Source organism: Sphingomonas sp. SRS2 (assembly GCF_000971055.1).
Taxonomy (GTDB): Bacteria; Pseudomonadota; Alphaproteobacteria; order Sphingomonadales; family Sphingomonadaceae; genus Rhizorhabdus.
The window spans coordinates 1-56021 of sequence record NZ_LARW01000113.1; the positions used below are offsets into that span (position 1 = coordinate 1).

Below are 56021 nucleotides of genomic sequence, written 5' to 3' on the forward strand. Positions count from 1 at the left end.
GTCGGCAGATCACGCCATGGACTGCCCGTCCGGACAATCCATAGCACTGCCTCCAAAAATAGACGGTTGTTCCTCCCGCTTCGTCCCGGGTCGGTCGGCTTACCCAGACAATGCGGTTCCATCTTTGCCCACTGGGCGTCGGTCAGTACGAAGCGTTCCATCCAAAGTGTGAATCACATCTCCCCAAAAATGTGAATCCTAAATCCCCACAACCCCTAGTTGGAGAAGGTCGATCGAGGCTCCGGTCTCCGCGCTGGCGTAGATATCGTCGATCAGTCGCGCCACGGTCAGAAGCTTGTCCGATTGGCGATCATAGCCGGGATCCCGTACCAGGCGCGCGGCCCAGGCGACGGCGGCGCGTCCGCCCCAATCATCGGGTGGAGCGACAAGCGTCTGCGAACTCGTGCCCATGTGCCGATATGAGGCGAAGTCGTAGAAGGAACCACTGATGTTCTGCAGGGCCGCACCGCCCTGCGTTCCATAGAACTCGGCGGAAATCACCGCCTCTCGACCAGCCGGCAACCGCCACGAACAGGCGATGCGGATCGGCGCGCCGCTTTCCAGCAGGATTTCGGCCACCACATAATCCTCGACCTGCGTGGTACGATCGCGGAGCGGGGCGCCGGCAGCCATCAGGCGGCCGCGGGCGGAACGGACGGCGGGGAAATCCAGTGTCCACAAGGCGAGGTCGATAAGATGGATGCCGAGATCCATCAGGCAGCCGCCGCCTGCAAGCGCGGGATCGTAGAACCAGGCTTTGTCGGGCCCGTAAGCGTTGTGAAAGGTCAGATCGATGCCATAGATCGATCCCAGCTCGCCGGCCCGGATCATGGCGCGGATAGGCTGTATTGCCGCAGTGTTGCGATAGGAAAGGTCGACCCCGATCGTGCGGTCGGATCTTCGCGCCGCGTCCAGCACGCGGTCCACCTCATCGCCGCTGCGGCCGAGCGGTTTCTGGCAGAACACCGCCATGCCAGCGTTCAGCGCCTCGATGGCCTGGGCGGCGTGGAGAGCGCTCGGCGTGGCGATCACGATGCCGTCGAGATCGAGCTTCAACATTGCTTCGAGCGAAGCCAGCGGCGTCGCCGACGGCGCCGCCTGAAGCGCCGCCGCGAGATTTTCAGGGGAGGGGTCGGCGATTGCTACCGCCTGTGCCCCTGCTGCCAGAAGCGCCTCCATCCGGTTGCGGCCGATCCAGCCGACCCCGAGGAAACCAAGCCGAGGACCGGTCATGGCACTACCAGCGCTTTGACGAAGCCTTCGGGCCTGTCGCGGGTCGCATCGAGGGCCTCGTCGAGCCGATCGAGGGGATAGACGTGCGAGTAGAGCGGGGTGGGATCGAGCCTGCCGTCCGCCACCGCCGCAACCGCCGCCCTGATGCCGGCGGCATAGACTTTCGGATCGCGTTCATGGGCGTTGATCACGTCGATCCCGCGCCAGTTCCACAGCCACATATTGACCTGGCGGGGGCCGTCCTGATGATAGCCCGCGACGATCAGCTTGCCGCGTTCGGCGGTGAGCTCGCCGGCAAGATCAAGCGGCCATTGCTTGCCCACCGCTTCGATCACGCGTTCGCAAAAGCGGCCTCCGGTCAGTGCGCCGACACGGTCGATGATTGCCTGGTGGTCGTCCATGACGATCGTCTCGGCCGCGCCGTAACGCCGTGCCAGATCGAGCGATGAAGCCCGGCGCGAGATGGCTATCACGCGCGCGCCGGCATCGCTTGCAAGCCTGGTCAGCAACGCGCCGAGAAAGCCGATCCCGATGATCGCCACTGTTTGTCCGGCAGCAACGTCGGCTCGCTCGAAGATGTTCATTGCACAGCCGAGTGGTTCCCCAGGAAATGGCTGGTTCGTCAGGCTTTCGGGTAATGGTACGCACGCTTCGGCGTCGCACAGATCATATTGGGCATAGCTCGCGTAAGACAGGGCGGCGACGCGATCGCCAATGCGCAGCCCCGTCACGCCGCTTCCCAGCGCATCGACCACGCCCCAACCTTCATGGCCGAGACCTCCCGGCTCCAGCGGGTATTTCATCCATTCGGGCCCGGCCCAGGGCGTCAGGTTCGATGCGCAGACGCCGCATCCCTCGATCCTGATGCGGACCTGCCCGGCCGCCGGCAGGGGCAGGGCGACCTGTTCGATCTGAACCCGGCCGGGCGCAGTGACCACCGCCGCCATCATGGTGCGCGTCATTTCGGGTGACTCGAATGAGGCAGGCGAGGGACCGGAACGCGAAGCGAGGCGTTTGTGCCGCTCCACCGTGGAAAGAAAGGAAATTGGTCATGGCGACGACGAAAGGCAAGAACGCGAAGGCCGACGGACTGCACCGGCCGGTTCAGCCGTCGAAGGAACTTGGCGAGATCGTCGGCGACAAGCCGCTGACACGCGCGAATGTGGTGAGCGCGGTGTGGGACTATATCAAGAAGAACAAGCTTCAGGATCCGAAGGGCGGCCGAAACATCAAGGCCGACGACAAGCTCGCCAAGGTCTTTGGGAAGAAGGAGGCGACGATGTTCGAGATGAACAAACATTTGTCGAGCCATCTCAAGCCGGCCGGTTGATCGCGGCGCTGGTCAGGAACGCCTCCAGCGCCGCATGGGCGACATCGTCGGTCATCTGGCGCGGGGGGTGTTTGCAGAAGAAGGCGGCGGCGGGATCGACCGGGCCGGCGAGGCCCCTGTCGCTGGCAAGCTTGGCGCAGCGGATCATGTCGATGGCGACCCCCGCCGAGTTCGGGCTGTCCTCGACCGATAGCCTCAGCTCGAGGTTCATGGGTACGCCGCCGAACAACTGCCCTTCCATCCGGAGGAAGCACACCTTGTTGTCATTCTGCCAGGCGACATAATCCGAGGGGCCGATGTGGATGTTCTCGTCTTCCAGCCGTTGCTCGGCAACCGACTGGACCGCTTCGGTCTTGGAAATTTTCTTCGAGGTGAGACGGGAGCGGTTCGACATGTTGAGGAAATCCGTGTTTCCTCCGGTGTTGAGCTGGTAGGTGCGATCCAGCTTCACACCGCGCTTGGCGAATAGATCGGTCAGCACGCGATGGACGATCGTCGCGCCCATCTGTGCCTTGATGTCGTCGCCGATGATCGGGATGCCTGCTTCCATGAAGCGCGCAGCCCACGCTGGATCGCTGGCGATGAAGACCGGGATCGCATTGACGAACGCGACCCCCGCCGCGAGCGCGCATTCGGCGTAGAATTCCGTCGCCTCGCGCGATCCGACGGGGAGATAGTTGATGAGGACATCTACCGCGGCCGCGCGCAGCCGCGCGACCACCTCGTCATGATCGGGCTGTCCGGCGCCTGAGACCATGAAGGTGCGATCGGCGGGCTGGTCAGCCATATGATCGGCCACCCCATCGAGTATACGCCCCATCTCCACCTTCACGCCGCTGAGCGGTACGTCCGCGCAGAATGTGGCGGTGCAGTTCGGCATAGCAAAGATTGCTTCGGCGACGTCGCGGCCGACCTTGCGGCTGTCGATGTCCCATGCGGCGGCGACACGGATGTCCGTTGGTCTGTAGCCGCCGATCTCCCAGTGGCGCAGGCCGGTCAGATCATTCCTTCCGTCGGCATAATGCGCCAGCCCCTGGACAAGCGAGCTGGCGCAATTGCCCACTCCGACGATCGCAAGGTTTATTGGTTGCGGGGCGGGAGCAAGCATGCCGTCTCTCCTCAGGCCGTCAGCGCAGCGGGAATCTGGACCGGAGCGTAGCGCTCGATCATCTCCGCGCAGAAATCGGCGAAACCCTGACAGTCGACCGGCGCGCTCGTGTGATGGGGAACGACCCCCAGATGCTCGGGCGTGAAGCAGAAGGTCAGGGTGACGTCGAACGCCTCGATCGCCTCCATCTGTCGGTCGAACCAGCCGAGGGCATCGGGCCTGAAACGGTCCGCCCAGCTCAGGCCGGTGCGCAGATGGCGAACCCCGAGCCGCTTCATCCAGGCCACGGCCTCATCGAGCCGTGGATCCTCGAAATGGAACCATTGCATCAGCCCCATGCGGTCCGCGTGGCGCGCGAAATGCTCGAGCGCGAGCTTGGGCGTGCCGTCCTCGCGGATCAGTCCCATGTAGAAATGACGGTAGTAGCTCGATCCCTCCGCTTCGCGGTGCCGGGTCGTCGCGCCCCAGCTCTGCGGCAGATCGAACAGGCTGTACCAGAAGATCCGCGACACCCGGCCGATCAACAATTCAGCGGTCCGGTCTACACCGAATTGCTGCACCTCTTCGGCGCCGAATGAGCCAACGCCGACTTCCGTCACCCAGACCGGCTTGTCGGTGACCGCTTCGATTTCGGCGATCTTGTCGGGCCAGGCATGGATCGGCCAGAGATTCCAGTCGAGAGGAAAGCCATGTACTGCGACGACATCCACCGCATCGAGCGCGCCATAAGCCTGCATCCTCTCGACCCAGGCCGGGTCGATCGGCGACATGCCGCCGAGCACGCGCAGCACAGCTGGATTGGCCTGCTCAATCGCCGCGCCGGCGCGGCGCACGCATTCGGCGTAGCGCGCCCATTCGGGATCGATTTCGAGATCCCAGTGGGATTTGTTGTTGGGCTCGTTCCAAATCATCGCGGCTTCGATCATTTTCGGCTCCCTCGGGCGGGATAGACCGCTCCGGCATTCGGGCCCCACCCCGCATAGGGGGTGTCGGCGATACGACAGACATAGACTTCGTCGGTCGGCCCTGCCTCGATGCGAAAGCCCGCGCTGCGCAGCATGGCTTCGCTTGCCGCGCGGTTCGGCACCCACCAGTTGGTCCAGTCATCCGCGAACTTGTGCTCGATAAAATGGAGCTTGGGATAACCGGGTTCGTCGAAATCATCCGGTTCGTTGAAGTCGTAATCGTCCTTTACCGCCGCCACCTGGGCCGATCCGCGCGTAAGCGACTGAAAGACCAGCAGGTCATCCGCGACATGCTCCCGGATCAGGTCGAGCGCGAGCAGCGGGTGTCTGAGGTGATAGAAGACCCCCATGAAGATCACGAGATCGAAGCGGCGACCCAGCGTAGCGATGTCGTAGACCGAGAGCTTCCCGAACTCGATATCGCTATAGCCAAGCGCCTCCGCGACAAACTCGGCCTGACGCAGATAATGATCGTCGGAATCGATGCCGAGCACATAGGCAGCGCCGCGACGCTTCATCTCCATCGAATAGAAGCCCGCATTGCAGCCGATATCGAGCACGGTCTTGCCGTGCAGATCGTCAGGCAGGGCGGTGGCAAAGCGCCGGAACTTATCGCCCGGATAATCGCCGAGGAAATGATCGGGGGCGGTCCATATGCCGCGCACATCGATATTGTGAAACCACGGGCCGAGCGCGGCGATGTTCTCGCGCAACTCCGTGGGAGACATAGGCCGGTTCATTGGACGGTCTCGTTGAGGCCCAGCAACTGGACGCTCTCCGCATCGAACGCGAGCGTCGTCAGCGAAGCGGGATCGATCGCGAAACGCTGAAGGCTATCGAGCGAGAGGCCGAGATAATGGGCGACCGCACCTTTGATGATATCGGCGTGACTGACGAGCAGCACGTGGCTTGCCCCGGAAGCGGCCAGCGCATCGAGATAGGATGTGATCCGAGCGGCGGCGTGAGCCATAGTCTCGCCGCCGGGGGTGGCTGCTGCCGATCGCCGTGCATTCCAGTCCTGCCATAGCGGATCGTCGGCGAGCTCATCGAAACGGCGTCCTGCCCAATAACCGAAATCAATCTCGTCCAGCGCGTCGGCGATCCGGGTTTCGAGGCCTATTAAGGTCGCGACGATATCCGCCGTCTCGCGTGCCCGGGGGCATGGGCTGCTATGAACAGCGCTGACGCCGCGCCTATGGCAAAGCCTGCCCAGGGCGGCTGCCTGATCGCGCCCGGATGGGCAAAGCGCCATCGGGGAGCGACCCGAGAGTCTTTGCCCCAAATCGCCATGCTTTCCGTGACGGGCAAGGAAGAATGTCTGATTCATCGGATCATTGCGGGTTCATCAACATAGAAGCTCAAAGCACAATCGGCGCCTAAGTTGCAGATAAATCTCGATCGGTCGATGAACTGTACATTAATAACGATGAATTGATTTTACTAATCGGAACAAGATGATGAAGAAGCTCGTCTATATATTCATCATTTAGCCTGAGAAGTGGCGACAGTTCGCTAATATATGATATAAAACCCGTTTAACATAGAATAGTTCCTAATCTTTACTAACATAAATTAGACATAACGCATCTTTAATTAATAGTTATGACGAAGGAGCGCGTGTTGGAAACCATCCTCATCACTGGCGGCGCGGGCTTCATCGGCCGATCCGTGACACGGGAATTGCTTGCCCGCGGACACGCCGTCCGCGTGGTGGACAGCCTGATCGATCAGGTTCACGGCGTCGACCCCCGACACGCCCTGCCAGCCGATGTAGAGTTCATTCGCGGCGACGTCCGCGATGGCGATCTGATGGCCCGCGTGCTGGACGGGGCCGATAGCGTCGTTCACCTGGCCGCCGAGGTCGGGGTAGGTCAGTCGATGTATGAGGTGGAGCGCTACACCTCCGCCAACGATGTCGGCACAGCCGTACTGTTCGAGCGATTGATCGATAATCCCGTCCGCCGCGTCGTCACGGCTTCATCGATGAGCATCTATGGCGAAGGGCTGTACCGCGACGCCGACGGCGCGCTGGTCGAAGATGCGGAGCGGCGGACGCTGCGCGACGGTCAGCAGAATTGGGAACCCCTCGATGTGCAAGGCCGGCCGCTGGCGCCGCTGGCGACGCCCGAATGGAAGCGCCCTCAACTCGCCTCGATCTATGCGCTGAACAAGTATGTGCAGGAGCGCACCACGCATATCATGAGCAAACCGTACGGGATCGAAGGCGTCTGCCTTCGGCTGTTCAACGTCTATGGGCCGGGCCAGGCGCTTTCCAATCCCTATACTGGTGTACTGGCGATCTTCGCGTCCCGCCTGCTCAACGGCCAGCAGCCGATGATATTCGAAGACGGTGGTCAACGACGCGATTTCGTTCACGTCGATGACGTGGCCCGGGCGTTTGCCGACGCGCTGTTCCTGCCCCAGGCAGCCGGCGGGACTTTCAACATCGGCTCGGGTCATGACCGGTCGGTGACCGAAGTCGCTACCGAGCTGGCGCGTGCGATGGGCAAGAACCATATCGCGCCCGAGGTCGTCGGCAAGGCGCGGATCGGCGATATCCGCCATTGCTTCTGCGACACCACGCTTGCCGCCGAACATCTTGGTTTCGAAGCGCGCCGGAATTTTGGCGACGGTCTCGCCGAACTCGCCGAATGGGTTGCCGAGCAGAGCGCGGTCGATCGTGTCGAGCATGCGCGCGCGGAGCTCGAAGCGCGGGGGCTGGTGGCATGAACGCGCCTGATCGCCGCCTCGATCCGCGCCCGGTGTTGATCACCGGTGGCGCCGGTTTCATCGGATCGAATATCGCCGATCGGCTGGCGAGTAGCGGCCATGACGTCGTGATCTACGATGCGCTGGCTCGTGCTGGCGTGGAAACCAACCTGTCCTGGCTCCAGAAGCGGCACCCGGGCAGGATCGCCGTCCTCATCGCCGATATTCGGGATGAGGACCGGCTGCGCGATGCGGTTATCGACGCGAAGGCAATATTCCACATGGCGGCACAGGTCGCGGTCACGACCAGCCTCGTGGATCCCCGCGAGGATTTCGAGATCAATATGCGCGGGACGCTCAATCTGCTCGATGCGATCCGCAACGAGGCACCGGAAACCCCGCTCATCTTCGCTTCGACCAACAAGGTATATGGCGATCTGCGCGGGGTGCATCTCTCCCTGGATGACGACGGCTATCATCCTCAGGATGATTTCGCGCGGCGGCACGGGATCAGCGAGGATCAGCCGCTCGATTTCCATACGCCCTATGGTTGCTCCAAGGGCGCCGCCGACCAGTATGTGCTCGATTACGCGCGCAGCTTCGGCCTGCGCGCCGCCGTGCTGCGCATGAGCTGTATCTACGGTCCGCGCCAAATGGGCACTGAGGATCAGGGCTGGGTCGCCCATTTCCTGATCCGGGCGCTGCAGGGCGAACCGATCACCCTGTATGGCGACGGTCATCAGGTGCGTGACATCCTCGAGGTTTCCGATGCGGTCACCGCCTATCTCGCAGCCTGGAGCCATATCGATGACATTCGCGGCCGCGCTTATAATCTCGGAGGCGGTCCGGCCAACGCCGTCAGCCTGCGGCGTCTTCTCGATCATGTCGGCAATCTGCTGGGGCGGGAGATCGCGGTCGAGTTTGCCGATTGGCGTGCTGGCGATCAGCGCTATTTCGTCGCCGATACGCTCATGCTGCAGGCCGAGCTCGGCGTCGCGCCCAATGTCGGCTGGAAGACGGGCGTCGAGCGTCTCGCCCGCTGGCTCGCGGCCGAAAGGATGATCGCCTGGCCGGGCGCGATGCCTGTGCGTGCGGCGGCCAGCGCGCTGTGAAAACCTTCCGCGTCCTGATGACCGCCGATGCGGTCGGCGGCGTCTGGTCCTATGCCACGGACCTTGCGCGAGGCCTGACCAGCGTTGGTCTGGATGTCGATCTGGCGCTGCTGGGCCCTTCGCCGAATCAGGAGCAGATTGCGGTTGTATCGGCCATCGACGGCGTTGAACTGATCGATACCGGCGCCGATCTCGACTGGATGGCGGCTGATGCCGCCGCCGTGCGCAGATCCGGGCAGCTGATCAGCGATCTGGCGCGTGCGCGGAATGCCGATCTCGTCCATCTCAACATGCCCGCGCTCGCTGCCGAGGCGGATTTCACCATGCCGGTGCTCGCGGTAGCGCATAGTTGCCTCGGCACCTGGTGGGATGCCGCGGGTGTGGACGGATTGCCGGCCGACTTCGCCTGGCGTGACAGGCTACATGCACAGGGGCTGCATCGCGCGGGTCTCGTCGTCACCCCCTCAAAGGCCTTTGCGAGAGCGACCCAGCGACACCACCAACTCGTCCAGCCGCCCCATGTCATACCCAATGGTCGTACGCCGCTGACCCACGAACGAGGGGCGATCCACGACTTCGCCTTCACTGCGGGACGACTGTGGGACAGTGGGAAGAATGTCGTCACACTCGATCGCGCCGCCGCTCGGCTAGCCATTCCATTCAAGGCGGCCGGCGCCTGCAAAAGCCCGCAAGGCGATCAGATGGACTTCGCCAATCTCGCCTGTCTGGGTCAGATAGGGGAGACCGAACTGACGCGCCTGCTGGCGGCGCAGCCGGTTTTCGCTTCGGCCGCCATTTACGAACCCTTCGGTCTCGCCGTGCTTGAGGCCGCCGCCGCCGGTTGCGCGCTGGTGCTGGCGGACATGCCGACGTTTCGAGAATTATGGGACGGTAGCGCCACCTTCGTCGACCCCCGCGACGATCGCGGTTTTGCTGACGCTATCGAGCGATTGATCGGAAACTTCGCGCTGCGGCTGGCCTGTGGTCGCGAGAGCCGCGAGCGTGCGCGGTGCTTCTCGGTCGAGAACATGGTCCGTGGCGTGTTGAAGGCCTATCAATCGCTGCTCGGCCAGGCTGAGGCATTCGCCCCCGCCGGAAGGGCCGCTGCATGAAGGTCACCTATTTCACCCATTCGCTGTTGTCGTGTTGGAACCACGGCAACGCGCATTTCCTGCGCGGCATATTATGCGAGTTGCAGGAGCGTGGGCACAAGACGATCGCTCTCGAACAGAAGGGCAACTGGAGTCTCGCTAATCTGCTCGCCGACAACGGGAAGGCGGGGCTTGAGCCGTTCATCGCCGCCTATCCGGAATTGCGTACTCGCAGTTACGCGGCCGGCGCGCCCGTCGATTCGCTGCTGGAGGGCGCTGACCTTGTCATCGTCCATGAATGGAATGATCCCAAGCTGGTCGCGGAGATCGGCGAAGCGCGCAAGCACGGCGGCCATTTCACCCTGTTGTTCCACGACACCCATCATCGCGCGGTCAGCGATCCACAGGCGATCAAGACCTTCGACCTTTCGGGTTATGACGGTGTGCTCGCCTTTGGTGAGACGCTGTCCCAAGTCTATCGTGACTGGGGGTGGGGCGGTCGCGTGTGGACCTGGCACGAGGCGGCCGATACCCGTGTGTTTCAACCGCCTCGCATGGAGGGCGAGCGAACGGGGCTCGTCTGGATCGGGAATTGGGGCGACGACGAACGCTCGACGGAGCTTGCGACCTATTTGTTCGGGCCGGCGCAGGCGGCGGCATTGCCGCTCGACATCTATGGTGTCCGCTATCCGGCTTCGGCGCTGAAGACGCTCAAGCGACACGGCGCCCGCTATCATGGCTGGGTTGCCAATGCTTCGGCGCCCGCGCTGTTCGCGCGCCACCTGGCGACCGTCCATGTTCCCCGGCGTTATTATGCGACGCGGCTGCCCGGCATTCCCACGATCCGCGTGTTCGAGGCGCTCGCCTGCGGCATCCCGCTCGCGTCGGCGCCGTGGGATGATGCGGAAGGACTGTTCCGGCCGGGGACCGACTATCTCGTCGCAAACGACGGCGATGAGATGACCGCGCATCTCCGGGCGATCACCGGCGATCCGGATTTGCGCCGATCGCTGGTCGAGCACGGCCTCGAGACGATCCGGACGCGGCATAGCTGCGCGCACCGGGTCGACGAACTGCTCGCGATCGTCGCGGAGCTTTCGGAGCCAACGGCAGCGAGGAGCGTCGGATGAAGATCGCCTTTTACGGATCGAGCCTGCTTTCGTCCTACTGGAATGGCGCAGCGACATATTATCGGGGTATCCTCAAGGCGCTGGCGGACCGCGGATACGATATCAGCTTCTACGAGCCCGATGCCTTCGATCGGCAACAGCATCGCGACATCGATCCCCCTGAATGGATACGCTCGGTCGTCTATCCGGCGACGACGAACGGCTTGAACAGCGTCCTCGCCGAAGCCGGCGATGCGGACATCGTCATCAAGGCGAACGGGGTAGGGGTGTTCGATGCGGAACTGCTCGACGGCATCGTCGCGCGCAGCCGGCCCGATGCACTGCGGATATTCTGGGATGTCGATGCCGCCGCCACGCTGGATGAGATGCGCGCCGATGCCGGGCATCCCGTGCTGCGGGCGCTGCCGTCGCTCGATATGGTGCTGACCTATGGCGGCGGGCCGCCGGTGGTCGACGCCTATCGCGGCTTCGGCGCCGATATCTGCCTGCCGATCTATAATGCGCTCGATCCCGAGACTCACTTTCCGGTCGCGCCCGACTCGCGCTTCGCCTGCGATCTCGCCTTCCTCGGCAACCGGCTTCCCGACCGGGAGGCGAGGGTCGAGGAGTTCTTCACGACACCGGCCCGACTGCTGCCGGACCGTGGCTTCCTGATTGGGGGCAATGGTTGGGAGAGCGGTTCGCTGCCAGCGAACGTGCGTCATCGCGGGCATGTCTATACGGCCGAGCATAATGCGTTCAATTGCACGCCGCTGGCCGTTCTCAACGTTGCTCGCGACAGCATGGCGGCGGTAGGTTTCTCGCCCGCGACACGCGTGTTCGAGGCCGCCGGCGCGGGCGCCTGCCTGATCACCGACGCGTGGGAAGGCATCGAGATGTTCCTGCGGCCCGACGAAGAAGTGCTCGTCGCGCGCGACGGGCAGGACGTCGCCGAACTGCTCGACGGGCTTACCGCGGAACGCGCTCGCACGATCGGTGGCGCCGCACTCGCCAGGGTGCTGACCGAACATACCTATGAGCTGCGCGGCGCGGTCGTCGATCAGGCGTTTCGCGAACGGCGTGCGCACCAGCGGGTGGCGGCATGAGCGCCCCGATGCGTCTCGTGGTGCTCGGGCTCAGCCTGTCTTCATCCTGGGGGAACGGCCACGCGACGACCTATCGGGCGCTGCTATCCGCCTTCGCCGCGCGCGGGCATGACGTCCTGTTCCTGGAGCGTGACGTTCCCTGGTATGCCGAGCATCGCGACCTGCCAGACCCCGGTTATTGCAGGCTGGCCTTTTATTCGGACCTCAACGATCTGCGCCGCTGGAGCGCGGAGATCGCGGCGGCGGATGCGGTGATCGTCGGCTCCTATGTTCCCGATGGCGTACAGGTCGGCCGTTTCGTTCTGGATGTCGCCGAGCACGTCACCGCCTTCTATGATATCGACACCCCGCTCACGCTCGCCAAGCTGGAGAGGGGCGAGCATGATTATCTGACGCCCGACCTGATCCGCGCCTATGATATCTATCTGTCCTTTACCGGCGGGCCGACGCTCGACCTGATCGAGACCCGCTATGGCTCGCCTGCCGCACGCGCGCTCTATTGTTCGGTAGATCCCGACCTCTATCGCGTTCTGGATATAGCCAAGCGCTGGGACCTGTCCTATCTCGGCACCTATAGTCCGGATCGGCAGCCGACCCTCGAGCATCTTCTGATCGAGCCGGCCCGCGCCCTGCCGTCGATGCGCTTCGTGGTTGCGGGGCCAAAATATCCGGAAGACATCGACTGGCCGGCCAATGTCGAGCGGATCGATCATGTGCCCCCCGCCGAGCATGCGGCCTTCTATAACGCCTCACGCTTCACCCTGAACGTCACCCGCGCGGATATGATCAAGGCCGGTTGGTCTCCATCGGTGAGGCTGTTCGAAGCGGCGGCGACCGCCACGCCGATCATCTCCGATGTGTGGCCGGGAATAGGAAGCCTGTTCGACCCGGACCACGAGATCATCCTCGCCGAGCGCAGCGATCGGGTGATCCGGGAACTGGCCCGGGAGCACCTCGCGCTTGGCCGGGCGGGCCGCGCGCGCGTGCTTAGAGCGCATACATCGAGTCACCGCGCGGCCGAGCTGGAGAGCTACTTCGCCGAAGCGGCGCTTGCCGTCGGCGCGGTGCCCTTCGTGCAGAACCGCAATCGAAAAGAAACGTTGAGGAGTGGCGTATGACCGACCGATCCGGACCCATCACCCTTGTCGCCGGCGGAGCGGGATTTATCGGTTCACATCTGTGCCAGGCGCTGCTCGACCGCGGCGCGACCGTCATCTGCCTCGACAATCTGCAAACCTCGCGGCCGGTCAACCTACGTCGGCTGGAACGCTATGCGGAGTTCAGCTTCGTCGAGGCGGATATCGTGAATCCGCTGCCGCTCGATATCCTTGAGAAGACCAGCCGCATCGACCGCATCTACAATCTCGCCTGCGCCGCGTCACCGCCGCAATATCAGGCGGATCCGGAGCATACGATGCTGACCAACGTCGTCGGCACCGATCACCTGCTGCGCCTGGCCGAGCGCGCCGGTGCGCGCTTTCTGCTCAGCTCGACCAGCGAGGTCTATGGCGACCCGGAGGCGCATCCGCAGCGCGAGGATTATCGGGGCTGGGTCAACTGCACCGGCCCGCGCGCCTGCTACGACGAGGGCAAGCGGGCCGCCGAAGCCATGGCGTTCGACTTCGCTCGCATGGGCCGCGCCGAGGTCCGCGTGGCGCGGATCTTCAACACCTATGGTCCGCAGATGCATCCGGATGACGGACGCGTTGTGTCGAACCTCATCTGTCAGGCATTATCGGGCAAGAACATCACGATCTATGGCGACGGCACCCAGACGCGCAGCTTCTGTTACGTGTCCGATCTGGTCGCGGGGCTGATAGCGCTGATGGAAAGCGATCCCGAGCGAAACGAGCCCGTCAATCTGGGCAATCCCGTCGAGATCACCGTGAACGATCTGCTCGGTCATGTGCTCGCCATGACGGGGACTGATGCCAAGGTCGTCTACAAGCCACTTCCAATCGATGATCCGCGCCGCCGCAGGCCCGACATCAGCCGGGCGGAGGCACAGCTCGACTGGCGCCCGCGCGTTTCGCTCGAAGTGGGGCTAGCCGCGACCTGCGCCTGGTTCGCCGAGGAGCTGGTCGGCGGCCGCGACTGCACCCCGGAACCAGAGACGTTGCGCGCTTCGGTGGTCTGACGTCCGTCAGACCCGGCCGGATCATTCGGTGGTTCGGCCGTCCCAGTGGTCGGTATCATGTTCGGCCTGGGCCTGCGCCTTGTCGATTTGCACGACGCCGTCGCGATGCTCCGGCGGGCCGTAGAGCGTATAGAAGCGCAGCGGAGCATCGCCGCTGTTCACGACATTGTGCCGCGCGCCGGCCGGCACGATGACGGCGAAGTCGTCCTTGACCGGATTGGCGACGCCGTCGATTCGCACTTCGCCCGAGCCTTCTTCGATCCGGAAGAACTGATCGCGATCGTCATGGACTTCCTCGCCGATTTCCTCGCCGGGCTGCAGCGTCATCAGAACGAGCTGGAGATGCTGGCCGGTATAGAGCACTCGACGGAAGGCGTCGTTCTCGACAGTGAGCTTTTCGATATTGTCGCAATAGCCGCGCATCGGCCTGACTCCTCGATCGCCGCCGGCAGCGAACCGAGCGCAATTCCGTTCGTTCGGGCCCGGCTGCGGAGATCCCGAGATCGGGCTGCGCCGGGGCAAGGGGGCGCCAGGGTCCCATCGTGATGTTTTCGGCACGACGGCTACCCGGTTACCAGCTCGACTTGCGTACGCCCGGAATCTGCCCACGCACCGCAAGGTCGCGCAGCATGATGCGGGCGAGTCCGAATTTGCGGTAATAGGCGCGCGGCCGGCCAGTGATGGCACAGCGGTTACGAACGCGCGTCGGATTGCCGTTACGGGGAATTTCCGCCATTTTTAGCCGTGCGACCAGCCGTTCTGTGTCGTCCCTGCCTTCGTCGTTGGCGATCGCCTTCAGGCGCGCATATTTGCCGGCATATTTCGCCACGAGCTTGCGGCGCTTCTCGTTTTTCTTGATCGCACTCAGCTTGGCCATCTGCTTGTCTCCGAGGAATGGTCGCGCCGATCCTGATACCGGCCAGGCCGCAGCGCATTCACCTGGGACATGCCTGTCTTCGGTTCGTCGCATCGCCACGTCGACCGGGCGGCGGAGCGCCGGCGATCAGAGGAACCAGCTGATCACCAGCGTCATCGTACAGAGAAAGGTTACCCCGGTGGTCAGCCAACCGAGCAGGTTGGTCCAGCGGCCGTTGGTGCGCGCCCCAACGACTGCACGGCTGTTGGTGAGCAACATCATCAGCAACAGTAGCGGAGGGACCGAGAAGCCCTGGACGATGCCCGACCAGATCAGCGCACGCATCGGATTGAAACCGAGGAAGTTCATGCCGACGGCGACGACGGTCACGACGGCGATGATGCCGTAGAACAAATGGTTTGCATAAGGTTCGTCGTGGAGGCTGCCCTCCCGGCCAAGCCCCTGGACCACGTCGTAGGCGGCGCCGGTGGTCATTACCGGAACCGCCAGGAAGCCGACGCCGATGACGCCCGCGGCGAACAGATAGGTAGCCCCGTCTCCCGCGAGGGGAGCCAAAGCCGCGGCGGCGTCGGCGGCGGTCTCGATCTCCGTGCGCCCCGCGGGATGCAAGGTGATCCCGGTGGCCAGGATGATGAAATAGAGGATGACGTTCGAGAAGATCATGCCGATCAGCACGTCACGGCTGGTCTGCTTCATTTCCTGCCGCGTTGCGCCCTTGCGCTGCCAGAGCCGGCGACGCCCGACGGCGATCTGCTCCTCGACCTCCTGATTCGATTGCCATGTGTAGACATAGGCCGACAGCGACGTTCCTATGCACGCCACCACGAGCGAGAGAAATTCGGCGTTCCACTGGATGCGCGGCAGGAACGTCGGGCGCAGCACCTCGATCGGATCTGGCCGCGCCATGAGGGCCGCGGCAACATAGGCGAACAGGGTCAGCGCCAGCCACCGGAACAGCCGGCGGATCAGTGAATAGGAGCCCAGATACTGGATGCCGAAGATGATGGCCGCCGTCGCCACAACGAGCACCGGGATCGGCAGCGGGACGAGCAGGTTGAGCGCGGCGCCTATCCCGCCCAGATCGGCCGCAGCCTCGATGATGTTGCCGGTGACGGCGAGAATGACCATCGGCGCCAGCACCCATCCTGGAAATCGATCGCGGATGCAGGCGAACAGACCCTTGCCGTAGACCTGCCCGATCTTGGCCGAGAGGTAGACCACCACATACATCATCTGCAGCAGCAGCGGAGCAATCCAGAGGAAGCCAAGACCGAATTTTGCACCGGCGCTGGCATAGGTGCCGATGGCCGACGGATCGTCATCGGCAGCGCCGGTGACGATGCCATTGCCAAGCAGCTTCATCATGCCGGACGGCTGCGCCGCACCTGGGTGGGTGTCGGCTTTGAGCGGTTCGCGGGATCGAACGGTCACGTATCACCCCGCTGTCGGGCCGATGGAAGTTCTCCGCACAACCACCGACCGGGCGGCTGGGTCCATGTGAAATCCAACTTGTAACCTATGATAATATATTGTTTTTTTAGTCTTGTTCGGGCCGCGCTGATGAACCGCCGGTTCTTTCAACCGTTAAGGCTGGACCGTGAGCGTAGGTCGGTACGAGCCACGGCGAAGAAAGGAACGATCATGCCGCAGTTGACCGGATTCGAGATCGCCAAGCGTGACAACGACTATCTGATTCACTTTAACACCGAGGACGGCAGCACAGTCGAATTGATCGCCAGTTTCGAGCAGATGGACCTGATCGCCGAGGAGATCGACCGGCAACTCGATGGCGACGAGGAAGCGGCTCTGTCGGTCAGCGACGGAGAACTTCCATGATGCACCGGACGGCGGCGTTGCTGCTGGCCGGGCTTGCGGTCACCAGTTGCAACATGCGCCAGGACATGGCCGGTCCTAACAGTAGCGAAAGCAAGAACAACGACGCCAATATGGTTGAACCGGTCGATCAGACGCCGATAAGTTCGACACCAGGCGCCGCGCCCGACAACAGCCAGGTCGAACCGCGGGACCCAGTCACGCGCTGAGCGGCGTCTCGGATGCCTTTGGTCCGACCGAGGCAGCTCCCGATAATGCCGACCTACAACATGCGCGATGCGATCAACTGGCCCGGCACAACTGGGCTGACAAGGTTTGGGCCAAACGGATCCGCTAATCGGCTTCTCGCAGCGGGGGATATCCGCGTATCGGGCGGGAAGGGCCAACGCATCATAGCCCGTGGTGAAAATATAGGGAATGCTATGGAGTGAGAGGGCGTCGGCAGCGGGAAACACTCGTTCGCCGTGCAGGTTTACGTCAAGCACGGCGGCACTCAGCTGACTGCCATGTTGTTCTATCAGCTCCAGCGCTTCGTCCACGGTTCCCGCAGGTCCGATTACTGCCGCGCCCTGACCTTCCAGGAACGAGGCGATATCGGCCGCGATCATGTACTCGTCTTCGACGACGAGCAGGCACCTTCCTTCAAGAATGCGGACTGGGTCAGGCATTTTCCGCCCCCATAGATGCGATCGAGATTGGCACAGCGATCGAACAACACACACCGTCCGGCTCGAATATCAGCCTGGTCTTCGCCCTCAGTTGATAGGGCAGCGCTCGTTCGATCAACTCGCTGCCATAGCCTTTGCGTCTGGCCGTACTGGGCGCGGGCATCGTTACGCCGCTCTCGCGCCATTCGAGTTCTACTACCGGCTTTGCCGGTCCCGGCTGGATCCGCCAGTGGATGTCCAGCTTCGCCGGCGCCTGTGCCAGCGCGCCGTATTTAACCGCGTTCGTGGCCAATTCATGAAGAGCGAGACCGAGCGCCTGAGCAGACGTGGCGGGCAGAGCGACCGGCGGGCCGTCTATCTGGACCTTGCTGCTCGGGGAATTCCCGTCGCTGTGGGCAGCGAGTTCGGCGGCGATGAGCGTATGGAGGTCGACGTCGTTATGATCGACGCGGGCAAGCAGGCTTTGCACCCGACCAAGCGCCCCGAGTCTGCTCTCGAACTCGGGTGCGAAGGTTTCGAGGGAGGTGCTTGATTGGACGGTCTGGCTGACGATCGACTGCACTACCGCCAGCAGGTTTCGGGTCCGATGCTGCAGCTCCGCCATCAGCACATCCTGCCGGTCCTTCAGTCCCCGCAGTTCGTGAATGTCGGTCATCGTCCCGACCCATTCGTCAGCGCCGAAGACCGCTCCCTCCAACGGCCGCGCGCGCGTCTGGTGCCAGCGATATTCCCCGTCGGCCTGACGGTATATCCGGTGTTCGACATAATATTCCCTGCTCGCCCGTGCTGCCTCCCAAGCGCCCTGCGTTAGGTCCCGGTCGTCCGGATGGACCGCATTGAGCCAGCCGAACCGCAGGCTGTCTTCAAGGCTCAGGCCGGTGAACTCGATCCATTGCGGGCTGCCCCATGCGGAGGCCATCCGGGAGAGTCCTGAACACGAGTTGCGGTATGCTCGTGGCGAGCAGCCGGAAGCGCTCTTCGCTTTCGCGGATCCGCGCCTCCGCGTAATGTTGCTCGGTACGGTCGCGCGTGATCTTCACAAAACCCTCTGCCGCGGCCTCTAGCGGCATCAGCAATCCGGACGCCCAGAATTGCGATCCGTCTTTGCGCTGGTGCCAGCGTTCGTCGAGCGCGCTGCCGGTGGTGCGCGCCTGGTGCCGCTCCAGATCAGGAGCGCCGGCGTCACGATCTTCAGGCGTGAAGATCCGGTCAGCGGAGCCTCCGATCATATCCTGCTCGTTAAAGCCGAAGAGGCGCTCGGCGCCGATATTCCAGCTGGTCGCGATTCCGTGAACATCGGTCGTGAAGATGGCAAAATCGGTCGTGCTGGAGATGATCGCCTCGAACAGCTCTTCCCTCGGCGGTGGTCCCGCATGCTCTGGCGCATCGCTTTTCGTCAATGCCCGAGCCCGTTGAAGTGGCCAGGCGGGCTAGAATTTCGAACGGGCATCAGGGCTGTCCTCCTTGGCTGCGAGGTAGGCAGCGAGCCTGGGAGCGTCATTCACATAGGTCAGGGGCAGCGCGAGCGATGGCTGGCCGACGCAAGTCAGGCTGGTGCTCAGTTGATCATGAGGCAGGCAGGCCTCGTGCCTGCCGAAGCGTCCGGCGTGCTAATGCCACGTTCGAACGCGATGGCCGACATAGGCGAAGGCGAGCAGGCGCGAGATCGAGGATCGGTGATCCTTGTATTTGCCGGAGTCGAACAATGGCCAAGCCTCCCCCCGCAACCCCTAACTCCGACATCGACGGGGTCGATCGCGATTGGCGCCCAGGCTTGGTCTCGCGCGACACGTCACCTGATCCTGGGAAGATGCTCAAGGATGCGCAGGACCAGTCGAAGGGGAGGCCCGACCAGAGCCCACCTCTTGGCGCATCCGGAGCCGATCTGCCGAAGCCGGATGACCGTGACCAGCGCTAGCCCATTTTGGGCGATGCGAATATCGCGTCTTGATGAGGTCAGCGGGCCGCTGTCGTGACCCTGGCGATCCCGGCTTGCAGAAGCCGCGCCGTCTCGATCGGCGCCGCGAATGACGTGCCGGTTCCCACCACCTGCCCTCCATTCGCCAGGCTGGTCGGCACGTCGACGCCGCGGCGCCAGACATAATGGTAATGCAGTCCCGCCTGGCTGTCGGGCCTGTTGGTCATCGGCCAAGGATTGCCCGCGCTGTCCAGAGCTCCCACCAGCACCGTCGTAGGATATCCCGCGCGCGCCATCCGCAGGTTGCCGGGTGCGCTGTGTCCGTCGTTTCCGGCGGCCAGGATCACCGGGATGCCGTTGCCGGCCGCTGCGCTTATCGCCGCGACGATTTCATCATCGTCAGCCAGCGCCAGCGAAATATTGATGGCATCGACCCGCAACGCCGTAGCTTGCCGGATCGCCGCTGCGATCGGGTGCGGCGAAGGTTGGCATGGAGGATTCTTGCCGGCTGGACATCCGGAGGGATCGTCGACGCGCAGCGACACGATCCTGACATTGCGCCGTAATTCATGTGCGAGGATGGTGGCGACCATGGTGCCATGGTCATAGCGGGGTCGGAACGGCGCCCTCGCGACCGGCCCCGCCACATCATATTCGGCGACCACCAGATCCCGGAGTTCAGCAGTTCGCGCGACGCCGCTGTCGATTACGGCAACGAGCGGCGCGGTAGCCTGGCCAGGGGTTGAAGACAGAAGGAGGGGGAAGAGGAGGAGAGCGATCAGAGCTAAGTTCGTGCGCATAATCCAACGGACCGGCGGCTGCCGGTGAGCAAGGCGGCCATGGCCGCTGATAGAGAGCGTTGCCAACCGAATGGCGAGCAACCGGACGAGCTCCTGTAACGGCGATCAAATTGCTGTTTTGCCGCCATGGAAGGAACGTTGAGGCAGAGCGCTCGTTATGAGCGTCCCTCCTAAGTCATTGGAGAATAACATATGTTTAAAGTAATCACAACGGCAGGCGCTGCTGTTTTGATGGGCGTGGCCGCCATGGCCTATGCCCAAAGCGCAGGATCGACTTCATCGGGTAGCACGGGCTCTGTCGGTAGCGGAGGCACCTCCGGAACGATGGGCAGCGGCACTTCGCCCACCGGGTCGTCGACCGGCACTGGAGACAGCGCGATGGGCTCGCCCGGTGCGGGCGGTTATGGCGCCTCGGGCAGCGGTTCCAGCGGAGTCGGCACCCCCGGCACGACGGGTTCGGGCATGGCCACGGGGTCCGGTTCCAGTACGTCGGGCAGCGGAACCGGCAGCACGGGGACGACCGGTTCGGGCACGGCATCAGGTTCCGGCTATGGAACGTCGGGCACCGGTTCCACTGGAGCCGGAAGCATGGGCACGGCCGGTTCGGGTACGACCGGTTCGGGCACAGCCTCGGGCGCCGGCTACGGCGCGTCGGGCAGCGGATCATATGGCGCAAACAGCACCGGTTCCGGCTCGGGCGGCACCTCGGGTGCGGGTAGCTATCAGCAGGCGGGCGAACGCGGCTGACACACTATCAGCGGTGCGCACTCAAGCAATTCAGCTCCCACGTCGATCGGCGGTGAAGTCATTGTGCTTCACCGCCGGTTTGATGCTGGCCGTCGCGGTGTCACCCGGATGTTCGTCACCAACGCACCGTGCCAGTCTCAGCGAGCAGCGAGACGACCTCCGACGCCAGATCGAGACCGGGCTTACCGACGAGGGGCTGCCGCAGCCGATTCTCGCCTTTTACGCCCGTCGCGGATTTGCCCCGCTTTGGGTGGGTGAGCGTGGAGTGACCCCTGCGGGCAAGGCGTTGCTGGCAACCTTCGCTTTGGCGGGCGCCGAGGGACTGAACCCCGCGGACTATCCGAGCGACGAGCTGGTGTCCGATGTGGGCGGGCCTGCTAGGCTCGAAGCGGCGTTGACCAAGGCGCTGGTCGCTTATCTGCGTGACCGCATGCGCTCGCCGGAAGGCACGATCTATTATGTCGACGACGCCGTGCCCAGGCGCGAGGCCGATCCCCAGGCGATAATGGGTGCTGTGGCGAGCGGAGTGCCGTTGGAGCACGCACTGGCCGCGCTTGCACCGCCCAACGCTTTATACCGCCAGCTGCGCGAGGCGCTTGCAGACTATCGCAGTGGCAGGCTGGCGATATCGGATATGCGAACGAAAGCGCGCGATGAAGGTGATGTCGAACGCCTGATAATCTTGAACATGCAGCGGACGCGTGACCTTCCCGCCATGTCGCGCGGCCGCTACCTGATCGTCGATACCGCCGCCGCGCGCCTGCTCATGATCGAGGACGGCCATATACGCGACCAGATGCGCATCATCATCGGCAAGCCCGAAGAGCAGACGCCGGACATGGCAGGCGAGATTCGTTTCGCCGTGCTCAACCCCTATTGGAACCTGCCGCCTGATCTGGCGAGGAAGCGCGCAGCACGTGTCATCGAGGCGGGACCGGCAGTCCTGGACGCGGAGCGGATCGAGCTCTTGTCCGGATGGGACGACAGTGCGCGCCGCCTCCATCCCGCTGATGTCGATTGGAGCGCGGTCGCCGCAGGCACGCAGACTTTGCGCATGCGGCAGCTCCCCGGCGAACGGAATATGATGGGGAAGATGAAGTTCATGCTACCGAACCGGCTCGGCATCTATCTTCATGACACGCCCGCCAAAGCCGCATTCTTGAAAGCCGATCGGCGATTGAGCTCAGGCTGCGTCCGGGTGGAAGATGCCGAACGCCTGGCGCGCTGGCTGTTCGGAGGAGATGTGCCGCGAGCTGGGACGAAGCCCGAATGGCGCGCCGATTTGCCGCATCCGGTCCCCGTCTACATTCTCTACCTTACCGCCTTTCCTGGCGGCAGCGGCTTGCTTCTCAGACCCGACATCTATGATCGGGATCGCCAGCCGTCGACCTGACGGACCTTTACCGCCTCATTGTTTCGATACCGTGAGTGAGGTCGTGTCGATCAGTCTGGAGCGTGCTGCCTCTCCACGTCCGCCCGCCGGAACATCGTTCGCAAACACCACCGGCGAGCAGCAGGAGCGGACGTGACTCGGCCAAGCCCATGCTTGGCAAGCTGTGTGATCGGCGATCCCCGTTTTGCAGGGTCAGCAGGCCGCGCCGGGCTGAAGCTCTGCCTCAGCTTCCCCAGCCGCCGGCAGCGCAGCGATAACCGCCAATCTGAAGCGTTTTGCTATGGTGGAAATACCATGTGCGTTCGGATGGAGCCGATCGCGCAGGCAGTATGTCCGGCTTCCGAACATGCCTCTTGGGAGGAAGGAGGCGCACCGGATGGCATGTTTGTTCGACAGGTCCTGATAGACCGCCGCGCATGCGCGGCCGAAAGCGCCGAAGAAGACCGGCGCCTCGATGGTCGCAAGCAGCACCGGAATCCCATTCCGCTTCAGCTCGGCGATGATGGCATCGAGATTGGCCCTGATCGTCTTGAGCGAGGTTCTCCGCAGCAGATCATTCGCGCCAAGCTGAACGATCGCCAGATCCGGTCTCTCGGCGAGATGCTCCAACACCTGGGGCAGCCGGGCGAGAGCATCGCTGGTGGTGTCTCCCGAAACGCCGGCGTTGATCACGCGGATGCCGGCCTGGTGGGTCTGCATCTGAACTTCCAGCTGGGCGGCGAAGCTTTGCGATGGCTCGACGCCATAGCCGGCGATCAGGCTGTCGCCGAAGGCCAGGATGACCGGCGCGGTCACGTCGTCCACTCCGCCGGGCAGGGGGCGGCCCTCGCCCTGGAGCTTCGTTGTGGCGAGGGGCCCCCGTCGGGCTGCAAAGACACCGGATAAGGAATAATCATGCGTTCGACCGATGGTTTGTTTGCAAAACAAAAGGCGGCGGCGCGTATGCCATGCAACACCACGCCTGCCGCCGGAGTTGGTTCACGGATCGCCGGCCTGGCTTTCAGGACGAGTTCGCTGGCTATTGGAGCCAGCGCGACCAACGAGATCATCCCTGCCGCTTGCAGCGCTTCGGTACATCGCTGCGGAAAGCCCGCCCGCAAGCAGCACGGTAAGTCCGACGCCGAAGATGGTGGCGATGATCTCGTGCCGATGCATGGGGCCGGGTCCGGCCGACAGAAAGCCCAGCGCGGCGATCACCGCGACAATGGCGGCCAAGGTCGTCCATGCCATCAGCACGGCCATCGATGGGCCCTGCTTTTTTCGATCTGTTTGCGGACGGCGTTGGATATATGGGCGCGCGCTCATCCCTTCCGCGTCGCGGCTTCGCGCGCGCCCTCCTGCTCGTCGACCTTCTGTTCACCAAGCTGGCCGGCGCCGTGATAGCCGATCTCGGACTGGCCGCCATGGCCCATGAAGTCGCTGGGCGAATGATGGGGTTTCTTGCCCCGGTGTGGATTGGGGTAGGCGCCGCCACCGCTCTCGCCGGCCGCCGTCCGTCCCGACGGACGTTCACTCACGCCATCGGAGTGAACGCGATCACCGTTCCTTCCGTTCGCCTGCATTGGGCTCTTTCCCGACATTTCTCGTCTCCTTTCGTACAACTGGATCTATCTTTCCGCCCTCGTCTGCGGCGTTGAAAATCATCCGAAGATGGTGTCGAGGAACATCATGGCGGCCAGTCCCGTCATGAGGCCCGATCCCAACCGGCCGCCGCCAGCGATCCGGGCATGTGCGTCCGGTATGATATCGGCCGCGACGACATAGATCATCGCCCCTGCCGCCAGGCCCAGACCCCACGGCAGAAAGGCCTGGGCCGCAGTGACGATGCTGACACCGATGAGGCCGGCGACGGGCTCGACCAGGCCGGACGCGAGCGCCGCGAGGATCGCTTTCCGCCGGCTGTACCCGACCGTCATCAGCGCCACTGCGATGGCCAGACCCTCGGGCATGTTCTGCAGCCCGATACCAAGCGCGGTCATTCGTCCTTGCTCGAAATCGCCGCCGCCGAAGCTGACGCCAACCGCCATGCCTTCGGGAAAATTGTGGAGCGTTATCGCTGCCACCAGCAACCAGATTCTGCGGATCGACGCGCTGGCGGCGATCCCCGGGGGGCCCAGGCCGAGCCGGTCGAGCGGCGGAAGGCGTCGGTTCAGTTCGGCGATCGCCAACGCGCCCAGCAGCACCGCCGCAACAACCTGTCCGGACGCGGCGATACGCCCCGCGCCCTGATTCCTGGCCACCTCGATGGCCGGGATGATCAGGGAGAAAAAGGACGCGGCCAGCATCACGCCTGCAGCGAAACCGAGGAGCAGGTTTTGCTGCTCCTCGGTTGGCCGTCGGAGCCCCAGGAGCGGAATAGCTCCGACGACCGTCGCCAAACCGGCGATCAGGCTGGCGGTGGCGCCCGCCAAAATGATCGATCCGGTATCCATATTCTCAATGGCTCGCAGTTTCTCCAGCCGCTGCGAGCGACACATATTTACGCACTACAATCGGCAGGGTCTTCTCGATCCAGGCCGCCATGGCTTGTTCCTCTCGCAGCGTCTGACGGAGAACGGGCAGGGCGGTCTGATAGCCAGCATCTTCCGCCATCACGATCAGAGCCGAATAGCTGGCGATCTCGAAATTCTCGAAAGCGAAGTTGGCGAAGCTGTTCTTGAGTATCTCGTCCGACGCCAGGCTATGGCCGAGAGCGGCAAGATTTCCCGTGAAGGCCATTGCGAGATATTTCAGCTTCGACGGATCTTCACCAAGCTCGTCCAATATCCGCTCGAGCCGCTCAATCTGCGCTTCCGTCTCGCCGCGATGGACGCGAAGCTGTTGTTCGACATCTGCATAGTTGGCGAGATGCTCAATCTGCCTGTCCATCAGCGAAAGCGCCTGATGTTCCAACGCGTGCGCATTGCGCAGGCCATCGACGAATATGTCTCGCGAACTGCTTTCGACCATGGTCGCCATTTCGCTCTCCCTATCGCAGATCTACATCGACGGGCTTGGTCCTGCCGGCGCCGGGGCCGGCCCCCAAATCCGCGCCGGTGGTGGGATCACCCGATGGATCGGACATGCCGCGCGCCGCCAACTGTTGCAGCGCCGCCGCCTGATCGGCCTCCAGTTGAACCGACGCCGTGCCGTCCCCGCCGTCGATCGGCATGACTTTTTCGAGATCGTCGATACGATCCCACTGGTCCCCGGAATTCCAGGGACCGGTTGCGTCACCTTCGCCCTGCGACGTGTTTACATAGATATTGGCATATTCCTCGATGCCGGGCAGCTTGCCGGGCGGGAAGTTGTCCTCGATCGAATAGAGCGCCTTCTCGAAGGATTTCTGGTGCGCGACCTCACGGGTCATCAGAAAGCCCAAGGCCTCCTTGATGCCGGGATCGTCGGTGATGTTGATGAGGCGTTCGTAGACGATCTTGGCCCGGGATTCCGCGGCAATATTCGAACGCAGGTCCACAGTGGGCTCGGCGCGTGAATCGATGTAATTGGCGCTCCACGGCGTACCGGCAGAGTCGATCAGCGCCGGGCCGCCACCGAACAATATCGATTCCTTCGCGCTGGTTCCGTTCGCCCCGACCATCCGGAAAAGCTCCATCTCTTCCATCGTCGCTTCAGACAACTGGGCACGGACGCCCTTGTTGAGCATTGCGACAATTGATCCGATCACCTCAAGATGGCTCAATTCTTCCGTCGCGATGTCGAGCAGCATGTCCTTGCGACCGGGATCCTCTTCGCCAAGTCCTTGCGTGAAATACCGCATGGCGGCCGCCAATTCCCCGTCAGCACCCCCGAATTGCTCGAGCAGGCAGACCGCCAGCCGGGGGTTAGGTTCGGACACCCGCACGGTATATTGCAGTCGCTTGTTGTGCATGAACATGAAATCACCTTCCGCATCGCAGGGATAGCTGAAGACGTCATAACCACGCATGCCTGTGGTGGTTTCCAAAGAAAAGAGTAAATAAATATTTTAAATGACAGCTTATGTTATAGAATAGCTCGGATGTCATATCAGAAGGAGGCTGATGCGCCGGTTGAATAGCGGCCGTCGATGTTGAGATCGATCGAAAATATCAATCACCGATATTGATGTATATCAAAAGATAATATATTGCAGCGGTATCCTATCATAAGTTAATCAGTTGGTCTCCGCGCAGACCGGAACCACGGTTCGTCCATTCCGTTTCTCTGGCCAGGCAGACGAACGGAGAAGTCGATGACATCAACCTCGATCGGAAAGACGGCGCTGCTGTCGCTGCTCGCAACGGGTTGTACCCTTGGGCTCACCGGCTGCACGACGCCCACGCCTTATCAGCCGCTCGAGCGCGGCAGCGCGACGACTGGTGGTTATAGCGATCAGCGCATCGAACAGGACCGCTATCGGGTAAGCTTCGTCGGCAACAGCATGACGACCCGCGAAACCGTCGAGGCCTATCTGCTGTATCGCGCGGCCGAACTGACCGTCGCCCGCGGCTATGACTGGTTCGAGATGGCTGACCGCAATACCGAACGTCGCAGCCGCACCTATGTGGATCAGCCTTTCGGGCCCGGGGCCTGGGGCTATTGGGGGCCGAGCTGGCGCTATTACGGCCGGGGTTTCGGCTGGCGCAGCTGGGAGCCGTTCTGGGGCGACCCGTTTTGGGACCGGAGCATCGATGTCCGGACGGTCGACCGTTACGAGGCGACGGCCGAAATCTTGCTACGCAAAGGATCGAAGCCAGCCAATGCCCGCGCCTTCGATGCCCGGGAAGTTCTGACCAATCTGCGTAATCAGGTGGTGCAGCCGCGATGAGGCACGGAAAAAACGACACGGTGACGATGGATCCCAGGCATGCCGGGGCGAGCTCCTACGTGCTCGCCCTCCAGAGCGAGCTTCGGGATCGCTCGATGAAGCGACTGAAACGTTTTGCGATTGGCGAGCTGGAGATCGAGATCGCTCAAGGCGCGGACTCGTTGTGGGCGCTCATCCGTCGTCCCGATCGCGGTGGCATCGCGTTGCGCGCGGCTTATGTGCCGGGTGGCCAGGCTCGACTGCTGGCGGTACGTGAAGGTGAGGCCGCGAGGGTTCAGGTCGACAGCCCGATGGGGACGCATATCATATGCTTCTCCGCACATGAGGCCGATCTCCAGCGCCTGCGGGTGACGGTCGAACTCACCCCTGTGGCGCCGCTGCTGGTGCCGTTCCTGCCGCGTGACCTTTATCCGCTGGATGCGAACGACGATCCGATGGGCGCGTCGGGTGCGGTCGAGGCTGCGCAGCGCGGTCTGAATTCCGGAATGATATACCTTCATATGAATGAGCCGCGCTTCGGGACGCTGCTGTATTTCCAGAACCTGACCGCTTCGAACGACTATTATCGAGCGACCGACACGAAGCCCGATGGCGCGGTGGGCGGGGAGTGGCCTGAACTCGGCTATCTGACGCCTTCACCGCCGCAGAGCGGCACGCCCCCGATCAACCCGCTGCCGGCCGGAAAGACCACGACACTGTCCGACGCGATCCTGGTGTTCCGCGAGCGACCCGCCACCGACGAACGGGAGATGGCACGCCAGTTCGTGCAGATGCTGGGTTCGGCGTACATGGCGCTCGACCTGCCCCGCCCCGAATATCGCGACTGGGTGAGCCGGTCGGATCGGACAGTGGGCGATCTGATGAACTCCCCGAAGGCGACGATATCCCATTATGGCAATCTCTACGTTCATCCCTACACCGACAGCGAATATCCCGACATCATGGTGCAGATGTCGATCGTCGCCGCACTTTACGACTATGGGAAATGGCTCGGGGAGCCGGTGCCGCTCGAAGCGGACCTCCGGAGGGGCCTCGGCCGCTTCTATGACCCCAAGTTGAAGACGCTGCGCCGGTATCTGCCAAATGTCGGCGAGGACAAGGACGCCGACGCAGTCGACAGTTGGTATCTCTACCATCCGCTGCTGAATCTCGGTCGCCTTGCTCTTGATGGCGATGAGGCAGCGAGGGCGCTGCTGCTGAAGTCGATCGGCTTTGGCATCGAAGCCGCTCATCATTTCCGCTATAAATGGCCGATCCAATACAATGTCACGGACTTCTCCGTCATCACGCCGACGGCGAATGATGATCGCGGTCAGACCGACGTTGGCGGGATTTACGCTTATGTGATGCTGCAGTGCCATCAACTGACCGGAGACGATCTTTATCTGCGCGAGGCCCGCGCCGCGATCGACGCGACCGACGGAATGCGCTTCAACCTGAATTACCAGGCCAATCTCACGGCCTGGGGAGCTGCAGCCTGCGTGCGGCTCTGGCGGGTGACCGACAAGACCGAATATCTCGAGCAGAGCTATGTCTATCTCGCCAGCTTCTTCCATAATTGCGAGATCTGGGAATCGCAGATTGGCGCCGCAGAACATTATAGTAACTTCATGGGCGCGACCTGCCTGCAGGACGCACCTTACATGGCGATCTACGAGTGTTTCGACAGCTTCACGGCGTTTGAATATTATCTGCGGGACGGCGGGCCGGACCTGGAACCGGCGGCGCGGATGCTGGTCAGCGAATATTGCAAATATGCGCTGTCCCGGGCCTGGTATTATTATCCCGATGCGCTTCCGAAGGAACTGCTCGCTACGGAAAATCGCAATGGGCATATCGACCGCGAACTCTCCTTTCCACTGGAGGACCTATATGCCGATGGGCAGCTGGCGGGGCAGGTGGGGCAGGAGATCTATGGATCGGGAGCTGCCTTCGTCTTCGCAACCCGCTCGCAGCACAAGGTCGAGGGTGCGCCCTTTCGGCTTTACTGCAATCACTTCATCCGGGCGAGCGAGCGAACCGAAGAGAATGTGCTCACGATCCAGCTGGATGGCGGCGAGACATGCTTTGCCGACCTTTCGATCGTCCGGCTGCCGCGTCGGCGCATGCCTGATCTCACGATATCGACTGCGGACGGAGATCGTTTGCGGCCCCTCGGAACGTCTGACCAACGCATCGACTTCCGCGTCCCGGCGAACGGTCGGCTGATATTGCAATGGCGGGGCAAGGCTCGGTCCCGCTGAGGGCGGTCAACCGGTCGCCCTGTCGGCGAGCCTGACCGCGCGGGCCACGTCAAGCGAGCCACGGCCGCTGCTTGGCGCCGGTCGTCGGGCATCCTTCGCTCCGGCGAGGAGCAGATCCGCGGCGTCGCTTCCGCTGAGAGCAGGATGCCGGCCAAGCAATAGCGCAGCCGCCCCGGCAACATAGCTGACCGAGTAGGAGGTGCCCGAGACGGCCCCGCAATAGCGGCTGTCGCAGTCGACCAGCACGTGCTCGCCCGGCGCCAGCAGATAGCGGTGCGCAGTGCTCCCGGCCTTGTTCGACCAGCGCGCCAGCTCGCGCCCTGCTGTACTGGCTCCCGCCACCAGGATCGAACCCGTGAATCGCGGATCGGCGGCATAACGCGCCGGCCAGGTCGGCTCGGGATCACCATCATTGCCGGCGGCGGCGACGACGAGCACGCCAGCCTGGACCGCCCGTTCGAGTGCCGGCTCGATCGTCGGCAGGCGCATTTTAGAGGCAAGCGGCAAGCCGATCACCCGCGCGCCATGCGCCACTGCGTAGTCGATGCCGCGGGCGAGATCTTCACCCGTCATGCTGCAAATTCTTTGGCACGAACCATCGAGGTCGGCACGGATAGCGAGCAGCGTCGCATCATAGGCGACTCCCACTGTTCCGGCGCCGTCGCGCGCTGCCGCGAGAAGCTCGGCGGTCTGCCGGCCATGGTCGGCGCCGGAATCGCCCTGTACGCGTCCGGGCTTCAGATCGATCGATGCCGGCGACAGTCGCGCGAACATCTCCCTGGATGCTCCAGACAGTCCGGTGTCGATCATCGCCACGGTTATGCCACTCCCGGCGGTCCCCTTTCGATAAAGCCGCGCGCCATCGATCTGGTCTATGCCCCAGCTCAGGCGATATTCCAGAGAGCCCGGGTCGGGCCGATCAGGGCCATGGAAACTGCTGAGGGCGAACGAAGGCGCGGCCAGCGTGCAGGCCAGGACGAGGCCGGGCAGGGCCCGGCATAAAAGGTGAATCATTCTGTCTCCACGACGGCGCGGCTATGGTGCGCCGTTGTCAGTTCAGTCGCGAGGCTTGGTATAGGGTATGAATTTGCCAAGCGACACAAAGCCGCGCTGAAAGCGCGTGCTCGAATCAAGCAGCCTGACGGTGTCGATGCTGCACAGCCGGCTGTCCGACAACTTGGTGACAAGAACATCGTCTCGACGCAGCGGACTGCCCCCCTCGGGCCTGTTGACGTAGAGGCGGCTGCCACTTCGATACAGGATCGCGGTTCCATCGATGATCTCGGTGGAGTTGATGCCGCGGAGGTTGATGCAATCCACCGGCTTGCCGGCGACCCGGCCCTTGAGCGCCTGCGCGAGGCGAGCCTCCCCGCGCTGATCGGTGGATGGAGCGGCGGATGCCGCCGTTGGGGCGAGCGCCATCGCCGCTAGAAGCAAAGTAAACATACGCATGGGTGATTTCCCCGAAGAGAGATTGTTGCCAGTTAACATCCTGAAAATGAACCGAAGCTGAGCGATCAGCGCGGATTCGGCGGAGCGCGCGGTCATAGCGGCTGGCCTGACAGGCAGTGAGCGAACTCGACATGATCATGGGCGCAAATCACGTTCAGTTCGTTGCGCCGTTCGACCGATAGCCGCCTCACCCTTTCCTGATTTTCGAGGCGGGTTCGTCGATGGACCTCCATCATCGTCTGATAACCGCGCAGGCCGGGTGTGCAGCGCCTTCGCGCCTCGCGCATTTCGCCGCGATAGAAATAAGCGTCCCCCGCGTGCAGCAGCCATCGGCCGTCTACCTGCACCGCGACGCCGGCATGGCCCCAGGTGTGCCCTGGAAGCGGAACCATCAACAGTTCAGGCGGCAGCCCGTCGAGATTGCGGACCGCGTCGAAACCGAACCAGCTTTCGCCTTGCGCTCCATAGCGGCGCCAATTCCGAACCTCGTCCCATTGCGAAGGACGGTAGCGATTGCGCGGTACGAAACCGCGGCGGGGGCCGGTTGCTGCCGAGAATTCCGCATCCGTCAGGTGAACGGTGGCATGGGGAAAATCTTCCAGCCCGCCGGCATGATCGAAGTCGAGATGGGTGAGCAGGATATGGCGGACATCGCGTGGATCGAAACCCAGTGCCTGAACCTGGCGGATCGCCGTCTCGCGAGCATCGAGGCGGATATTGAGCATGTTCTTCATCACCCGGGTTATGCGGGGATGAGGCTTCGCATGAGGGTGGTCGACATCGCGCAGTCCATAGCCGGTGTCGACGAGAACCAGTCCATGTCGATCTGTCTCGATCAACAGGCAGTGGCAAACGAGCCGTCCGGTCAAGCTCTTGCTGACCCCATCGAACAATGCGCCGCCGAGGGGGCAATCGGTGCCGCAATTGAGATGATGGACACGCATAGACTGCCGCTCCTCTCGCTTGGCCGCAGGGCCCATGGAAATCGTCTCTGAAGCTGAACTCTTTCGAGCGTCCGTCGTTGCAATATTATCCTTAAAGTTGAATGACTTAAACCTAACATAGGTTGGTTTATCGCCACGGTGGAGAAAGCTGATGCCGGACTATCCCAAGCCCCCCTTTCCTGATCAGCCTCAGTCCATGCCTGGTACGACTGCCCGTATGGACCCCGCGCCTGATCATGGCGAGCGGAGCTATCGGGGATCTGGCAGGCTTGCCGGAAAGCGTGCGCTTATCACCGGAGGCGACAGCGGCATCGGCCGCGCGGTTGCGATCGCATTTGCCCGCGAAGGAGCGGACGTTGCGATTTCCTATCTGAACGAAGAAACCGATGCCACCGAGGTCGCGCAACTCGTCGAAGCCGAGGGGCGGAAATGCCTCGCAATCCCCGGCGATATCGCTGACGCCGGTCATTGCCGCGATATAGTGCAGAAGGTGGTGGAAGGGTTGGGCGGCCTCGACATCCTCGTCAATAATGCGGCGCATCAGGACACGTTCGAGGAGATCGCCGAAATCTCCGATGAGGAGTGGGAGCGAACCTTCGCGACGAATATTCACGCGATGTTTTATCTCACCAAGGCTGCGGTGGCGCATCTGAAACCAGGCTCGGCGATCATCAACACCACCTCGGTAAACGCAGACACGCCACGTCCCCAGCTTCTGGCCTATGCCACCACCAAGGGAGCCATTCAGAACTTTACCGGCGGCCTTGCGCAGTTGCTGGCGGAAAAGGGAATTCGCGCCAATTGCGTGGCGCCGGGGCCGGTGTGGACCCCGCTTATTCCATCGACGATGCCGCCCGACATGGTTCGCGACTTCGGCGCCGAGACCCCGATGAAGCGACCCGCACAGCCGGCGGAGCTTGCGCCGGTCTACGTCATGCTGGCCAGCGATGAGGCAAGCTTCGTCTCCGGCGCGACCGTGGCCGTAACGGGCGGCAAGCCGATCCTTTAGCCATTGAACCCTCGACACCCGACACAGGAGAATCTGGATGTCTTTTCTCGACAGGATCGTTGCCGCCGTCACCCCGCTGGAAAGCGCTGAGGACCGCGCGGCCGCCCGCCACAATGCCCGGCAGGCGGCAGAGCCGGGAGACTGGCTGAGTCTCGTGCTCGATCATCATGAACAGATAGAGGCGGCCTTCGAGAAAGCCCGATCCACCGATGATCCCGCGGGTCGGCTCGCGGCGCAGAAGGAACTGATGATCATCCTGACCGGCCATTCGAATGCCGAGGAGTCGGTTCTCTATCCCGCCATGGCGGATAGCGGTGAGAAAGGGTCGGCCGGGCTCGCCTTCGAAGAACAGGCCATGGCAAAGGTCCAGATGGCGCTGCTGGAAAAGCTGGATCCCGCTAGCCAGGAATGGCTGGATAAGCTCGAGCATATCCGCGGGGCGGTCACGCATCACATCTATCAGGAAGAGAGCCATTGGCTGCTTGAGCTCAAGCGCGACGCCCCAGCGGCAGACCAGGCGCGGCTCACCGCACGCTATGCCGAGGAAATCGCCCGCTATGAAGGCGCGGAGCTGGTATGATGGGAAAGCCCGACGATCAGTTGCGGCCGTCAACGGACGATGCCGAACATACCCCAGCGGGCGCGCCGACCGACAAGGCGCACGAGGCTGTCGGTGATGGTACGTTGCAGGGATCGGTGCCCGCCGGCCTGACCCCCGAAGAGCTCCTGAAGATTGCGGAAAGCGATGCCACCGACGATGGCGGCACCGGATAGGCACGGCAGCTCCCACGATGGTCGAAATTCCCGCGTCAGATGAGAGCGGGCCCGATGGCAGAAGCGTGATCCCAATGAACGTTCGCATTTACCGCAAGATCGAGAACAACATGCAGCGTGGCCGCGCCAACGGCAAAGGCTGGCGGCTCGAATATGACGTTCCTTACGCTTGCCGGGCCGATCCCCTGACAGGCTGGCAAGGTTCGGGCGATACGCAGGGCCAGGTTCAACTGACTTTCCCGACGCTTGAAGCTGCGATCGCCTATGCCGAACGTCAGGGCATCGATTATCATGTGGTGTCGACGGGCCCACGCGCGCTCAAGCTCCAGAGCTATGCCGACAACTTCAAGACCACGCGACTGCGATTAGATTCGGAAGAATGATGGGAAGCTATCGCAAGCGGTGCAGTGCCGGCCCGCGAACGGCTCGGCAGGTGGCGCCGATCTAATCGGCCGGCGGCACTCTCCTCGGATTCGGACGAGGCGTCGGCGATCACCTTAGAGCGTGTCGCCGATAAATCTCCGGATCATCTCCGTCAGCAAAATCCTTCCCAATTCCCCTGCAGTTGATGGGCCACGCGGGGGGGCTAACATAAACTGTAGCTTGCTGCGCACAGCCCCAGCTTTTCATCCACCCGAGTGAAACTTCACCGCTGAGCGACGTTCCAGCTGACCTGCACGGCTTCGCATCCGGCCGCCGTCACGCTCCACCTTTTGGACAGGTTCAGGGGAAACAACATGCGCTCCATCCGCCGCCACCGTCTTCTCGCGACGACCCTCCTCGCCGGGATGGCCTTCATTTCCATTCCCGCTGCTGCGCAGGAGACGCCCACGACCTCATCGCCGGGTAATCCCACAGGACAGATCCCCGCTGGGCCTACCGGAACCGCGCAAGCCGGCGGAGAGGAGGCATCTGGTGCGGCCGAGATAATCGTGACCGGCTCACGTATTGCCTCGCCACAGGCAACGTCGGCCTCACCGCTGCAGATCGTCGGTATCGAGCAGATCCAGCAGTCCGGGGCGGTGAACGTCCAGGATGTCCTTCTGGAAAATCCCGCCTTTGGCAATCCCGGGATCAGCCGGACGAATTCCAGCTTCGCCACACAGGGCGCGGGCGCCGCGACGGTGAATCTGCGCAACCTTGGCGAGGATCGCACGCTGGTTATCCTCAACGGCCGCCGCTTCGTCTCCGGGCAACCGGGCAGCCAGGCCGTCGACCTCAACGTCATCCCGACGCAGATGCTGGAGCGTGTCGATGTGCTGACCGGCGGCGCTTCGGCGGTGTACGGCTCGGACGCTGTCGCCGGGGTGGTGAACCTGATCTACAAGACCAACTTCGACGGCGTTCAGCTCGATGGCCAGTTGGGGGTTTCGCGCTATGGCGACGGGGCCGATCGCCAGGTGAACGCCCTGTTCGGCAAGAATTTTGCTGACGATCGCGGCAATATCATGCTGTTCGGTGGCTATTCGAAGCAAGGCACCGTCCTGAAGCGCAACCGCTACACCGAGGCGGGCCGCAGCAATATCGATACGACCAGCCTGGGCGGCAGCATAACCGGCGATCCGGCAGAGTTGTTCACCCCTTCGGTGCTCCTCTCCGGCTTCACGCCTGGCGGACGTTTCTACGCCGGCGATTCGGTGTTCACCTATGGCTCGGATAATGTGCTTAGCGACTGCACGGACACCAGCTGCGGCGGATTCAACCGCTCCGACTTCCGCTATCTCGCCGTTCCGGTGGAGAGATATGTCACCGCCGGGCGCGCTAATTTCGAAGTATCGCCCGCATTCAACCTGTTTCTGGAGGGCAATTACGCGCGCACCCACGCCAGGACGGTGATCGAGCCATTTCCGCTCAGTTCGGACCTCGTCAATATACCCACCGGCGGCCAGGTGGCGATCGAAACCCTCGTGGGAGGCGCGACTTTGCGCAACCCGTTCGTCCCAGACCCGATCTATAACGCCGCCACCGACACCGATGGTGACGGCCTGCGCGACATCTTCTTCGATCGTCGCTTGTCCGATCTCGGCGCGCGTGGGCAGTCCGCCAAGCGCGATCTCTACCGCATTGCCGGTGGCGCGAACGGCAATTTCCTCGAGGACCGCTTCAGTTATGAGGTCTATGGGATCTACGGCGTGACCAAGGAGCGCCAGGTCGGCACCGGCCAGTTCAACAGCGTCAATTTTACGCAGGCGCTCAACGCCTATCGGGACCCGGCCACCGGACAGATCATCTGCGCCGATCCGGCTGCACGCGCCGCGGGCTGCGTTCCGGCCAACCTGTACGGCGTCAACGCGCTCGCGTCGGCCGCCGGCTATATCGCCGCACCGACAACCCTCGATGCCAAGACGACGCAGACGGTCGCCGGAGGCAATGTTTCCGGTCAGCTTTTCTCCCTTTTCGGGGCAGATCCGGTCGGGATCAGCATAGGTGGCGAGTATCGGCGCGAAACCAGCAGCAACGTCTTCGATCCGCTGACCCAACAGGGTTTGAACGGCAATAACGCGCTGCCCTCGACCTCAGGCAGGTTCCATCTTTACGAAGGCTTCGGAGAAGTCATTGTCCCGTTGGCGCAGGATCGTCCGTTCCTGCATAGTCTCAGCATCCGGGGCGCGATCCGGGCTTCCCATTATTCGACGGTGGGTACGACCTACAGCTATAATTATGGCGGCGAATGGGCGCCGACACAGGACATCCGCTTCCGCGTTATTCAGGCGCGATCGGTCCGGGCTCCAAATATCAACGAGTTGTTCCAGGCCCCGCAACAGGATTTCCCAACCGGGCTGCAGGATCCATGCGCCGGGATTACCGCGGCCAGCCAGGGCACCTTGGCCGCCAACTGCCTAGCGGCAGTTGGAGTGGCCGCCAACATCGCGGCAAATGGAGCCTTCAACGTCAATCAGGCGGATTTGCAGGGCATCACCAGCTTCGGCGGAGGAAACGTCAACCTTCAGGAGGAGAAGGGGGATTCGTTCACCGCTGGCGTGGTGATCAGCCCGCGTTCGATCCCGGCGCTGCGGAACCTTGTGCTGACGGTCGACTATTTCAACATTCGCGTGAAGGATGCGATCGTCTCGACGCCGCTGCAGTTCATCCTGACGCAGTGCTACAATAATTCGATCCAATCCTATTGCGACCTCATCGTCCGCCGCCCGGCGGCGCTCGGACCGAACAGCGTGGGATCGCTCGACGAGGTCAACACCAGCCCCAGCAATAGCGGCGGGCTTCGAACCTCGGGCATCGACATGGCGCTCACCTATCGTCAGGATCTGTCGAGCTTCGGGCTGGGCGGGACGGTCAATCTTCGCGCGTCGTACACCCATCTCCTGAAAGGCTATTCGGTGCCGTTGCCCGGCTCCGACCGCGACTATTTCGCGGGAGAGATCGGTGCGGCCAAGAACCGGTTCACCACCAACATCGGTTATGACAATGGCGGATTCGGCTTCACGGTGACTGGAACATATATCGGGAAATCCTATCTCGACGATCAGTTCGTCATCTCGAACTTCCCCGACAGCTCGCGTCATGATCGCGCATTTAAGGTATCGCCTGAATTCTATCTCGATGCTCAGATCCGTTTCCGGGCGGGAGAGGGCTATGAATTCTTTCTGGGCGGCGACAATCTGCTCAACAACAAGCCTCCCTATCTCGCCGATATCGGAGGATCGGCCGGTCAGGACACCGAATCCGGCGTCTATGATGCATTGCTGCGACGCTATTATGCCGGTGTAAGACTAACCTTCTGACGCGATCGCTTACGAGCGAGTCCGCTGGCGATCGCGCAGGGCGACGTGGCCTTTGTCAGGCGGCCGGCGACCTATCCCGACTATGACCTGGGATAGGTCGCCGCCAGGCGCTGTAGCCCGAAGCTGCGGATGGCAATCTCGGTTGAGGAGCCGTTCGCTCGGCTAGCGACATGGCACGGCCGCCTTAACGCGGCGCTATGTTTTCCCGCAGGATGAAAGCTGCGCCGGGTATGGCGATTGTCGCTTCATGCGTCGGCGCGGCGTCGCCTTTGAGGGCCACTATGACGACATTGCCCGCTTCCTCATTGGCGATTGCCAGACGGCGATGTTCTTCGATCAGCAGGAAGAACCTCGGCGATGCTCCACCACTGGGGATATGGTGGATCAGCGTCGGCCTGTCGTCGGTGAGGTCGAAGACGGCGATGCTGTCATGACCGCGGTTCGAGACATAGACGCGGTTGCCGGTGCTGTTCATGGCGATATGCCCGCCCAGATTCTGTCCTTCATGGCGCGAAGGCAGCGTGGAGAGGCGGTGACGTTCGCGAAATACGCCATTTTCTTCAGCCAGAACCGTCAGCGTGCTCGCCAGTTCGCTGACCAGGAACGCCCTTCCTTCCGGACCGAGCAGCAGATGGCGGGGCCCGCTGCCCGGCGGTGCGGCGTAGGCGATGTGAGGATCGGCCAGGGATGCGTCGGCGCCTGTCGGAAAGGCCAGGATCTGGTCGGTGCCCAGATCCACATGATAGAGCCAGCGCCCGTCGCTGCTGAACTGGACGCAATGTGCATGCGGGCCCCGCTGGCGGTCCGGGTTGGGGCCGCTGCCGTGATGCTGATGCAGTAGGGGATCACCCAGAGCTGCGCCGGTTGCCGGATCGATACTGAATAACGCGATGCTGCCGCTTTCATAATTGGCGACCGCGACGCGCTTTCCCCCATTTTCGAGCGCCACATAGCAGGGCGCCGCCCCACCGGTGGTCACGGACGCCAACGCCTTCCAGCCGCCAGACCCGTTCTTATGGCTGCCAAGCGCGCCATCCTCCTGCTCGTCGACCAGATAATAGCAATCGTGGTGTGGCGAAAAGGCACCGAACGATGCGTTCGATGCCGACCGATAAGGCTGGCCGAGTTCCCAGCCGCCAGACCCGTCATAGTCTAGCGGGTACAGCCCCTTGCCGCCGGCATGCGCATATGTCCCGACATGGAGCCGAAGGGCCGAGGGCGCCCGTGCTGCGGTCATCAGATTTGCAACGCCACGAATATCGCGCCGGTTTCCGCCTTGTTCTGCGCGACTTCGAACGCTTCGTTGATCCTGTCGAGCCCAAAGCGGTGCGTGATGAGCTTGTTCGCGTCGAGCTTCCCCTTCGCAATCAGTTCCACCACCATTCCCTGTTCGGGATAGATGTCCCGAAATGCAAAGCTGGCGCTAGGGATGATCTTGATCTCCGACATCTGGATTCGCTGCCATTGGAGCGGGATCGCCGTCTCTCCTTCCTCGAAGCCGCCGACGATCACCACCTTGCCGCCACGGCGCGCCATCCTGGTTGCCTGGGGCAGCGTCTCGGGCATCGATGGCCCGCCCGCACATTCGAAGACGATATCGGCGCCCCGGCCGCCGGTCCAGGTCATGACCTGCTCGACAGGATCTTCGCGGGTGCAGTGCACGACTTCCGCGGCGCCCAGCGCGCTCGCGACGGCCAGCGAATGATCGACCGTATCGGCGATCAGGACGTCGGCCCCGCTCGCGCGCGCCAGCATCAACTGGCCGAGGCCGATCGGTCCGGCCCCGATGATCGCCACCTTGTCATTGATCGACAGGCCGCTGAGATGCTGCGCGTGCAGGCATACCGAGAAGGTATCGACAAGCGCCGCTTCCTCGAAACTGACATTATGGGGAAGCTGATAGAATTTGTGGGCCGGACCGACGACATATTCGGCATAGGCCCGCGACACGCTTTTGGTGCGAACTTCGTAAAGATGCGGGCAGATATTATATTGCTGGACCCGGCACCAGGGGCAGTCGCCATCGCCCATGACCGTTTCGATGACGACGCGGTCCCCGGGTTTGACGTTGGTGACGTCTGGCCCGATTTCGACCACTTCACCGGCGAGTTCGTGCCCCACGATATGGCAGGCCAGCTCGGGCTCATGCTTCTTCCAGTGGCGTAGGTCGGTACCGCAGATTCCAGCTACCCGTACCCGGGCCTTCACCCAGTCGCCAGCCGCGAGCTGTGGCGGGTCGACCTCCTGAAATTCGAACCGGCCGTCTTCTGTCTTCAGCGCTGCCTTCATGTCGTTCTTCCCGTCTTGATCGCTTAAGCGGTCTTCTGGAGTCTCGGCTCAATCCGGAGGCTGACGACGTCGCAGCGTTCGGATCGGGTCAGCGCGAACAGGATGGCCTCGGCTATTTCCTCGGCATACAGCATCTCCTGCCTGTCGATCGCCGCTTGCTGCTCGTCGACGCTGCACTCCTGCATGTCGCTGCCGGTCGAACCCGGCGCGATGAGCGAGACCTTGATGTTCTTTTCCGCGACTTCCTTACGAAGGGTTTCGGCGAAGGCATGAATGCCGCCCTTTGTCGCGGCATAGACGCTCTCGCCGGGGGCCTTGATCTCGGGGCTGATCGACCCGACAAAGAGCAACTGGCCGCCGCCGGCGGCATCCATGCGCTGGATCGCGGCGCGTGCGCAGGCGAGATAACCAATCAGGTTAGTTTCGACCACATAGCGCCAATCGTCGTCCGCCATCTCGTGAAGCGGATTGGCTCCAAGCGCCGCGCAGGCGACAAGAATGTCGATGCCGCCGAGCCGCTCGTCGACCGCTTCAAAGACTCCGGCGACACCTTCGCGTGTGCTGGCGTCTGCGGTGAGGCCGGCTTCAGGGGGAAGGCCCGCGTTTCGCAGGGCATCGTCCAGTTCCGGCTGATGCCGGCCAAAGGTCAATATCTTCGCGCCGGCGCCTGCAAGCCGTTTTACCGTGGCGCGCCCGATGCCGGTGGTGCCGCCGGTGACGAGGATGCGTCGACCGTCCAGGGAAGCATCGCCGGTGAGTGGATCAGCTAACATATGTTGCCTTAACTCATTGAAGAAAGGAAGTTTGTTGCAACGAGTTCGATCCGGAAGAGTTCAGCCGCTTCAGCAATTTTGTTGCCAGATCCAGCGGTGCAGCGATCCGGCGAGCCGGAGAGCTTCATGAGAATATGGAGTTGGCGGATTGCTGCGTAGAGCGCTGGCTGTGGCCGGCCGCTAGTTCCGCTGCAGGTCGGGTCGCCGTCAGCGGGGACGTCATTGCGTTCGAGGGCCGACTGAGTTCGGCGGCGCGAGACTGGGTGTGGTCGCGCGAACCGTTCGTCCGACGGATGCGCTGAACCGAACGGAATGTTGAACCCATGTGAATGAATGGCTGCACGGGGAGGCTAGATATTGTGGCCTAACGCCGGAGCGCAGCTGCCATGCCGATCGGAGTGTTCCGCCATGACAAGGGGGCGTTCCCGCCCGAAAGCGCCGACCGCCAAGGCGCTGCTCTACGGCATCATGCAGCTCCAGCGTAAGATCCGCCGCATCGGGACGCTCGAACGGTGAAGTAACAACAACCCGGAGTTCAGATATGAAAGCTATCAGAAACCTGTGCTGGCTACCTGCGATGCTCCTGGTCATTGGATGCGGTGGCAGTAACGATGCGGGTGCCGGCGGCAACGCAGCGGACACCGCAAATGTTTCCGGCGGCGGCATCGAGGAGATGGGTCCGATGAATGGCGGCGGCAATATGACCTACGATCCGGCCGCTGGCGCCGACGGTGGCGCAGGCAACGCGGCGGACGCCAACATGTCCACCGGGGCAGGGACCAACACCTCCATTCAGTAGCGTCAGCGCCCTCATCCGTTCGTGTCGGCCGGGGCAATCATCGAGAAAGTTGTGGGAGAGACGGATGTCGATCAAGGCTTTTGCGTTGGTATTCGGAATAGTCTTCCTGGTGGCCGGGATTGCGGGATTTATCCCCGGCATCTCACCGATGCACCATCATCCCGACCTGGTGATCACGTCGCAATCGCGCTTGGCGCTAGGTCTGTTCCCGGTCAACATCCTGCATAACCTGGTCCACATCTTGTTCGGCCTATGGGGACTCGCCGCGGCCCGAGCGGCGGGAGGCGCACGCGTCTACGCCAAGGCGGTCGCCATCATATACGGATTGCTTACCGTCATGGGGCTGATCCCTGGTCTCAATACGACCTTTGGCCTCGTCCCGCTCTATGGCCATGATATCTGGCTGCACGCGCTGCTGGCGCTGGTGGCCGCGTATTTCGGCTTCGCGCATCGGGAGGCGAGCGAGCCGCACATGAAGCGGTAAGCGCGTCACCCTGTCGACTTCGCGGGCGCGAGCGTGCTCCGGCACGCCGCAAAGGCGATGGCGGTGAGTGGCGCCCAGGCCACGCCGCTTTCGTCTCGGTGTTTAGCCGGTAATCTTGGCGGAACGTGACAGGTGCTGCGATGAAACTAGGCCTGATGTCGATGTTGATATTCATGCCGGCCGTCAGTGCATGCGATGGTCCTCATGAAAATGCCGGTGAGCGAGCGGATGTCGCGGCGGGCTTCAGCGACACCAGCAGCAGCCTTAAAGCGGGACCAGCGGAACGCAGAGGCGAGGAAAGGGATCGTCGCGAAAGGGCGCGGCCCGCACTTTAGCCGTATCGTCCCGACCAATTTGCATGTGGCCTTAGCGCCGAGGAAGTTTCGGCAAGCCGGCTAGAGCATGAACGGCGCCAAGGCGACCTGATCCATAATTTGGCAACCGTCCGTCCTCGCGCAGCATCGCTGTTCGACGCGGTCGATCGCCGTTTTCGAGAGGTGACCGATCGGAGGGTCTCCAACCAGGTAGGTGACAAGTGATCGGCAGTTCGTCTCAATTTATCATCAGGTCGTCGATTGGTCGCAGCACGGTTAACCTAGTACGCGGTTGTGATTTCGCAGTGGGTTATTCCTTCTCCTTCAACAGGAGATGTGAAGAATGAAGCGCAGCATCATGGACATGACGGACGGAGAGGTTACCCGAGTCAGGGCGTGGGTCGCCGCCTTCCGTGACAGTAGGATCGACGGACACGGCCTCAAACTCCGACTGGTGGAAAATGGCTATGCCGAACGGGAAGCCGAACGTTTCGCGGACCTGATCGTATCGACATCCTCATGACGAGATTATTTTTGCGCTTCGTACAGGCGGCGCAGAGCCAGAATTACCGAGCCGCTTCATAGCGACTGCTGCAATATGGATTTCGCGACCCGCGCCTATGATCACAGCTTTCCGTTCGATCCGATCATCCGGTCGCTGCTCGACGTCGATTTCTACAAGCTGCTCATGCAGCAGTTCATCTGGGAGCGCTATCCGAACGAACGCGTGGTCTGGAAGCTGGAAAACCGCACCAGTCGCGTGCACCTCGCAGAGCAGATCGATCTCGCAGAGCTTCGCGATCAACTCGACCATGTCCGGCAGCTGCGGTTCACGCCGTCTGAGATCATCAACCTGCGCGGCCAAAGCTTCTACGGCCAGAGGGGAATTTTCGAGCAGGGCTATCTCGATACGCTACGCACCTTCAGGCTGCCGGAATACAGGCTGGAAGCAGGCACAGACGGCCAACTCGAGCTCGAGTTCGAGGGATTTTGGTGGCAAACGACACTTTGGGAAATCTACGCGCTCGCGATTGTGAACGAATTGCGCTCACGCCGAACCATGCGGACGATGTCGCGATCACAACTCGACATCCTCTACGCCCGAGCGAAGGTGAAGCTGTATGCGAAGCTTGAAGCCCTTCGCTCCTTACCGCACCTCAACCTCACCGACTTTGGCACCCGGCGCCGTCACGGTTTCCTGTGGCAGGAGCATTGCGTTCTGACCGCCCGCGAAGTCCTTGGCCAAGGGTTCACCGGCACATCGAACGTTTACCTTGCGATGAAGCATGGACTCGAGGCCAAGGGGACCAATGCGCATGAGCTAGCGATGGTGCTCGGCGCGCTGGCCCGTCAGCGTTCGCCGGAGAGTGCTGAGGACCTCAGGCAGTCGCAGTACAAGGTTCTCCAGCAATGGCAGACGGCTTATCGCGGCGAACTCCTGGTATTTCTCCCGGATAGCTTCGGTTCAACCCAGTTCCTTGATCGCGCGCCGCAGTGGGTAAGCTATTGGAAAGGAGCGCGACCGGATTCGAAAAACCCATTTGCAGCGGGCGAGGAATTGATCGCGTTCTGGCGCCGCATGGGCATAGGCCAGGAAGCCATTGCGGCCACGAAGCTGATCATCTTTTCCGATGGGCTGGATGTCGCGCTCCCCGGCGCCGAGCCGAACGGAGAGGATATAGCAGCGATCTACCATCACTTCGACGGAAGGGTGCAACTGGGTTTCGGCTGGGGCACGAATCTGACCAACGACTTCATCGGCTGTCATCCCGAAGGTGCGGAGATCATGAAGGCGCTTTCGCTCGTCGCCAAGATACGGTCCGTCAACGGGCATCCAGCGGTAAAGCTCAGCGACAATTATGAAAAGGCCACTGGCCCGGCAGAGGAGGTCGAGGCCTATCGGGCGGTCTTCGGCAGTGCGGGCATGGAGAATGTACCGCTAGAGGTTTGAGACAGCGCTCTCGCGATAGCGCAGCCGCGAGCGCAAGGGCGCGGAGCGGCTTCCGATCGGGCGGTCAGATGCTGTCTCGCCGCGCGAGCAGGCAGGCGTCCGCGACCAGCCGGAGCGGTTCACTATCGACAAGACTCTCGCGGTCGCGGGCCAAGGCGGCGAAGCGTTCGTATATGGCGGGATATTCGCCGCGCCCGTGGCGGACCGCAGGCAGATCGTCGATGCGAAGCGTCGCTCCGCCGTCAGAGAGCCGCAGCCTGGTGCCCGCGCCGGTCCTGATGTCGATCGTCCACTGCTCCTCGCCTTTGTGACGCCAGTCCAGCATCGCCTCTATCGGACCGTCAACACCGGAGGCTGTCATGCCCAGCGTGACGGCGGTCGGCTGCTGGCCCGCCCGATGCATGGTGAAAACTGCCCGCCGGACCAAGAGGCGGGCGGGGCATATCGCGGTGGCGATCGACAGCGCGTTGATGCCCGCGTCGAATACGCCAAACCCTCCAGGCTCCCAGATCCACTGCTGGCCGGGGTGCCATTTTTCGACGTCCTCAAGCCATGCTATGCGCATGGATCCGAGGCCCTCCCGAGCAATCAGCCGCGCGGCTTCCATCACCGCGTCGTTGAATTGGGCATGCCAGGTCGTGAACAGGCTGCGCTCCGTGCGGCGGCTGAGTTCCGCCAGATCGGCGATCTCCCCCAAAGAAGCGCAGGGCGGCTTTTCGAGCAGCACGTGCACGCCGCGTTCCAGGCAGTCGCGTGCTATGCCGTAGCGGATATCAGGAGGCGTGCAGATTGCGACCGCATCGAGCTCGATATTCTCCAGCATCTCGCGATGGTCGGCAAAGACCGGTACTCCGACGTCCGTTGCGCCGTGGGGCGCCACGAGCGCGACCAGCTGAAAGGCGGGATTGCTCGCGATCGCAGGCGCGTGCTGGTCGCGTGCGATTTTGCCGAAGCCGATGATCGCGATGCGAAGGTCAGACACGGCCGGACGCCGGTGAGGATTGCAGCGCCTCAACATAATCGCGGGCGCGGTGCTCGACTTGCTCGGCGCTCATCCCCGGCCGGTATACACCCGATCCCAATCCGAAACCTGTCGCGCCAGCCGCCAGATAGTCCCGCATCGATCCGGGCGTGATGCCCCCTACGATGATCAGCGGCACATCGGCCGGCAGCACCGCGCGTTGCGCTTTCACGACCGCCGGCGAGGCCGCCTCGGCGGGAAAGAGCTTCAGCGCATGGGCGCCCGCCCGCAACGCCAGAAAGGCTTCGCTGGGCGTGAAAAAACCGGGAGCGGAGACGAGGCCGGCCTTGGCGGAAGCCTCGATCACGGCGGCGTCGCTGGAGGGGGACACGATGATCCTGCCTCCTGCTTCCCGCACGCGCGCCACCTGATCGACCTCCAACACCGTGCCGGCGCCGATTAGCGCGCGATCTCCGAAATGCGCGGCAAGCCTTTCTATGCTGATCAACGGGTCGGGCGAGTTGAGCGGTACCTCGATGATGCGGAGGCCGGCTGCGAACAGGGCTTCTCCCACCGCGATGGCTTCATCGGGGTCGATGCCCCGCACGATCGCGATCAGCGGGCATTGCCCCATATGGTCGCGTAGCAACTGATGGGCCGTCACCATATACACTCCGCCATTGCGCATATTCCGGCGAGGAAGGCGGTTTCGCCGTCGATCTGGACATTCTCGCATTCCGCTTCGCGAAGCGCTGCCGAATAGAGCGCGGTCAAGTCGGGATCGCCGATGAGGTGGACGGTTTCGAAACTGCCGGCGAAGGCCAGGCCGGCCGCGATGTCGGCCCCGATCAGCAGCCCGCTCGCATAGCTGCCGGCATCCTCGTCGGCCAGCCGGCCGAGCAGCGAACTTGCCCGAATGCCGAAGAGTTCGGCGGTAAGCTCGCGATGTTCGAGCGACCTTCGAACGCCCGCGATGAAGGAATGGTTTGGCGTGGCCGGTGCCTGCATCTGTGCCGCCAATATGCTGTGGGTCTTCAGCAGGGCAAATAGTTCGCCGGTCATCACCGTGCGGAACGCGGTAATCGATCCATTGTCCACCCTGGCCCATTTGGCATGGGTGCCCGGATGGCAGACCAGCGAGTCCGGGGGCGTCAGACCGGCGGCGACCGCGCCGATCAACTGGACTTCCTCGCCACGCATCACGTCGTCCCGCTCGGCGTCCGAGTAGCGCAGGCCTGGCACGATGGCGGCATTGAATTCGGCGACCTGCTTCAGCCCGGCCACCAACTCGGGGAGGCCCGCCGGACAGGGGGCATAGGGCGCTTCGATCCAGCCGCGATTGGAGCCTATCATGCCGGCGAGCAGCATCTGCCGCGCGCCTAGCCGCGCCTGTAAATCGGTGATGGCCGCTGCGAAGCTGCCGGGGGCGATCGACGATACGCCCTGGTCGTCGCTGAACCGCTCGATCAGTTCGCCATCCGGGCCGATGACATAGGCGCGACGGTTCGTCGTGCCCCAGTCGACCGCGATCATCCCTTGAGGAGTCATCGAATCTCCACCCAATCCGCTGACAACGCGCAACTCGCCGATTTGTCGCCGTAACTACGGCAACTTTGCCCAAGAGCCCGCGTTGCCTGTGGATCATGCCGTTAAACGACACCATATTCGCGGCCGAAGCATTGGTTTCCTGTGCGGCGGCACTTGGCGAGGGGCCAGTCTGGGTGCCGCAGGAGCAAGCGCTCTACTGGGTGGACATCAGGGCGCCGCGGATCTGGCGCTGGCAATGGGCCGATGGCGGGGTGCAGCAGTGGACGCCGCCATGGCGGGTCGGTGCGATCGCGCCGCGCGCTGGTGGAGGATTCGTGGCGGCAACCGAGGCGGGGTTCGCCTTGATCGACCTTCCCCAGGACAGGTTCGACCTCATCGACGATCCCGAGCCCGATCTTCCGAACAATCGGTTCAACGACGGCAAGGTCGACAGGGCGGGCTGTTTCTGGGCGGGTACCATGGACGACGCGGAGGAGAAGGCCAGCGGCAGGCTATATCGTCTCGAGCCCGGGCTAAGCTGGCGCTGCCTTGATCAGGGGTATCTGGTTAGCAACGGTCCGGCCTTCAGCCCCGATGGGGCGACGTTGTACCATTCGGATTCGGCCCTGCGCGAAGTCTACCGCTTCACCCTGACATCGGGCGGGAAACTGGGGGCTCGCGAACTGTTCCTGCGTTTCGGCGGAGAGGATGGCTATCCCGACGGGATGACCACCGATGCCGATGGCTGTCTCTGGATAGCTTTCTGGGACGGCTCCTGCATCCGGAGGTTCGCGCCGGACGGCGCCCCGTGCGGGCGGATCGAGCTGCCGGTGCGGCGTCCCACCAGCTGCGCCTTCGGCGGACCCGGGCTCGATCATCTGTTCATCACGTCGGCCCGCACGGGGCTGAGCGCGGCAGATCTGTCGGCTCAGCCGCTGGCCGGCGCACTGTTCGTGGCCCAACCACAGGTCGGCGGGGTCGAACAACCGCCCTTCGCCGGATGATCGGAGCAAATGATGGCCAATTTCATGTTCTGCACCGGCATCGAGAACAGCATTCCGACGATCGACCAGGGACGGACCAGGATCGACGAGATGGAGCTGTGCGGCCATTATGCACGATGGCGTGAGGACTTCGATCTCGTCGAGGATCTCGGCATCCGCTTCCTACGGTTCGGCCCCCCGCTGCACCGCGCCTTCGTCGGGCCCGACCGGTACGACTGGGAGTTCGCGGACCTGACGCTATGCGATCTGAGGGGACGTGACATCACCCCGATCGTCGACCTATGTCACTTCGGCGTGCCCGACTGGATCGGCAACTTCCAAAATCCCGATTTCCCGGAATTGTTCGCGCGATATGCCGGCGCCTTCGCCGAACGCTATCACTGGGTGCAGCTCTACACGCCCGTCAACGAGATGTTTATCTGCGCGGTCTTCTCAGCCCAATATGGCTGGTGGAACGAGCAGATGCAGAGCGACACCGCCTTCGTCACCGCGCTCAAGCACATTGTAAAAGCGAATGTCCTGGCGATGCGCGAGATCCTCAAGCGCCGGCCCGACGCCATCTTTATCCAAAGCGAATCCTCGGAATATTTCCACGCCGACAGTCCGGCGGCGATCGGTCACGCTGAGGTGATGAACGCGAAGCGCTTCCTGAGCCTCGACCTTAATTACGGCCGGCGGGTGGACAGCGAGATGTACGAGTTTCTGATGGATAATGGGATGACCAGGGACGAATATCATTTCTTCCTGGGCAACCGGCTCAAGCAACACTGCATCCTCGGCAACGACTATTACTGCACGAACGAGCATCGCGTGCATCAGGATGGCCGTAGCTGGGCCGCCGGCGAAGTCTTCGGCTACAGCGAAATCACGCGGCAATATTATGGCCGCTACGGCTTGCCGGTGATGCACACCGAGACCAACCTCGCCGAAGGCCCCAATGGCGACGAGGCGGTGAACTGGCTGTGGAAGGAATGGGCCAATGTCCTGCGGCTGCGGAATATCGGTATCCCGACCGTTGGCTTCACCTGGTATTCGCTGACCGACCAGATCGACTGGGACAGCGCGTTGCGCGAACGCAACGGCCACGTGAACCCGCTCGGCCTATATGATCTCGATCGGAATATTCGCGCCGTCGGTAAGGCCTTCAAGCAACTCATCTCCGATTGGCGCGACGTGCTTCCGGCGCAGAGCGTATGCCTTGTCGTGCCGGTCGTCCCGCCGTCGCATGCCGGACGTATCGACGCACGGGAACAGGAGGACCGGGCAAAACGGATGATGCAGCGTCCCGCCGCCGAGCCCCGCACGGCCGAGGAGATAAATCGATGAACATCGACCGCATCGAAACCTTCTACGTACCGCCACGGTGGCTGTTTGTACGGGTCGAAGCCAAAGGCGGCCATGTCGGCTGGGGCGAAGCCAGCCTCGAAGGCCATGCCGAAGCCGTGGACGGCGCGTTCGAGGCGTTGCGCGACCGCTTCATCGGGCATGACGCCTATCGGATCGAGGATATATGGCAGATTGCCTATCGGGGAGGCTTCTATCGGGGTGGCCCCGTTATGATGAGCGCGCTGTCCGGCCTCGATCAGGCGCTTTGGGACCTGAAGGGCAGGGCGTTGGGTGTGCCCGCGTGGGAGATGCTCGGCGGCAGGGTTCGCGACAGGATCCGCGCCTATGCCTGGATCGGTGGCGACCGTCCGCAGGAGGCTGCTGAGGCGGCGGCGGCGCGGCGGCGGCAGGGATTTTCGGCGGTCAAGATGAACGCAACCGCCGAACTGGATTTCCTCGGAACGCCGAAGCTGTTCGCCGAGGTGGTCGAGCGCGTGCGGGCGGTGCAGGGCGAAGGCCTTGACGTGGGCCTCGATTTTCACGGCCGCGTCCATAAGCCGATGGCAAAGCAGCTGGCCAAGCTGCTCGAGCCGTTGGGGCTTCTGTTCCTGGAGGAGCCGCTGCTGTCGGAGAATCCCGAGGGCATCGCCGCGATAAGCCAGCTCGTCAGCACGCCGATCGCCTTAGGCGAGCGGCTCTATTCGCGGTGGGACTTCAAACCCTTTCTGGCCGCGGGCGTGGTGGACATCATCCAGCCCGACCTCAGCCATGCCGGGGGGCTGTCCGAATGCCGACGGATTGCCGCTATGGCGGAGGCGTTCGACGTGGCGGTGGCGCCGCATTGTCCCCTGGGCCCGCTTGCGCTCGCCGCCTGCCTGCAGCTTGCCGCCTGCACGCCGAACGTCGTGCTCCAGGAGATGTCGCTCGGCATCCACTATAATGTTGGCCACGATCTGCTGAGCTTCGTCACCAATCCGGACGCGTTGACGCCTGTCGATGGATTCCTGCCGATCCCGCTGGGCGCGGGCCTCGGCATCGACATAGACGAGGACGGCGTTCGCAAGGCGCATGAGCAGCGGCATCGCTGGCGGAATCCGATCTGGCGCTACAAGGATGGTAGCTTTGCCGAATGGTGAGGCGGAAGGCACTATGAAGGCGATTCATCTCTCGGCAGACTGTCTCGATCTGACATTGTTGCCCGCGCTTGGCGGGAGCATCGGCTGCTTCGACTGGAGGCGCGGCGATGTCTTTCGCCCGATCCTGCGCAGCGGGAGGAGACCTGAGACTCCACTGGAAGCGGGCTGCTTTCCGCTCGTTCCGTTCTGCAATCGCATCCGGGACGGCCAATTCGACTTCCGGGGCCGAACTATCGAACTTGCGCCGAACATGGCCGGCGATCCCAGTCCGATCCACGGGCAAGGATGGCTCGGCCCATGGCGGATCGAGGACCATGATGCATCGGAGGCCACTCTCTGCTTCGCCTATCCGGGCGGGGAATGGCCGTGGGCATATGAAGCGCGGCAGACATTTTCACTCGATCCCGACGGTCTTACGGTCGATCTTCACTGCACGAACAAAAGCGCCGAACCCATGCCGTGCGGCCTCGGCCTGCATCCCTATTTTCCGTGCAGCGCGGCAACAATCCTGACCACGGGGGTCGATAATGTCTGGACCGTAGACGAGCGGGTGCTGCCGCTTGAGCATATACCCGCTGCTGGCCATTATGATCTGTGCGGCAGGCCCATTTGCGGGCGCGGTCTGGACAATGGCTATGATGGATGGGGCCGGGAAGCATGGATAGCCACGCCCGACACGCCGTTTCGCACCAGGCTTTCGTCTCCCGACGCGGGCTTCTTCCAGCTATATTCGCCGGAAAGTAGCGACTTTTTCGTCGCCGAGCCCGTGACCCACGCCAACGCCGCCCTGAACGCGCCGGAGAGCGAGTGGCAGGATCTTGGTATGTCGGTACTGGCGCCCGGTGAAACGAAGAGGTTGCGGATGCGCGTCGATATCATCGCCGTCTAGGCGGCGATACGACGGTCCACCACCCCGCGGCTGCGGAGCTCGATGGCGAAACAGTCCAGCGCCTCCGACAAGGTGGGCATCAACATGCCCCTCTCGCTCGCCAGCGGAGTCGAGGCGGGTCTCGTCGCCCGCCACCCGAGCGTTCTGCCTGCGACCGGTATGATCAGCTCCGCGTTCAGGTCACATCGCTGCGCGATCCGCCTGGCGAACTCCGCCCAGGTCAGGGCTTCGGTGTTGGTAAGGTGCCAGACGCCATCCGCCTCGTCGATGACGAGGTCGAGCACGGCGTTGCACAGGTGCGGAACATAGGTCGGCGTCACGACCTGATCCTCCGCGGCGTGGAACACTCGCCCCTCACGCAAGGCATCGACCACATGGACGGCGAAATTATGCGGGTCGAAGGGTGAGAAGAAGGCGGCGGTGCGGACGATCAGGTGCCTTCCCGGCAGCGCGCCTATGGCCTGTTCCGCCTGCGCCTTGCTGCGCCCATAGACATTCAGTGGGGCCGGCCGGTCGGCCTCGACATAGGAGCGGCCGGCGCGCCCATCGAACACGAGGTCGCTGGAGAAGGTGGTGCTCGGTATGTCCCTTTGTGCGCAGGCGGCGGCGAGACTTTTCGCCGCCGCCATGTTGGCGGCAAGACAGGCGTCGATTTCCACTTCGGCGTCATCGACGCGGACCCAGCCGGCGGCGTTGATGACCGACCAGGGGCGACAGGTGTCGAGCGCAATATCAATACTGCGCGGGTCCGAGAGATCGAGCTGCGTGCGGTCCGTCAGCACAAAAGCGATATCCCGGTGACGGCACGCCGCGGCGAGGGCTTGCCCCAGGGTACCGGTCGCGCCGGTTATGAGAACCGGTGGCGGCGCGTGGATAGGCGGACGCGGCCAGCCGCGAACATGCTGCTGGAGCGGGGCGGGACGCGGTACCCGGCCATGATGCAGGCGGATGTCGCGCCGCCACCACCCGGCGCCGCTCAGGACAGGGTGGGACGGCTTCTCGCCCGCCGCGAGCGAAGCAAGAAGCGGGACGAGAGCAGTGGCGCGAGCATATCCCGCGCTCACGTCAAAAACTCCGGCTTCGTAGCGACCCTCCGCCGTCAACAGCGTGTTCCAGCCACGGCCGCCGAGAAGCGCCCAACTCGTCACCGCTCTGACATCGACGCCCTCGTCGCGCAGTTCGCGGCTGGTGTGCCAGGCGTCCGCAGTCCACCGCATTTGCTCCTCGCGGGTGCAGCCATTGTGGACCTCGGTGATCGCCAGCGGCGTGCGATATCGTTGCCAGGCGTCGCGCAGGGCCAGCGCCAGCCCCGGCGGCGGCGGTTGGAGTGCGCGCGCAGCCTCGGTGTCGACGAATGACCGCCGCCCATTCCCGCCGCGCAACGTCGCCGGATAGCGATGGAGGCGATGGTCCAGCAGCCGGTCGCTGGTGAGATAATGGTTCACGCCTATGATGTCGGGAGGGCAGGGGGCGTCGGCAATGGCCCGCAGCCGGTTCTCAAATCCGAAGCTGACGAGCCGCTTCCACAAGTCATGACCGGGCACCACCCGGCCGTAGAGCAGATCCCAGCTCATCCATCGCCGCACGTTATCGAAGGCAGCCTGTTCCCGGACCGACACCGTGGCATAGGTGCGACCAAGATCCTCGGTCTGGATCAGCCGCGCCGCAGGCTGAACGCGCCGGATCTCTTCCATCGCGAGGCGGGTCGCATCGACCTGATTGAGCAGCGCCGTCCAGAAACAGCGTTCGTCGCGGCGATGCGGATACCAGTGGCCGTACAGCGCCGAAAAGCGGGCAGTGGTCAACGGCTCGTTGACCGGCGTCCAGTCGATTATCCAGGGATAGCGCTCTGCCGCGGCGCGGGCATGCCGCGCGAGGCCAGTGGCGAAGTCATGCGCGAGCAAGTCAGTGTAACGCGGACCGCTGCCATGATGAATAAGGCCCGCAATCGGACGGATAGCCAGGTCACTCAGCCGCGCAAGGCCCACATCGGTCCAGCGCCAATCGCAGAGATCGGGCCGCTCAGGGGCGACGCGCTCCCATAGGATAGGAAAGCGGAGCGCCGCGATGCCGAGGCGGGCGAACAGGTCGAGGTCGGCGGGACGCTCGTCATGGCCGGTCTCGTGCAGTTGATCGCGCCAGACATCGCCGACGCGGTTCACCGTGCACTCGGCTCCCCCCCACAGTTCCAATTTGTACACCCGCACCTCCAGCGCGAAATCTGTGAACCGTAACGAAAGTGCTGGCCACTAGTTGCACCGCAGGCGCAACAAAAAATCCGGAATAACCTAGGTTAATCATAGTCTTATAGTGAAGATTGGGAGGAACTGAACGGCTTCTGCCGCCGTTATTCAGGCTCTTGGTCAGTAAGGTACCCATCATGCGCCAGCCATATCCCCATCCACTTGCCGCCTCCCACGCATCTGGGGCTGCCGACGCAGGTCGACTGCTGATTTGCTTCAGCCATCTTCGATGGGACTTTGTTTTCCAACGCCCTCAGCATCTCATGAGCCGCTTTGCACGCGACGGCCATGTTCTCTTCTGGGAAGAGCCGATCTTTGCCGACGGCGGCGAACGGCTCGAAACCCGCATCTGTCCACAGACCGGCGTTGCCATCGCAACGCCAATCTTGCCTTGTGGCGCTGACCAGAGCGATCAAAACCGGATGCTGGCTTCCTTGCTCGATCAAGCGGTTGCCGGCTTCGCAGGGCCGGTCGTCCGCTGGTATTATACCCCGATGATGCTCCCCTTTTCGGAGCATGTGGCGGCGGAGTGCATCGTCTATGACTGCATGGACGAGCTCGCTAACTTCAAGAACGCACCGCCCGAATTGATACCGCTGGAGAGCCGCCTTCTCGAGCACGCCGACCTCGTGTTCACCGGCGGCTACAGCCTCTATGAGGCCAAGCGCGATCGGCATGCCGCCATCCACCCTTTCCCGTCGAGCGTCGACGTGGCGCATTTCGGCACAGCCCGAATGGACGGCGGTGCGCCATCGGACCAGGCCGCGATCCCGGGGCCACGCTTCGGCTTTTATGGCGTGGTTGACGAGCGCATGGATCTCGAACTTCTCGCTGCCGTCGCCGATGCGCATTCCGAGTGGTCGATCATCATCGTCGGACCGGTTGTGAAGATCAGCGAGGCGGATCTGCCGCGCCGCCCGAACCTGCATTATCTCGGGCCTAAAGGCTATGCGGAGCTTCCTGACTATTTGCGCGGCTGGGATGTCGCGCTGATGCCGTTCGCTATTAACGAGGCCACCCGCTTCATCAGTCCCACCAAGACTCCTGAATATCTCGCGGCCGGCCGGCCGGTCGTGTCGACGCCGATCTGCGACGTGGTCAGGCATTATGGTGATATCGCCGCCGTCGCGATCGCCGAGCGCGGTGACGGCTTCATATCGGCTTGCGAGCAGGCGCTTGAACTCTCGCGGACGGGCGGAAGCTGGCGCGATGAGGTCGAAACCGTCCTGTCGACCATCTCCTGGGAGCGAACCTATCGGCAGATGGCGGACCTGATCGATGAAGCGGTGGCGAATGCGCTCCACGTGCAGCCGATCGTTTCGCCAGTTACCTGGCCGGCTGAACGTCCCCAGAAATATGACGTGATGGTGGTGGGCGCAGGCTTTGCCGGCGCCGTGATGGCCGAACGCCTTGCGGCAGACGCCGGCAAGCGCGTGCTCGTCGTCGACCGGCGGCCTCATATTGCGGGTAACGCCTTTGATCGGCTCGATGACGCTGGCGTACTGATTCATCAATATGGGCCGCATATTTTCCATACCAACAGCCAGGAGATCGTCGATTATCTTTCCCGCTTCACCGCCTGGCGTCCTTATGAGCACCGCGTGCTTGCCGAAGTCGACGGCAAGCGTGTTCCGATGCCGATCAACCGCACGACATTGAACCTTCTATACGGGCTCGACCTCAAATCAGAGGAGGACGTCGCCGCCTTTCTGGCTTCGCGCGCGGAGCCGGTGGAGACGGTCCGGACCTCGGCCGACGTGGTCATCTCCGCTGTGGGTCGCGAACTCTACGAAACCTTCTTCCAGGGCTATACCCGCAAGCAGTGGGGCATGGATCCGTCAGAGTTGGACAAGTCGGTGACCGCCCGCGTTCCGACGCGGACCAGTGCCGACGATCGCTACTTCACCGACAGTTTTCAGGCGATGCCAGCCGCCGGTTTCACGGCGATGTTCGAACGGATGCTCGATCATCCGAACATCGATCTGCTTCTCGGCGTCGATTATAGTGAGATTCGCGAAGCCTATCCGCATGATCACCTCGTCTTCACCGGACCGATCGACGAATATTTCGGCTATCGCTACGGCAAGCTGCCCTACCGGTCGCTACGCTTCCTGCACGAAACCGTCGAACAGGAGTGGGTCCAGGAGGTCGCGGTAATCAACCATCCGTCGGAGGCGGTGCCTTATACCCGGGTCACCGAATATAAGCATCTGACAGGGCAGACACATCCGCGCACGAGCATAACCTTCGAATATCCCAGCGCCGAAGGCGATCCCTATTACCCAATACCGCGTGCAGAAAATCAGGCGTTGTTCAAGCGCTATGAGGCTTTGGCGATCGGCCAAGGAGACGTGACTTTTGTCGGCCGACTGGCGACCTATCGCTATTACAACATGGATCAGGTGGTCGGTCAGGCACTCGCGACATATCGCAGAACGTTCGCGAACAGAGCCATCGATGCCGCTGCTACGGCCGCCAGCGAAAGCGTTACGGCCGCCGCCGCCTAACCCTGGATTATCGATAAGCATCCGGAATGATTAGACTTTTCTACAATTAACCTCGATCAATTATCTTGTCTCGCCCAAGCCGGGCCTCTATTTGGCAGCGTGGGAGCCCAGGCTCCTTTTGTGTGCTGTAGAGTGTCTTGCGGAGTGGGGCGGGATGAGTGAACGGTGGACTCCGGAGGCGGCGCGCGCCTGGTTTGCGGCGCTTCCCTGGCTGGTCGGGTGCAATTTCACCCCGTCCAATGCAATCAATCAACTGGAAATGTGGCAGGCCGAGACGTTCGATCCCGAAACGATCGATCGTGAATTGGGTCTTGCCGCATCGGTCGGGATGAACGCCGTCCGCGTCTATCTCCATGATCTGCTATGGCTCGACGACGCCGATGGCTTCTTGAATCGGGTGGATGCGTTCCTGGCGCTGGCGGATCGCCATGGCATTCGCACGATGCTGGTGCTGTTCGACTCCTGCTGGCATCCCGAGCCCGCCCTGGGGCCGCAGCCCCAGCCACGCGACGGCGTGCATAATTCCGGCTGGGTTCAGTCGCCAGGGGTTCCGGCGCTGCGGAACGCGGGCGAGCACCGCCGTCTCGAAGCCTATGTAAAGGGGGTCGTCACGCGCTTCGCCAATGACCCGCGGGTTCTCGCCTGGGACATATGGAACGAGCCCGACAATGGCCCGGAGGTCGCGCTATGCGATCCCGCCGCGCTTCGGGCGAAGGCCGACCTCGTCG

The 56021-nt window shown here is 62.8% G+C and carries 58 protein-coding genes and 1 pseudogene (1 of these 59 running past the window's edge); 30 read left to right on the forward strand and 29 right to left on the reverse strand.

From position 1 onward, the window contains the following. The 3 genes from WP12_RS24305 to WP12_RS18090 all read right to left on the reverse strand — a co-directional run. On the reverse strand, positions 1–161 hold a 161-nt coding region (locus tag WP12_RS24305), incomplete at its 3' end, for a transposase (RefSeq protein ID WP_152663831.1). Between the two features lie 37 nt (positions 162–198). Then, positions 199–1233 carry a Gfo/Idh/MocA family protein gene (locus tag WP12_RS18085; RefSeq protein WP_046195092.1) on the reverse strand — a complete coding sequence of 345 codons (1035 nt, stop codon included), beginning with the start codon at positions 1231–1233 and terminating at the stop codon, positions 199–201. After that, positions 1230–2195, reverse strand: a complete 966-nt coding sequence (locus WP12_RS18090; protein ID WP_200894550.1) for an MDR/zinc-dependent alcohol dehydrogenase-like family protein — start codon at positions 2193–2195, stop codon at positions 1230–1232. Before WP12_RS18090 ends, WP12_RS18085 begins: the two co-directional genes overlap by 4 nt. An 89-nt stretch (positions 2196–2284) precedes the next feature. Between WP12_RS18090 and WP12_RS18095 the strand changes: the two genes are divergently transcribed. After that, positions 2285–2563 carry an SWIB/MDM2 domain-containing protein gene (locus WP12_RS18095; protein WP_046195093.1) on the forward strand — a complete coding sequence of 93 codons (279 nt, stop codon included), beginning with the start codon at positions 2285–2287 and terminating at the stop codon, positions 2561–2563. On the opposite strand, the gene WP12_RS18100 is transcribed toward WP12_RS18095, so the two are convergent. Genes WP12_RS18100 through WP12_RS18115 form a run of 4 tightly spaced genes read right to left on the reverse strand, consistent with a single transcriptional unit; the run spans position 2547 to position 5963 of the window. Next, on the reverse strand, positions 2547–3671 hold the full coding sequence (locus WP12_RS18100) for an inositol-3-phosphate synthase (protein ID WP_046195094.1): 1125 nt from the start codon (positions 3669–3671) through the stop codon (positions 2547–2549). The genes WP12_RS18095 and WP12_RS18100 overlap by 17 nt on opposite strands. A gap of 11 nt (positions 3672–3682) precedes the next feature. Next, positions 3683–4597, reverse strand: coding sequence for a glycosyl hydrolase (locus WP12_RS18105; RefSeq protein ID WP_046195095.1), 915 nt, complete (start codon positions 4595–4597; stop codon positions 3683–3685). Then, entirely contained in the window at positions 4594–5364 is a 771-nt protein-coding gene (locus WP12_RS18110) for a TIGR04290 family methyltransferase (RefSeq protein WP_046195096.1), read from the reverse strand. Before WP12_RS18110 ends, WP12_RS18105 begins: the two co-directional genes overlap by 4 nt. Before the next feature lie 8 nt (positions 5365–5372). After that, positions 5373–5963 carry a histidine phosphatase family protein gene (locus tag WP12_RS18115; protein ID WP_046195097.1) on the reverse strand — a complete coding sequence of 197 codons (591 nt, stop codon included), beginning with the start codon at positions 5961–5963 and terminating at the stop codon, positions 5373–5375. Positions 5964–6253: 290 nt separating this feature from the next. On the opposite strand from WP12_RS18115, the gene WP12_RS18120 reads away from it, so the two are divergent. From WP12_RS18120 to WP12_RS18150, 7 genes are read left to right on the forward strand one after another with little or no spacing between them, the layout of a single operon-like run. Beyond that, the gene (locus WP12_RS18120) at positions 6254–7366 is read left to right on the forward strand and encodes an NAD-dependent epimerase/dehydratase family protein (RefSeq protein WP_235399198.1); all 1113 of its coding nucleotides are present in this window, start codon (positions 6254–6256) and stop codon (positions 7364–7366) included. Beyond that, on the forward strand, positions 7363–8457 hold the full coding sequence (locus tag WP12_RS18125) for an SDR family NAD(P)-dependent oxidoreductase (protein WP_046195099.1): 1095 nt from the start codon (positions 7363–7365) through the stop codon (positions 8455–8457). Before WP12_RS18120 ends, WP12_RS18125 begins: the two co-directional genes overlap by 4 nt. Further along, complete coding sequence (locus tag WP12_RS18130; protein WP_200894551.1) at positions 8454–9569, forward strand: glycosyltransferase family 4 protein; 1116 nt, start codon at positions 8454–8456, stop codon at positions 9567–9569. The genes WP12_RS18125 and WP12_RS18130 overlap by 4 nt, the downstream gene beginning before the upstream one ends. Then, entirely contained in the window at positions 9566–10678 is a 1113-nt protein-coding gene (locus WP12_RS18135) for a CgeB family protein (RefSeq protein ID WP_046195100.1), read from the forward strand. Before WP12_RS18130 ends, WP12_RS18135 begins: the two co-directional genes overlap by 4 nt. Beyond that, positions 10675–11763 carry a CgeB family protein gene (locus WP12_RS18140; protein WP_046195101.1) on the forward strand — a complete coding sequence of 363 codons (1089 nt, stop codon included), beginning with the start codon at positions 10675–10677 and terminating at the stop codon, positions 11761–11763. Before WP12_RS18135 ends, WP12_RS18140 begins: the two co-directional genes overlap by 4 nt. Next, positions 11760–12881 (forward strand): CgeB family protein, encoded by a 1122-nt coding sequence (locus WP12_RS18145; protein ID WP_235399199.1) that lies wholly within the window; start codon positions 11760–11762, stop codon positions 12879–12881. The genes WP12_RS18140 and WP12_RS18145 overlap by 4 nt, the downstream gene beginning before the upstream one ends. Next, positions 12878–13900 carry a UDP-glucuronic acid decarboxylase family protein gene (locus WP12_RS18150; protein WP_046195102.1) on the forward strand — a complete coding sequence of 341 codons (1023 nt, stop codon included), beginning with the start codon at positions 12878–12880 and terminating at the stop codon, positions 13898–13900. The genes WP12_RS18145 and WP12_RS18150 overlap by 4 nt, the downstream gene beginning before the upstream one ends. A gap of 21 nt (positions 13901–13921) precedes the next feature. Here the strand turns inward: WP12_RS18150 and WP12_RS18155 are convergent, their stop codons facing one another. The 3 genes from WP12_RS18155 to WP12_RS18165 all read right to left on the reverse strand — a co-directional run bounded on the left by WP12_RS18155 (position 13922) and on the right by WP12_RS18165 (position 16208). Continuing rightward, positions 13922–14323: a cupin domain-containing protein gene (locus WP12_RS18155; protein ID WP_046195103.1), complete on the reverse strand. Its 402-nt coding sequence runs from the start codon at positions 14321–14323 to the stop codon at positions 13922–13924. Positions 14324–14471: 148 nt separating this feature from the next. Then, the gene (rpsN, locus tag WP12_RS18160) at positions 14472–14777 is read right to left on the reverse strand and encodes a 30S ribosomal protein S14 (protein WP_046195104.1); all 306 of its coding nucleotides are present in this window, start codon (positions 14775–14777) and stop codon (positions 14472–14474) included. 126 nt (positions 14778–14903) lie between these two features. Continuing rightward, positions 14904–16208 (reverse strand): NRAMP family divalent metal transporter, encoded by a 1305-nt coding sequence (locus WP12_RS18165; RefSeq protein WP_235399200.1) that lies wholly within the window; start codon positions 16206–16208, stop codon positions 14904–14906. A gap of 210 nt (positions 16209–16418) precedes the next feature. On the opposite strand from WP12_RS18165, the gene WP12_RS18170 reads away from it, so the two are divergent. Together WP12_RS18170 and WP12_RS25385 are read left to right on the forward strand one after the other, a co-directional pair. Then, positions 16419–16613: a hypothetical protein gene (locus tag WP12_RS18170; RefSeq protein WP_046195140.1), complete on the forward strand. Its 195-nt coding sequence runs from the start codon at positions 16419–16421 to the stop codon at positions 16611–16613. Continuing rightward, positions 16610–16819, forward strand: coding sequence for a hypothetical protein (locus WP12_RS25385; RefSeq protein ID WP_160299245.1), 210 nt, complete (start codon positions 16610–16612; stop codon positions 16817–16819). Before WP12_RS18170 ends, WP12_RS25385 begins: the two co-directional genes overlap by 4 nt. 451 nt (positions 16820–17270) lie before the next feature. Here WP12_RS25385 and WP12_RS18180 read toward each other — a convergent pair whose 3' ends face one another. The 3 genes from WP12_RS18180 to WP12_RS18190 form a co-directional block, all read right to left on the reverse strand. Continuing rightward, positions 17271–18197 (reverse strand): sensor histidine kinase, encoded by a 927-nt coding sequence (locus WP12_RS18180; RefSeq protein WP_052730483.1) that lies wholly within the window; start codon positions 18195–18197, stop codon positions 17271–17273. Continuing rightward, complete coding sequence (locus tag WP12_RS23570) at positions 18142–18678, reverse strand: PAS domain-containing protein (protein ID WP_052730484.1); 537 nt, start codon at positions 18676–18678, stop codon at positions 18142–18144. The genes WP12_RS18180 and WP12_RS23570 overlap by 56 nt, the downstream gene beginning before the upstream one ends. A gap of 556 nt (positions 18679–19234) precedes the next feature. Further along, the gene (locus tag WP12_RS18190; RefSeq protein WP_046195107.1) at positions 19235–19996 is read right to left on the reverse strand and encodes a S8 family serine peptidase; all 762 of its coding nucleotides are present in this window, start codon (positions 19994–19996) and stop codon (positions 19235–19237) included. 324 nt (positions 19997–20320) lie between these two features. Between WP12_RS18190 and WP12_RS25390 the strand changes: the two genes are divergently transcribed. Both WP12_RS25390 and WP12_RS18200 read left to right on the forward strand, forming a co-directional pair. Continuing rightward, entirely contained in the window at positions 20321–20743 is a 423-nt protein-coding gene (locus WP12_RS25390; RefSeq protein ID WP_046195108.1) for a hypothetical protein, read from the forward strand. Positions 20744–20795: 52 nt separating this feature from the next. Continuing rightward, complete coding sequence (locus tag WP12_RS18200) at positions 20796–22136, forward strand: L,D-transpeptidase family protein (RefSeq protein WP_160299246.1); 1341 nt, start codon at positions 20796–20798, stop codon at positions 22134–22136. Positions 22137–22328: 192 nt separating this feature from the next. Here the strand turns inward: WP12_RS18200 and WP12_RS18205 are convergent, their stop codons facing one another. The 6 genes from WP12_RS18205 to WP12_RS18230 form a co-directional block, all read right to left on the reverse strand. Beyond that, entirely contained in the window at positions 22329–22931 is a 603-nt protein-coding gene (locus tag WP12_RS18205; RefSeq protein WP_160299247.1) for an arylesterase, read from the reverse strand. Positions 22932–23114: 183 nt separating this feature from the next. Then, entirely contained in the window at positions 23115–23378 is a 264-nt protein-coding gene (locus tag WP12_RS18210; RefSeq protein WP_046195109.1) for a hypothetical protein, read from the reverse strand. Positions 23379–23437: 59 nt separating this feature from the next. Beyond that, complete coding sequence (locus tag WP12_RS24315) at positions 23438–23716, reverse strand: hypothetical protein (RefSeq protein ID WP_200894552.1); 279 nt, start codon at positions 23714–23716, stop codon at positions 23438–23440. A 60-nt stretch (positions 23717–23776) separates the two neighbouring features. Continuing rightward, positions 23777–24568, reverse strand: a complete 792-nt coding sequence (locus tag WP12_RS18220) for a ZIP family metal transporter (protein ID WP_046195110.1) — start codon at positions 24566–24568, stop codon at positions 23777–23779. Between the two features lie 4 nt (positions 24569–24572). Continuing rightward, entirely contained in the window at positions 24573–25094 is a 522-nt protein-coding gene (locus tag WP12_RS18225; protein WP_084691225.1) for a YciE/YciF ferroxidase family protein, read from the reverse strand. A 10-nt stretch (positions 25095–25104) separates the two neighbouring features. Beyond that, a complete protein-coding gene (locus WP12_RS18230; RefSeq protein WP_235399201.1) occupies positions 25105–26064 on the reverse strand; it encodes a manganese catalase family protein in 960 nt (319 codons plus the stop codon). A gap of 285 nt (positions 26065–26349) precedes the next feature. Between WP12_RS18230 and WP12_RS18235 the strand changes: the two genes are divergently transcribed. Both WP12_RS18235 and WP12_RS18240 read left to right on the forward strand, forming a co-directional pair. Continuing rightward, entirely contained in the window at positions 26350–26925 is a 576-nt protein-coding gene (locus WP12_RS18235) for a CC0125/CC1285 family lipoprotein (RefSeq protein WP_046195111.1), read from the forward strand. A 95-nt stretch (positions 26926–27020) separates the two neighbouring features. Further along, positions 27021–29168: a hypothetical protein gene (locus WP12_RS18240; RefSeq protein ID WP_235399202.1), complete on the forward strand. Its 2148-nt coding sequence runs from the start codon at positions 27021–27023 to the stop codon at positions 29166–29168. Between the two features lie 6 nt (positions 29169–29174). Here WP12_RS18240 and WP12_RS18245 read toward each other — a convergent pair whose 3' ends face one another. The 3 genes from WP12_RS18245 to WP12_RS18255 form a co-directional block, all read right to left on the reverse strand. After that, the gene (locus tag WP12_RS18245) at positions 29175–30182 is read right to left on the reverse strand and encodes a S8 family peptidase (RefSeq protein ID WP_052730488.1); all 1008 of its coding nucleotides are present in this window, start codon (positions 30180–30182) and stop codon (positions 29175–29177) included. Positions 30183–30224: 42 nt separating this feature from the next. Then, positions 30225–30620: a hypothetical protein gene (locus WP12_RS18250; RefSeq protein WP_046195148.1), complete on the reverse strand. Its 396-nt coding sequence runs from the start codon at positions 30618–30620 to the stop codon at positions 30225–30227. A 92-nt stretch (positions 30621–30712) separates the two neighbouring features. Then, positions 30713–31564 (reverse strand): MBL fold metallo-hydrolase, encoded by an 852-nt coding sequence (locus WP12_RS18255; protein WP_046195112.1) that lies wholly within the window; start codon positions 31562–31564, stop codon positions 30713–30715. A 151-nt stretch (positions 31565–31715) separates the two neighbouring features. Here WP12_RS18255 and WP12_RS18260 point away from each other — a divergent pair, with 151 nt between their 5' ends. The 5 genes from WP12_RS18260 (at position 31716) to WP12_RS18280 (ending at position 37090) form a co-directional block, all read left to right on the forward strand. After that, complete coding sequence (locus WP12_RS18260) at positions 31716–32573, forward strand: SDR family oxidoreductase (protein ID WP_046195113.1); 858 nt, start codon at positions 31716–31718, stop codon at positions 32571–32573. 37 nt (positions 32574–32610) lie between these two features. Further along, positions 32611–33153 carry a hemerythrin domain-containing protein gene (locus tag WP12_RS18265; RefSeq protein WP_046195114.1) on the forward strand — a complete coding sequence of 181 codons (543 nt, stop codon included), beginning with the start codon at positions 32611–32613 and terminating at the stop codon, positions 33151–33153. Further along, positions 33153–33347, forward strand: coding sequence for a hypothetical protein (locus WP12_RS18270; RefSeq protein WP_046195115.1), 195 nt, complete (start codon positions 33153–33155; stop codon positions 33345–33347). The genes WP12_RS18265 and WP12_RS18270 overlap by 1 nt, the downstream gene beginning before the upstream one ends. A 74-nt stretch (positions 33348–33421) precedes the next feature. Further along, entirely contained in the window at positions 33422–33730 is a 309-nt protein-coding gene (locus tag WP12_RS18275) for an ETC complex I subunit (protein WP_046195149.1), read from the forward strand. A 354-nt stretch (positions 33731–34084) separates the two neighbouring features. Further along, a complete protein-coding gene (locus tag WP12_RS18280; RefSeq protein ID WP_084691226.1) occupies positions 34085–37090 on the forward strand; it encodes a TonB-dependent receptor plug domain-containing protein in 3006 nt (1001 codons plus the stop codon). A 184-nt stretch (positions 37091–37274) separates the two neighbouring features. On the opposite strand, the gene WP12_RS18285 is transcribed toward WP12_RS18280, so the two are convergent. The 3 genes from WP12_RS18285 to WP12_RS18295 are packed head-to-tail and all read right to left on the reverse strand — an operon-like array spanning position 37275 to position 40152. Further along, positions 37275–38327: a lactonase family protein gene (locus tag WP12_RS18285; RefSeq protein ID WP_052730490.1), complete on the reverse strand. Its 1053-nt coding sequence runs from the start codon at positions 38325–38327 to the stop codon at positions 37275–37277. Then, the gene (locus tag WP12_RS18290; protein WP_046195117.1) at positions 38327–39379 is read right to left on the reverse strand and encodes a zinc-dependent alcohol dehydrogenase; all 1053 of its coding nucleotides are present in this window, start codon (positions 39377–39379) and stop codon (positions 38327–38329) included. The genes WP12_RS18285 and WP12_RS18290 overlap by 1 nt, the downstream gene beginning before the upstream one ends. Positions 39380–39402: 23 nt before the next feature. After that, positions 39403–40152: an SDR family oxidoreductase gene (locus tag WP12_RS18295; RefSeq protein ID WP_046195118.1), complete on the reverse strand. Its 750-nt coding sequence runs from the start codon at positions 40150–40152 to the stop codon at positions 39403–39405. Between the two features lie 438 nt (positions 40153–40590). Between WP12_RS18295 and WP12_RS24995 the strand changes: the two are divergent. From WP12_RS24995 to WP12_RS18315, 5 genes and pseudogenes are all read left to right on the forward strand, one after another. After that, positions 40591–40668 (forward strand): annotated as a pseudogene (locus tag WP12_RS24995) (NADH-quinone oxidoreductase subunit B); the annotation flags it as partial. A 25-nt stretch (positions 40669–40693) separates the two neighbouring features. Next, the gene (locus WP12_RS18300) at positions 40694–40951 is read left to right on the forward strand and encodes a hypothetical protein (protein WP_152664071.1); all 258 of its coding nucleotides are present in this window, start codon (positions 40694–40696) and stop codon (positions 40949–40951) included. Between the two features lie 64 nt (positions 40952–41015). Further along, positions 41016–41435, forward strand: a complete 420-nt coding sequence (locus tag WP12_RS18305; protein WP_046195120.1) for a DUF4383 domain-containing protein — start codon at positions 41016–41018, stop codon at positions 41433–41435. 657 nt (positions 41436–42092) lie between these two features. Continuing rightward, a complete protein-coding gene (locus WP12_RS18310; RefSeq protein ID WP_046195121.1) occupies positions 42093–42272 on the forward strand; it encodes a hypothetical protein in 180 nt (59 codons plus the stop codon). A 75-nt stretch (positions 42273–42347) separates the two neighbouring features. Next, the gene (locus WP12_RS18315; RefSeq protein ID WP_046195122.1) at positions 42348–43700 is read left to right on the forward strand and encodes a nicotinate phosphoribosyltransferase; all 1353 of its coding nucleotides are present in this window, start codon (positions 42348–42350) and stop codon (positions 43698–43700) included. A gap of 64 nt (positions 43701–43764) precedes the next feature. Here the strand turns inward: WP12_RS18315 and WP12_RS18320 are convergent, their stop codons facing one another. From WP12_RS18320 to WP12_RS18330, 3 genes are read right to left on the reverse strand one after another with little or no spacing between them, the layout of a single operon-like run. Beyond that, positions 43765–44682, reverse strand: a complete 918-nt coding sequence (locus WP12_RS18320; protein ID WP_046195123.1) for a Gfo/Idh/MocA family protein — start codon at positions 44680–44682, stop codon at positions 43765–43767. Then, positions 44675–45328 carry a 2-dehydro-3-deoxy-6-phosphogalactonate aldolase gene (locus WP12_RS18325; RefSeq protein WP_046195124.1) on the reverse strand — a complete coding sequence of 218 codons (654 nt, stop codon included), beginning with the start codon at positions 45326–45328 and terminating at the stop codon, positions 44675–44677. The genes WP12_RS18320 and WP12_RS18325 overlap by 8 nt, the downstream gene beginning before the upstream one ends. Continuing rightward, positions 45322–46209, reverse strand: coding sequence for a 2-dehydro-3-deoxygalactonokinase (locus WP12_RS18330; RefSeq protein WP_046195125.1), 888 nt, complete (start codon positions 46207–46209; stop codon positions 45322–45324). The genes WP12_RS18325 and WP12_RS18330 overlap by 7 nt, the downstream gene beginning before the upstream one ends. A gap of 95 nt (positions 46210–46304) precedes the next feature. Here WP12_RS18330 and WP12_RS18335 point away from each other — a divergent pair, with 95 nt between their 5' ends. From WP12_RS18335 to WP12_RS18350, 4 genes are read left to right on the forward strand one after another with little or no spacing between them, the layout of a single operon-like run. Further along, positions 46305–47192 carry an SMP-30/gluconolactonase/LRE family protein gene (locus tag WP12_RS18335; RefSeq protein ID WP_046195126.1) on the forward strand — a complete coding sequence of 296 codons (888 nt, stop codon included), beginning with the start codon at positions 46305–46307 and terminating at the stop codon, positions 47190–47192. 12 nt (positions 47193–47204) lie between these two features. Next, positions 47205–48518, forward strand: coding sequence for a family 1 glycosylhydrolase (locus tag WP12_RS18340; RefSeq protein WP_235399203.1), 1314 nt, complete (start codon positions 47205–47207; stop codon positions 48516–48518). Further along, positions 48515–49654: a galactonate dehydratase gene (gene dgoD / locus WP12_RS18345; protein ID WP_046195128.1), complete on the forward strand. Its 1140-nt coding sequence runs from the start codon at positions 48515–48517 to the stop codon at positions 49652–49654. The genes WP12_RS18340 and dgoD overlap by 4 nt, the downstream gene beginning before the upstream one ends. A gap of 13 nt (positions 49655–49667) precedes the next feature. After that, a complete protein-coding gene (locus WP12_RS18350; protein WP_046195129.1) occupies positions 49668–50543 on the forward strand; it encodes an aldose 1-epimerase in 876 nt (291 codons plus the stop codon). Here WP12_RS18350 and WP12_RS18355 read toward each other — a convergent pair. Continuing rightward, positions 50540–52744 (reverse strand): family 1 glycosylhydrolase, encoded by a 2205-nt coding sequence (locus tag WP12_RS18355; protein ID WP_084691229.1) that lies wholly within the window; start codon positions 52742–52744, stop codon positions 50540–50542. The two genes, WP12_RS18350 and WP12_RS18355, sit on opposite strands and share 4 nt — an antisense overlap. 305 nt (positions 52745–53049) lie before the next feature. Here WP12_RS18355 and glf point away from each other — a divergent pair, with 305 nt between their 5' ends. Continuing rightward, on the forward strand, positions 53050–55293 hold the full coding sequence (gene glf, locus WP12_RS18360; protein WP_046195131.1) for a UDP-galactopyranose mutase: 2244 nt from the start codon (positions 53050–53052) through the stop codon (positions 55291–55293). Positions 55294–55447: 154 nt separating this feature from the next. After that, a protein-coding gene (locus tag WP12_RS18365; protein ID WP_046195132.1) for a cellulase family glycosylhydrolase crosses the window boundary here: on the forward strand, positions 55448–56021 show its 5' portion. Its footprint extends 494 nt past the window's final position; 574 of the gene's 1068 nt are visible here — the first part of the coding sequence; it begins with the start codon at positions 55448–55450; its stop codon lies off the right edge, out of view.

Coding starts and splice junctions, on each gene's coding strand:
- WP12_RS18275 (WP_046195149.1), top strand. CDS start 33,422: ATGAACGTTCGCATTTACCGCAAGATCGAGAACAACATGCAGCGTGGC.
- WP12_RS18330 (WP_046195125.1), bottom strand. CDS start 46,209: ATGACTCCTCAAGGGATGATCGCGGTCGACTGGGGCACGACGAACCGT.
- WP12_RS18260 (WP_046195113.1), top strand. CDS start 31,716: ATGCCGGACTATCCCAAGCCCCCCTTTCCTGATCAGCCTCAGTCCATG.
- WP12_RS18310 (WP_046195121.1), top strand. CDS start 42,093: ATGAAGCGCAGCATCATGGACATGACGGACGGAGAGGTTACCCGAGTC.
- WP12_RS18225 (WP_084691225.1), bottom strand. CDS start 25,094: ATGGCGACCATGGTCGAAAGCAGTTCGCGAGACATATTCGTCGATGGC.
- WP12_RS18115 (WP_046195097.1), bottom strand. CDS start 5,963: ATGAATCAGACATTCTTCCTTGCCCGTCACGGAAAGCATGGCGATTTG.
- WP12_RS18285 (WP_052730490.1), bottom strand. CDS start 38,327: ATGACCGCAGCACGGGCGCCCTCGGCCCTTCGGCTCCATGTCGGGACA.
- rpsN (WP_046195104.1), bottom strand. CDS start 14,777: ATGGCCAAGCTGAGTGCGATCAAGAAAAACGAGAAGCGCCGCAAGCTC.
- WP12_RS25390 (WP_046195108.1), top strand. CDS start 20,321: ATGGGCAGCGGCACTTCGCCCACCGGGTCGTCGACCGGCACTGGAGAC.
- WP12_RS18145 (WP_235399199.1), top strand. CDS start 11,760: ATGAGCGCCCCGATGCGTCTCGTGGTGCTCGGGCTCAGCCTGTCTTCA.
- WP12_RS25385 (WP_160299245.1), top strand. CDS start 16,610: ATGATGCACCGGACGGCGGCGTTGCTGCTGGCCGGGCTTGCGGTCACC.
- WP12_RS24315 (WP_200894552.1), bottom strand. CDS start 23,716: ATGTCGGGAAAGAGCCCAATGCAGGCGAACGGAAGGAACGGTGATCGC.
- glf (WP_046195131.1), top strand. CDS start 53,050: ATGAGCCGCTTTGCACGCGACGGCCATGTTCTCTTCTGGGAAGAGCCG.
- WP12_RS18290 (WP_046195117.1), bottom strand. CDS start 39,379: ATGAAGGCAGCGCTGAAGACAGAAGACGGCCGGTTCGAATTTCAGGAG.
- WP12_RS18100 (WP_046195094.1), bottom strand. CDS start 3,671: ATGCTTGCTCCCGCCCCGCAACCAATAAACCTTGCGATCGTCGGAGTG.
- WP12_RS18230 (WP_235399201.1), bottom strand. CDS start 26,064: ATGCGTGGTTATGACGTCTTCAGCTATCCCTGCGATGCGGAAGGTGAT.
- WP12_RS18250 (WP_046195148.1), bottom strand. CDS start 30,620: ATGCGTATGTTTACTTTGCTTCTAGCGGCGATGGCGCTCGCCCCAACG.
- WP12_RS18110 (WP_046195096.1), bottom strand. CDS start 5,364: ATGTCTCCCACGGAGTTGCGCGAGAACATCGCCGCGCTCGGCCCGTGG.
- WP12_RS18220 (WP_046195110.1), bottom strand. CDS start 24,568: ATGGATACCGGATCGATCATTTTGGCGGGCGCCACCGCCAGCCTGATC.
- WP12_RS18280 (WP_084691226.1), top strand. CDS start 34,085: ATGCGCTCCATCCGCCGCCACCGTCTTCTCGCGACGACCCTCCTCGCC.
- WP12_RS18155 (WP_046195103.1), bottom strand. CDS start 14,323: ATGCGCGGCTATTGCGACAATATCGAAAAGCTCACTGTCGAGAACGAC.
- WP12_RS18350 (WP_046195129.1), top strand. CDS start 49,668: ATGAAGGCGATTCATCTCTCGGCAGACTGTCTCGATCTGACATTGTTG.
- WP12_RS18085 (WP_046195092.1), bottom strand. CDS start 1,233: ATGACCGGTCCTCGGCTTGGTTTCCTCGGGGTCGGCTGGATCGGCCGC.
- WP12_RS18265 (WP_046195114.1), top strand. CDS start 32,611: ATGTCTTTTCTCGACAGGATCGTTGCCGCCGTCACCCCGCTGGAAAGC.
- WP12_RS18090 (WP_200894550.1), bottom strand. CDS start 2,195: ATGACGCGCACCATGATGGCGGCGGTGGTCACTGCGCCCGGCCGGGTT.
- WP12_RS18340 (WP_235399203.1), top strand. CDS start 47,205: ATGGCCAATTTCATGTTCTGCACCGGCATCGAGAACAGCATTCCGACG.
- WP12_RS18170 (WP_046195140.1), top strand. CDS start 16,419: ATGCCGCAGTTGACCGGATTCGAGATCGCCAAGCGTGACAACGACTAT.
- WP12_RS18255 (WP_046195112.1), bottom strand. CDS start 31,564: ATGCGTGTCCATCATCTCAATTGCGGCACCGATTGCCCCCTCGGCGGC.
- WP12_RS18245 (WP_052730488.1), bottom strand. CDS start 30,182: ATGATTCACCTTTTATGCCGGGCCCTGCCCGGCCTCGTCCTGGCCTGC.
- WP12_RS18135 (WP_046195100.1), top strand. CDS start 9,566: ATGAAGGTCACCTATTTCACCCATTCGCTGTTGTCGTGTTGGAACCAC.
- WP12_RS18240 (WP_235399202.1), top strand. CDS start 27,021: ATGAAGCGACTGAAACGTTTTGCGATTGGCGAGCTGGAGATCGAGATC.
- WP12_RS18105 (WP_046195095.1), bottom strand. CDS start 4,597: ATGATCGAAGCCGCGATGATTTGGAACGAGCCCAACAACAAATCCCAC.
- WP12_RS18235 (WP_046195111.1), top strand. CDS start 26,350: ATGACATCAACCTCGATCGGAAAGACGGCGCTGCTGTCGCTGCTCGCA.
- WP12_RS18125 (WP_046195099.1), top strand. CDS start 7,363: ATGAACGCGCCTGATCGCCGCCTCGATCCGCGCCCGGTGTTGATCACC.
- WP12_RS18295 (WP_046195118.1), bottom strand. CDS start 40,152: ATGTTAGCTGATCCACTCACCGGCGATGCTTCCCTGGACGGTCGACGC.
- WP12_RS18095 (WP_046195093.1), top strand. CDS start 2,285: ATGGCGACGACGAAAGGCAAGAACGCGAAGGCCGACGGACTGCACCGG.
- WP12_RS18270 (WP_046195115.1), top strand. CDS start 33,153: ATGGGAAAGCCCGACGATCAGTTGCGGCCGTCAACGGACGATGCCGAA.
- WP12_RS18305 (WP_046195120.1), top strand. CDS start 41,016: ATGTCGATCAAGGCTTTTGCGTTGGTATTCGGAATAGTCTTCCTGGTG.
- WP12_RS18325 (WP_046195124.1), bottom strand. CDS start 45,328: ATGGTGACGGCCCATCAGTTGCTACGCGACCATATGGGGCAATGCCCG.
- WP12_RS18210 (WP_046195109.1), bottom strand. CDS start 23,378: ATGGCCGTGCTGATGGCATGGACGACCTTGGCCGCCATTGTCGCGGTG.
- WP12_RS18140 (WP_046195101.1), top strand. CDS start 10,675: ATGAAGATCGCCTTTTACGGATCGAGCCTGCTTTCGTCCTACTGGAAT.
- WP12_RS18190 (WP_046195107.1), bottom strand. CDS start 19,996: ATGCGCACGAACTTAGCTCTGATCGCTCTCCTCCTCTTCCCCCTCCTT.
- WP12_RS18180 (WP_052730483.1), bottom strand. CDS start 18,197: ATGGCCTCCGCATGGGGCAGCCCGCAATGGATCGAGTTCACCGGCCTG.
- WP12_RS18150 (WP_046195102.1), top strand. CDS start 12,878: ATGACCGACCGATCCGGACCCATCACCCTTGTCGCCGGCGGAGCGGGA.
- WP12_RS18315 (WP_046195122.1), top strand. CDS start 42,348: ATGGATTTCGCGACCCGCGCCTATGATCACAGCTTTCCGTTCGATCCG.
- dgoD (WP_046195128.1), top strand. CDS start 48,515: ATGAACATCGACCGCATCGAAACCTTCTACGTACCGCCACGGTGGCTG.
- WP12_RS18335 (WP_046195126.1), top strand. CDS start 46,305: ATGCCGTTAAACGACACCATATTCGCGGCCGAAGCATTGGTTTCCTGT.
- WP12_RS18300 (WP_152664071.1), top strand. CDS start 40,694: ATGAAAGCTATCAGAAACCTGTGCTGGCTACCTGCGATGCTCCTGGTC.